The sequence below is a fragment of the Methanoculleus formosensis genome (genome assembly GCF_025384765.1).
GTDB lineage: Archaea > Halobacteriota > Methanomicrobia > Methanomicrobiales > Methanoculleaceae > Methanoculleus > Methanoculleus formosensis.
On the sequence record NZ_VHLL01000008.1, the window covers coordinates 1 to 56,937 of the forward strand.

Sequence of the window (56,937 nt, forward strand, 5' to 3'; positions counted from 1 at the left end):
GGAAGCGATCCGGGCATCGATGGGGATGGTGAAAGGAATTACGGTGTTACGGCAACGGGTTTAGAGAAAGGATGGTAGAACAAGGTCAAACAGAAGGAGAGGTGAGGGAGATTTAGCGAAGTACTGATCCCGGAGAGCGAGGTCTCGATCACCTGCTGTAATATCGCAGAGGTGACGTCGGGCGTCGTGTGGTGGGTCTCGCCTGCCTTCGGGCGACCCTTCATACTCGAATCCATACAAAGACCATCCCGGGCGACCGATCGAGTCGCCCCCGGCCGTTCCGGGGAGCGGCGGTATTCAGTCTCCCGTGATGTAGCCAGGATGATTAATCCCCGGGCCAGGTATTATAACCTTTCGTTCGCGCCATCCCGGCTCTCGCCCCACAAACCACCGGGGTCAGGCACCGGCATCGGGCCTTCTTGAATAACTCCGGTAGGTCACGAGAAGGGCGGCGCCGATCAGGAAGAGGACGGCAAGCGAGACCCAGAGCCCGGCCCCGGGCGGGATGAGGTTCACGACGTAGTCGATCCCGAGAGCGATGGCGAAACTGCCGATGATGCCGCCGATGGTGATGCAGGCGAGGACCTCCGTCTTCGCCATCCCGAGCATTCTTCCGACGACGGAGGCGACGATGCTCCCCGACCCGTCGAAGGGGAGAGCCACGAAGGCGATGAGGCCGACGAAGTAGAGCCGCTCGAGCCATGGCCGCCGGTCGAGGAACGTCCTGCCCGCCTCCATAAAGCGGCTGATCCAGGGGCCGGCGTAGGGGATGCGGATGACCAGCGGGAAGTTCCAGGCCATGAAGAGCCCGCCGACGAAGTCCAGGAACGCCAGAGTGAACGCGGCCAGCCACCACGGGATCCCCAGGAGGATGCAGACCGGGATGATCGTCTCCCGGCCAAGCGGCGGGACGATGTAGGCGACCATCATCCCGAAGAGCAGGAGCCATTGCTCCGCCGGGAGGAAGAGCCATACGAAGGCGAGAAAGAGCCCGCAGAGCAGGAACGGAACCGAGACCTTCAGCCAGCTCGTCGTATCGTCGTCATCATCCCGGATATCGATCTGCCGCATAAATTGCCGTCACCTGCGGGCGGTTCCCGCGCGTTGGCCGGAGTCACTCCTCGCCGGGGGGACCCGGCGGAGCCCGGGTATTCAGGATGCGCTCGATGATCTTCGACGAACTGGCGAGCGACCCGGGATACCCCGGTATCCTGACGACGTCCGCGTCGAGGCCGCGTTCCCGGAGCCTCTGCCGGAGATGCTCCTCGTCGAAGTGCTGGTTGAACCCGAGCGTGATGATATCGGGCCGGAGGTCCTCGATCGGCCGGAACATATCGTGAAGGTCGCCGAGGAGCGCCTGATCGACCGGCCTTAACGCCCGGACCACCCGGAGCCGCTGGTCTTCGGGGAGGATCGGTCTCGGCTTATGCTTCACGTTCGTGTCCCGCGCCACTATCACGACGAGTTCGTCGCCGAGGTTCCGCGACTCCTCAAGGTAGTAGAGGTGGCCGGGGTGGAGGATATCGAACGTCCCCGTTGCGACCACGCGGATCACTCGATCACCTCGAGGTCTGCCGCGCTGCCGTCCGCCCGGTAGCACCGCCAGTCACGCTTCCCGTAGGGGTAGCCGACGATGATGTGGTAGCGCCCCACCGAGGGGAAGAACCGGAGATCCGCCGTCGACGGGGAGAGGACGCCATTCGGGTGGCTGTGGGCGCTGCCGGCCTGGTGGATGTCCAGCGGGAGCATATGGATGAAGAACGAGGCGCTCTCTTCCCCGACGATGGTGCCGGGAACCAGGTCGAGGTCCTGGATGACGCCGTCACGTTCCCGCAGCACGGCAACGAATTCGTTCGGGTGGTGCTCCCGCCCGAGTTCAAAGAGCATCGAAAGCAGATCCCTGCTGATCCCGCGTATGGCCATTCTTCTGAATGGTAGGAGAGGAGGGGACATAAGTCCTCGCGTTGGAGATAGAGGTCCGGGCCGCGGGGGTCTTCGCGGAAAAAGGATCGGTTAAGGGATAACCCGTTGTTCTTCTGCCGGGGCCTCCGGGGTTATGTTCCCGGTCACATTCTCAACCGGGGTTACGTTCTCCACCGGGGTTATGTTCCCCTCAACGGTGACGTTCACCGTCTCGAAGACGAGCGGGATGAGCGGGGTGTGGTCGTTGTTGACCGCCTGTACCGAGAAGTTGTGCGCCCCCGACGTCACGTTCTCCCAGGTGTGGGTGAGGTTCGTGGAGATGACGTAGCCGCCGGTCTTGGGGATAGCAGGCGCGCTTGCGTTCGTCGGCACCACGGCATCCAGGTAGTAGTGCAGGTGGCCCTCACCCGGCGCGTTCGGCTGCCCGGTCGGATCCACCAGCGTGAAGTTCGTGACGTTCACGCTCACCGTGACGTTCCCGGCAGCGGCGCTGGCGCCCTCCATGGGTTCGACGATGGTGATGTTCGCTTCAGTGGTCGGCGTCACGTTCTCTGCCGGGATGAGATCCTCTGGAACGAGGACCATATCGATGACGTGGACGATACCGTTCTCGGCGGCAACGTCAGCAGTGACGATTGTGGCGTTCTCTACGGTGAGGTTGCCGTCGACCGCAGTGACGTTGATCGTGTTCCCGGCAAGCGTATCAAGAGTCGTCATGTTCCCGGTGGTGTTTGCTGCCGCCATCAGGTCTTCTACGGTATAGTTCCCTTCCACTACATGATGCATCAGCAGGGCATCAAGCATCTCCGTATCGTTGAAGATTGCCGTAAGAGTCTCGTTGCCGAGAGCCTCAAATGCGGCGTCGTCCGGGGCAAAGACCGTGTACGGGCCGCCGCTGGTGAGCACCGTCTTCGCGACGCTTGCTCTATTCAGAGCATCCGCAAAGGCGGTCAGGTTCGCCTCGCCGGCGATCAGGTCGACCAGCGTCATGTTCAACGGCTCCTCGCCCGGGGTCAGGTTCCCGGTCGGCGTCGGGGTTACGTTCTCACCCGGCTCGACCATCATCCCCTCCGGGACGACGATGACGACCCCCTGCATGGGTGTCCGCCGCGTCGAGGCGTTGAGCGTACAGCCGTACGGATAGGTTCCCGTATCGGCAAACGTGTAGTTAAACGTCTGGTTCTGCTCTATCCGCCCGGAGTCGAAGAGCCCGCCCGTGCCGGTGACGGTATGGGCCACCTCGTCGTAATTCGTCCAGGTCACCGTCGTATTCTCCTCGACCGTGAGCGAGGCGGGGATGTACTCCCCGCCGCGGATATCGACATCGGCGGTCGCCGCGAGAACCGGCAGGGCAAGGAGCCCGACGGCCAGGACGGCTGCGATCCCGAGGATGGTTGAAGTCATTCTCATGCAGTCTCACCACATTTACGTGTCCAGGCAGGGAGAACAGTCGGGAACATACCGGAAGAGAACCGGGACGGTCCGGCACCGCCCACCACTGCCACGGGCGGGAAAATAAGCACGCAATTATATAAACATTCTCATAAATTTTGGCGAACGGCATCGCCCGCCGCCCCTGCCCCCGGGGTACGGCGATCTCCAGGAACAGGCCGCTCAGAACGGCCCGTCCTGTTCGAAGCTCCTCCCGTACCGGATGGCGAGTTCCGCCTTGAAGAGTTCTTTCCCGAGATAGGCGGCGTGGTCGAGCCGGGAGAGGCTTTCGTTTGCAAGGAGCGCGGAGAAGACGTCTTCCCACCGCTTCCCCCGCACGGCATGGCCGTTGTGGACGGCGACGATAGAATCGCCCTCGATACCGATGCGGATGCATCCCAGGGGATCGTAGACAATCTTGTCCGGCACGGGAGGCGCATCCTCGACGCTCTCGTACTCCAGCGGCGGTTCGCGCCGCCGCCGCTTCTCCTTCAGGATCAGCAGGTCGAGCCCCAGGTCTTTGGGGTAGGGGCGGCCGGCCGCGAGGGCCATCATCTCGCACGCCCGCCGCATCTCCGCGACCGACCCCCGGGTCTTGTCGCTGTGTTCGCTCGTAAAGACGACGGCGGCCCCGACCTCGTGCGCCACCGCAGCAAGCAGGGCGTTCGCCCCGGGAGAGTCGGCGTCCAGCAGTTCCACGACGTTCCCTGCCCCGAAGAAGAGCGGGCGGGAGGCGCCGGTAAACCCGGCGAGCGAGTCGGTGAACCCGGAACCCGCCGGCTGGAGGAGGGGATCGGCGATCAGGCAGCGGATCCCGGCCTCTCTTGCTGCGACAAGGTTCTCTTCAAGCGTCTGCTCACGCGGCACCACGACCGCCGCCGCCCCGGCATCCGCGACCGCACGCCCGACGGCGGGGATGTTGCCCTCGTGCAGGGAGAGCACCAGGTCGGCACGGAAGAGGGCCGCCGCGATGAGAGCGGGGTCCTGCGTATCGACGGCGAGAGGCCCTTTTACTCTCGCAAGGGAGGAGAAGCACCGTTCCACGTCAGCGGGGGTCGCGTCGAACCCGAACCCGAGATCGACGATATCCGCCCCGTCGGCGAAGAACCGCCGGACGTCGGCGAGGAGATCGTCGCGCTTATGCGCATCCATGATCTCCGCGAGGACCTTCATCCGCGAACCCCCGCCGACTTTTACGCCGCGGACGACGAACTCCGCTTCCGCTTCCGCTTCCCGGAGCGCCACCTGCCGGCCGGCCTCCTCGCGGCGGGTCTCTGCGAGGAACTCGTCGGCGGGGACGCTCTTTGAGAGGGGAGCGGTCTCCAGCACCGAGAGGACCGGCACGAGGTCGGCCGCATGCCGCGGGCCCCGGTAGACCGGGACGCCGGTCTCGCGCTCGACGCCGGCAAACGACGCGGTGCACATCCCGGAGACGATCGCCATGTCGTAGTCGCCGCCGGCAAGCAGCCTCTTGAGCTCGCCGGGGGCAAGAAACGACGCAATTTCGCCGGTGACCACCACATCGATATCATAGCGGTCGCAGAAGCGCCGGGCCGCCGACTTCACGATCTCGGCCGTTGCCGATCCGGTCGGGAGGAGGATGTGCATACACTTCACTTATTATTCAGGGGATGCAAATAATCTAATCTCATGCTGCGGTGCGATCTGCATGTCCACACCAGGTACTCCAAAGACGGGGAGAGCAGTGTGGAGGATATTCTCCGGCGTGCGGAGGCGGTCGGCCTCGATGCCGTCGCGATCACCGATCACGATACGGTGGAGGGGGCTCTCTACGCCCTCGACTGCGACACCCCCCTGACCGTGATCCCGGGCACCGAGGTCTCGACGAGGCAGGGCCATCTCCTCGCGCTCGGCGTCACGGAAACCCTCCCGGCAGACCTCGACTTCTTCGAGACCGTCGCCATCGCCCGTGCCCGGGGCGCCCTCCTGATCCTCCCACACCCCTACCACCGCTGGCGCCACGGCGTCGGGAGGCGGCTCGCGGCCGGTATCGGCGCGGTGGACGCGGTGGAGGTCTTCAACAGCCGCTACATCACCGGGTCGGCGAACCGGAAAGCCGCAGTCATAGCAAAGAGGTTCGGGAAACCCGGCGTCGCCGGAAGCGACGCCCACAACGCCCGTTACGTCGGGTTCGGGGTCACCTACGTCACGGCCGAGCCCGATGCGGCCTCCATCCTCTCCGCGATCCGGGAAGGCCGGACGATGCCGGCCGGAAGGATGACCCCGCTCCACACCTACACCCGCCAGTCCCTCAAGGGCGCTCTCCGCAGGATCCGGCGGACGGTATACCGATGAACCTGGCGCTCCGTTTCTCGTACCTCGGCGACCGGTTCTTCGGCTCGCAGATGCAGCCCGACCTCCGCACCGTGGAGAGCGAGTTCATCGCGGCGGCGAGGCATCTACGGCTCTTCGACGACTGGCGGGAGGCGGGCTTCGCCACCGCCGGCCGCACCGACCGCGGGGTGCACGCCCGGTGCCAGGTCTGTTCATTCCGGACGGATAAGCCGGAGTTGGCTATCGAAGCGCTGAACCCGGTCCTCCCCCCAGACATCTGGTGTACGGGGTGGGCCGGGGTCCCCGACGACTTCCACCCCCGGTACAGCGCCGTATCGAGGACATATCGCTACTACTTCTCAGCCCCCGGCGACGTTGCCGCCATGCACGAAGCGGCAGAGGCGTTTCTCGGGCGGCACGACTTCTCGGCGTTCGCCCGCGTCGGCGACAGGAACCCCGAGCGGAGGATCTTTGCATCACGGGTCTTTGCAGACGGGCAGTTCGCCGTATTCGAGGTGACGGGCGAGAGTTTCATCTGGAACATGGTCCGGTGCATGGCAACGATGCTCGGACGGGTGGGAAGAGGCGAGGCCGAAGCCGCCGAGATCACACGGCTCCTTGTCGGGCCGGTGGATAGGAGAGTCGCCGCGGCGCCCCCCGAGGGGCTGATCCTCTGGGATATCGAGTGTGGGATCCCTTTCGCGCCGCTTCCGATCGACGCTAAAAGCAGCCGTCATCTTGCCAACCGCCATCGTTACCACGTCCTCATGGCAGAGATCTCTGCCGACCTCGCACCGGATCCCCGGCAGCCCGAAACACCCGGGATATAAAACTTCCCAAAGGAGCACCATGCTCCAGAGGGGATCGCGAAACCGACCCACCGTATTACCGCTGCTTTGAAACGATCAGGCCACAGGCGATGGATCTTCCGGAAGTGGTGCGGCAGGGGAAATGAGCCTTTCCGGCCATCATCATGAACTGCTCCACTTAATCCTTCCGAAACACGACGTCCGATATGGCAGGAGATCGTCGGAATCGTGCCGTGGAGGCCTTCTGCCCGCTCCCGGCAGAAGGGAGCGGCCATTCTCGCCAGGACCGAAATGTTTAACTAGTTCAGGCACGAGTTAGGGACACATCAGTAAATAAAATTACATTTATTTTAGAGTAAAGTTTAGTATTTTTAGTTAATAATAACCTATTAATATATGCCGACACAGTCCCGCTTCAGTACGTCAAGAGGGGAAAGTGGATGTACGACAAGGATCCGGTTCGGACGAGGCCACCCGCTCACCACGAGGGGTGGTTCGTCGAAGAAACAACTGTGCCGTTGCCGCACTACCTGGAGGCAGAGAGAGAGAGAGATGGATCGACCGACATATTCCCCGGAGCGTCGGGCAGGCGGACGTAACAGGCGTCCCGGCCCTCCGCTGTGAGGTTCAGGAGCAGGTCAACCCCCTGAGGACGCCCGCGGCTCCGGGGAACCGGCGAGTGGTGAGCGAGGCCACCGAAGGTTCCGCCGTTGTGTCCCGGCGGGCGAGCAGGATGCGGACGCTTGCGGCGGTCCCCTGCCTCGACGAAGAGGTTGCGATCGGCTCCGTCGTCCTGCGGGCCCGGCAGCACGTCGACGAAGTCCTGGTGATAGACGACGGCTGTACGGACGACACCGCGAAGGTCGCCCGGGACGCGGGGGCGACCGTCATCTCGCACGGGACCCAGAAGGGGAAAGGACAGGGGATCAAGAGCGCTCTACGGTATGCGGTCGATCACGACTACGACTGCCTGGTCTTCATGGACGGCGACGGCCAGCACGACCCCGGGGAGATACCTCTCCTGGTCGAGCAGATCCGCGCCGATGCCGCCGATCTCGTCATCGGATTTCGAACCTTCGACCAGATGCCGCTTTACCGGCGGTTCGGCCGGGCGGTGCTTGATGTCGTCTCCAGCAACGGGAGTGCGATAACCGACTCGCAGTGCGGCTTTCGGGCGCTGAACAGAAAGACCATGGAATCGATGATCGGAACGCTCCGGATGGATGATTTCTCGACTGAATCGGAGATGCTCCAGATCGCCCAGGAGCGACACCTGCGTATCGGGGAGACGCCGATAAACTGCAAGTACGGGGACTTCGACACATCCACAAAGAACCCCCTATCTCATGGAATGGAGGTGCTCGGATCGATATTCTGGCTTGCCGTGGAGAGAAAGCCGCTTCTCCACATCGGCCTGCCCGGGCTTGCCGCGATGCTTGTCGGGATCTTCTTCTTCCTCCAGTTTCTGCGGGGGTTCAGCGAGACCGGGGTCGTCCCGATCGAACAGGGCATGCTTGCATCGCTCCTCCTGATCCCCGGGGCGGTCGCACTGATGCTGGGCCTGGCGCTTGCCCTCGTTTTACGGGTGCGGAAGTGAGCAGGGTGAACGTTACGATGCAGAGGAGATGTGAAGAATGATTGGAGTGATACTCGGCACGCGGCCGGAGATCATCAAGATGTCCCCCGTCATCAGGGAGTGCGAACGCAGAGGTATTGACTACTTCATCCTTCATACCGGGCAGCACTACTCCTACGAGATGGACCGGCTCTTCTTCGAGCAGCTCGAACTCCCCGAACCGGACTACAGCCTCGATGTGGGCTCCGGCACCCATGCCGGCCAGACGGCGAAGATCATGACCGGCGTCGAGGACGTCCTCGTAAAGGAGTCGCCCGACGTCGTCCTGGTGCAGGGAGATACAAACACCGTCATGGCCGGGGCTCTCGCGGCATCAAAGCTCCACATGAAGGTGGGGCATGTCGAGGCGGGGCTCCGGAGTTTCAACCGCTGGATGCCCGAAGAGATCAACCGGGTGCTCACCGACCACATCTCGGATTACCTCTTCGCCCCGACGGAGAGCGCGAGAGCGAACCTCCTCCATGAGGGGGTCGCCGAGCAGAAGATCTGCGTGACCGGCAACACTGTCGTCGATGCGGTATACCAGAACCTCGGCATAGCGCAGAAGAAGAGCAACGTCTTGAAAGAACTCGATCTCGAACCCCAGGCATACTTCCTCGTCACCGCTCACCGGCAGGAGAACGTGGACAACCGTACACGGCTCAAAGAGATCTTAAAAGGGCTTGAGGGAGTGCAGAGGGAGTTCTCCCTCCCGGTCGTCTTCCCCGTCCACCCGCGGACTGAGAAACGGATCAAGGAACTCGGCATCGGCGTCGACGGGCTGAACCTCACCAAACCCTTAGGGTTCCTGGAGTTCCTGCACTTGGAGTCGCAGGCAAAACTCGTACTGACCGATTCCGGCGGCGTCCAGGAAGAAACCTGCGTTCTCGGCGTCCCCTGCGCCACGATGCGTTACGACACGGAACGGCCCGAGACGCTGGATGTCGGATCGAACGTCCTGGTCGGTGCCGACTCAAGAAAGATACTCGAAGCGGTTCGTTCGATAGAAACCTGGAAATCCGGGTGGAAGAACCCCTACGGCGATGGAATCGCTGGAAAAATGATTGTTATGGTATGTGCCGCCGCGAGGCCGCAATGACTGTCCGAGGAGAATACGCATGAAGATCTGTGTACTGGGATTAGGATACATAGGATTACCGACTGCACTGTTGTTTGCGGCCCACGGAGCGGATGTCGTAGGCGTCGATGTGAACCAGAGCGTGGTGGATTGCCTGAACCGTGGGAGCCTGCCGTTTGAGGAGCCGGGGCTCGGCGACCTCTACAGCGAGGCCAAAAGCCGATTCTCTGTCAGCACCGAACCTGAGGCCGCGGACGCCTTCCTGATTGCCGTGCCGACACCCCTCGACCCGGCAACGAAAGTCTCCAACCTCACCTATGTCAAGAGCGCCGCCGGCATGATCGCCCCCCACCTCCACAGGGGGAACCTGGTCATCCTCGAATCGACCGTTCCTCCCGGGACCAGCGAACGGGTCGTCATCCCGAGGCTCGAGAAGAGCGGCGTTGCCGTGGGAGACTTCCTCTACGCCCACTGCCCCGAGCGGGCGATACCGGGGCGGACCCTCTCCGAGATGACGGGCAACAGCCGCATCATCGGCGGCTACGATCGGGAATCCACCGATCAGGCGACCGCGATCTACCAAACCTTCGTCCGCGGGCAGATCTACCGGACCGACACGAAGACTGCGGAGTTCGTTAAACTGATGGAGAACACCTGCCGCGACGTGAATATCGCGCTCGCAAACGAGTTCGCTCAGCTCGCGGAGGAGTGCGAGGTCAACGTCTGGGAGGCGATCACCCTCGCAAACAAGCATCCCCGGGTCACCGTCCTCAACCCTGGCCCGGGCGTCGGAGGGCACTGCATCGCCATCGATCCCTGGTTCCTGACCGAGAACTCGACACGGTGCAGGATGGTCTCCACCGCACGGGAGATCAACGACTCCATGCCGAACTACGTGCTGCGTATCGCACGCGGCCTGCTCGCCGGCATCAGAGACCCGACGATCAGCATCCTCGGCGTCGCCTACAAGGGCAACGTCGCCGACACACGGGAGAGCCCGGCGTTCAAGTTCATCCAGCTCGCCGAGAACGAGGGGTATGCCGTCCGGTGCCACGACCCGTATGCGACGAAGTTCACGCACCCTCTCATGGACCTCCCGGAAGCGACCGCAGGGAGCGACTGTGTCGTCGTCCTCACCGATCACGACTGCTTCCGCAGACTCGACCCGGCAACGCTCCAGGTGAGGACGAAGTTCGTCATAGATGCCCGCAACATCCTCGACCACGGGAAGTGGGCCGACCAGGGTTTCGGTGTCCGTGTGCTGGGCGACGGAACACCTGTGCAGCAGACGGTTCCGGGAGAGATCGCTGCCTCGGCGAGGCTGTACCCGGCAGACGCCGCGCGGCCGATCGCATCCCCACCCCCGTCGTCGATATCCTTGCTCTCGCCAAACGGGCGGGAGGGCTTCCTTTAGCCCTCCCGTGCATGGTTTCAGAGGCCGGGGATCGCCCGGGAGCGCTCCCATTCAGATACCACGAGGAACTGCATGAAACAGGTATGCATCGTATCACAGCATTTTCCGCCGGAGAGATCGGGAAACGCGTCACGCATCTACGACACCGCCGCGCACCTTGCTAAACTGGGTATCGGCGTGACCGTGCTTGCACCGCACCCCACGTTCCCCACCGGTTCGTTCCCCCGCACCTGGAAGCGTTCGGACGTGCAGGAGGTCGACGGAATCCGGGTTGTCCGCCTCTGGACATGGCAGCCGGGCTCCGGTGATCCGGGATTTTCAAGTCGGATGGCCTACTACCTCTCCTTCCCCATCCACGCCGCGCTCTGGCTCCTCTTCACCCGGAGCCGGTTCGACGCGATCATGACATCGGCACCGCCGCTCTTCACCGGGATCCCGGGATACGTCCTGAAGCGGACGTCACGGGTGAAGTGGATCCTCGACATCCGCGATCTCTGGATCGATGCGTCGATAGGCCTCGGTTTCCTCAGGGAAGGGAGCCTCTACGAGAAGCTGAGCCGGAGGTTCGAGCAGGCGTGCCTCTCCCGGGCGGACCTCGTCGGGGTCACGACAGAAGAACTCGGGCGGAGGATCTCGTCGCGTTACCGGGTTACGGCCCCCATGGAACTGATGCCGAACGGCGTCAACACCGACTTCTTCTACCCTGCGAGCGACGGGAAGAAGCGGCAGATCATTTACGCCGGCAACGTCGGGCACGCCCAGGATCTCGACAAGGTGGCTCTTGCCGTCAAGTCGATGAACGGCACCTACAACCTGAAGTTCGTCATCGTCGGCGACGGCGACACACGGGAGAGCCTTGAGGGGTTGGTGAAGGCGGAGAGCCTGACCGACTCCATCATCTTCACGGGCACCCTCCCGCGCGAGGAGATCCCGCGGCTCCTCTCCGAATCGCTCCTTGGGGTGGCGCCCTTGAAGAGGCTCGCGAACCTCGAGTACGCCGCCCCCACCAAGGCCTACGAGTACATGGCCTGCGGGATACCCTTCGTCGGTTGCGGAAACGGTGAGATCGCCCATCTCGCGAAGGAATCGGGCGCGGGGGTGATCGCTGAGAACACGCCGGAGGCGATCGCCGCGACGATCTCGACGCTCCTCGACGACCCGGAGAAGATGGAGGAGATGGGCCGCCGGGGGCGGGAGTACGTCGCAAAGCACTACGACCGGCGATCGGTCGCCCTGAAACTGAAGCACTACATCGAGAGGATGGTATGGACGGGTGTGTGAGAGCGCTCCTCTCCCGGGTTACCGGGGAGGTCCGGGACCTCGCCGTCGTCGACGGCGAGACTGCGTACATCCGCGACCCGGTCTTTGGGATCATCCGGAACCGCGTTCATGCCGAGGTCACAAAAGCGATGCTCCGCCAGGGAGGCGACCCGCTCGTGGGCCCGCTCCTCGACTATGCAATAGGGTGCCAGAACCCGGACGGGTCCTGGAACGAGGTTCACGTCAACTACAACGAGCCTTCGGCTCTGAGCACCGCTTTTGTCGGCGACGCGCTCCTGGAGGCGGCGGAGCGGCATCCACACGAAGAGGCGCTCCAAAAGGCCCGGGACTACGTCCTCGCCGCCGAGAGGAGCCACGGGTGCTTCCTGAAGTCCCGGGGGTACACCGCCGACCACCTGAACGTCGACGCCTCCTGCGGGGCGTTCCTCGCCCGGTACGCGGAACGCTACGGCGACGAGATTGCCCGTTCGGCCGCGCTCCGGGCGGCAGAGAACGTCGTTCGCCACCAGCGCCCCGACGGCGTCTACCCTTACGCGGTCGATAAAGGGTCCTACCCGTATCTCTTCGACCTCCCCTGCGTCCACTACCAGGGGGTGACGATCTACTACCTCGCAAAGGCAAACGACGTCCTGTGCAACGACCGGATCGGTGAGAGCATCGCGAAGGGCGTGCAGTGGCTCGCGGCCGCCCAGCGCCCCGACGGGCGGTTCGACTGGTCGAAGAGCGGCCTCTCCTTCGCCTACTACCTCTCGGGGGCGTACGCGTTTGCCCTGGCCTCGTTCGTCTACGCCGCACGGACTGACGGGCGATACCGGGAGAACGCCGACCTCTGCCTCGCACGGCTCGAAGGATACGTGCAGGGGCTCGCCCCCCGGTGGGAGCCCGCCCCCTGGATCGGTCTCGCCCCGTCCGTCGCCACGGCGGCGAAGGTGGCGTCGCTCGGGGACTACCCCCTGCGGCACCGGACGTTCCGGTTCGGCTACGGCGTCTACCGCGAGATCGCCCGCCGGCGGTACGGCACGACCGCAGAGACGCGGTCGTTTCAGGTGCTCTGCCGCCTGCTCGGGATTCGGACGTCGACCGTGGAGCCGTCGAACAACTTCCCCGATCTCTTCATGACCTCAGAGGTGCTCGACTGTCTCAGCCAGTCGGGAGTATGGGAGAATCACGCATGAAACAGGTATTGCTCGATCTACAGTCAGGGTCCATTCAGGTGGAGAACGTCCCCGTTCCCGCCGTAACGAGGGGGGTCGTCGTCGAGAACGCCTACTCCCTCATCAGCGCCGGCACCGAGTCGTCGCTGATCAACCTCGCAGGGCAGTCGCTCGTCGGCAAGGCAAAGGCACGCCCCGACGACGTGAGGAAAGTCATCCAGAAGGTCGGGACGGACGGCCTCCTCCCGGCCTACCAACAGGCGATGAGCCGCCTCGAAAGACCCGAGCCGCTCGGCTACAGCTCCGCAGGGACGGTGGTGACGACCGGTTCCGACGAGTTTGAGGTCGGCGACCGCGTCGCCTGCGCCGGAGCCGGGTATGCGGTGCATGCCGAGTACGTCGCGGTCCCGAAGAACCTCTGCGTCAGGATCCCCGACGGTGTCGGCTTTAAGGAGGCGGCGTTCACGACTGTCGGAGCGATCGCGATGCACGGGGTCAGGAACGCGAACGTCACGGTGGGCGAGAACGTTGCGGTGATCGGGCTCGGGCTGATCGGGCTTCTCACCGTCCAGATCCTCAAAGCCGCGGGGTGCCGGGTGATCGGGATCGATATCGATCCCGAGAAGCTCGCGCTCGCCAGGGACCTCGGCGCTGACGTCGCCTCGAACTACGATGGCCTCTTCGAGAGGGTGCGGGCGTTATCGCCGTTCGGTGCTGACGCGGTCGTCATCACCGCGGCCACCCGGTCGAGCGCACCCATCGAGGCCGCCGGCCGCCTGGTCCGGAGCCAGGGCAGGGTCGTGGTCGTCGGGAATGTCGGCATGGATGTGCCCCGTGACGTCTTCTACGAGAAAGAGGCGGAGGTCGTCGTCTCCCGCTCCTACGGCCCCGGCCGCTACGACCGAAACTACGAGGAGCGGGGGATCGACTACCCGATCTATGTCCGGTGGACGGAGAAGAGGAACATGGAGGCGTTCCTCGAACTGGTGCGCCAGAAGAAGATCGATCTCGACCGCCTGATCACCCACACGTTCCCGCTCGACGAGGCGCCGGGGGCCTACGACCTCATCAACACCGGAAAGGAACGGTTCATCGGGGTTCTCCTGCAGTATAGCCCGAACGGTTCGGGCGCATCCGGCACCGTCGTCCGTCTCAAAGAGCCGGGCGCACAGGCCCGGAGGGTTCCGGCCCCGGCGAGGACGCTCGGGTGCATCGGCGCCGGGGTCCACGCCCAGAGCGCCCTCTACCCGCACCTCGCCGGCCTCCCGGTGAACCTCGGGGGGCTTGCGACCGCTACGGGACTCTCGGCGCAGACGGTCGCGAAGAAGTACGGCTTTTCCTACTGCACCACCGACTACAAGAGGATCCTCGACGACCCCGATATCGACGCGGTGATGATCGCGACGAGGAACGATCTCCACGCACCGATGGCGATCGAGGCGCTGCGTGCCGGAAAAGATGTCTTCGTGGAAAAGCCGCTTGCGACCGATATCGACAGCCTTCGCCGGATCGTCGAGGCGAGAGACGAGTCCGGGCGACGGGTGATGGTCGGGTTCAACCGCCGCCACTCCCCGCTCGCCGTGAAGATGAAGGGGTTCTTCGCAAACCGGGCGACCCCCGCCGTCCTGCACTACCGGGTCAACGCCGGGCAGATCCCGCCCGAACACTGGGTGCACGACGACGAGCAGGGCGGCGGGATGCTGATATCGGAGTGCTGCCACTTCATCGACTTCATGCAGTACATCACCGGGGCACGGCCGGTCCAGGTGGTCGCCCGGGCGATCGAGCCGACCGGGACGCTCCAGAAGTACGACAACTTCCAGGCGACCCTGACGTTCGATGACGGGTCGCTCGGCACCGTCACCTACACGACACTCGGCGACCGCTCGTATCCCAAAGAGACGGTCGAGGTCTTCGCCGGCAACGCGGTCGGGAGGATCACCGACTTCCGTGACCTCGAACTCCGGCGGGACGGGAAGGCTTCAAGGGAGAGGCGGTGGCTCACCCAGGAGAAGGGGTTTGCCGAGGAACTCCTGGCGTTCGTGAAGGGCGAGGAGCCGGACTTTGTTGCAAGCGTCGCGACGACCATCGCAACGTTTGCGGCATGGGAGTCGATCGATACCGGGGCGGCGCAGGAGATCGATATCGGGCGGGTCGGGTTGTGATGCGATTTTAGTGGCGAGAGCGGGTTTTTGCACCCGCCACAGCGAGAGCAGTGCGTGGTGATATCGTCATCGCGGGGCGGGGGAAGTATCCGCCCTCCCCTGTCTCTACCGTGTAAGACTTTCCTGTAGCCCCCACCCCGCCCGGCTCGCGGCGCTCCTCCCCCGCCCGTGGGGGGCGGGGGCAGTGCCCGGGCGTTGCCGGGGGAAAGCCGTGCCCCGGAAGCGAGCCGAAAACCCGTTCTTCTCCAGAGCCTCCCCATGCAGTGGACCGTGGGGGTGTCGCCACGGGGGAGGGCGCCTCTACCCTGTACCCGAACATCTGTAACCCCCACCCCGCCCGGCCTTCGGCCTCCTCCCCCGCCCACGAGGGGCGGGGGCAGTCATGGCGATAGCCGGTGGAAAACCGTGCAATGTTTTTTCCAGAGTCTCCCCGTGCAGTGGACCGTGGAGATATCGCCATGGGGGGTGGGGCCGACGGGGAGGGGGCGTGCTCCCTCCCCTGTCTCTACCCTGTACGTGACCATCTGTAGCACACCCGAGGGGGCGGAGGCAATGTTACAGCCACCGGAAAGCCGTATCCCCGGGAGCGAGCCGGGACGCCGTTCATCTCCAGAGTCTCCCCACACCCGCAGGTGGTGAAATCCCGGCACAACGCTCCACGAACGGTTTCTCATGCTCCGCTCCTTCAAAACATCGCACCCACAAAAAAACGCCCGGGAGACCCAGGCACTGGACGAAGGACCCGCAATCGATTAAAAAAAGCGTTTACGGGGACGAGAGCCGGGAGTTCCGGGCATACGCCAGCTGCTCGCGGATCCGCTCCGGGATCGTGCGGGTCTCCTGCGCCATGACGGCCTCATGCCACTCCTCCCGGCACGAGCAGTCCAGGCCCTCGAACTCCGCCGTATCGAAGTGGGAGTTGTAGCGCTGGATGGCTTCGGTGATCCCGGCATCGCACTTCCCGCAGTTCCGGGCCCAGTCGAGCGACTCGACCGAGTAGTTCCAGGGGCTGACGTAGACGTGAGCGCGGTCCCCGAACCGCTCCCGGCACTGCTGCAGGAGTTCGACGATCGTCCAGAGCCACGGCGGTCGGTAGAGGCCGTTCTTCCAGAGTTCGTGCACGACGGTGTTCTTCTCGACCGTCGTCACCTCGAGGTCGACGTAGTCGATCCCGCGGGAGACGCAGTAAGAGATGGTCTGCAGGATATCCTCTATCGCTTCTCCCTCGGCGAGGAACGGCGGTTTGACCAGGAGGAGCGGCTTCGTCAGCACGCCCATTCCCCGCATCCTCGAATGGAAGACGTCGAAGTTGTTCGCCGAGAACCCCTTGTTGATGCAGAGGTTCATCACCTGGGTGTTTGCCGACTCGAACCCGAACGCCACCTCGAGCTGCCGCCCGTTCAGGGCTTTCTTCATCTTTGCCACGTGCTCGTCGGGCGAGTAATCGATCCTCGACTCAACGACCACCTTCCTGATGTTTTTGTAGCCATCGATGTATGAGCAGATCTTCTCGATGGCGGCGACCGGCATCTCCCGTTCGTTGAAGATGTTGCCGTCGTTGTATATCGAGACGATCGGGTAATCCCCGAGATCGACGGCGTCCATCACGTGCTCGAACTGCGCGATGTACTCGTCCGCCGAGACCTCCCTGCCCCGGGAGGTTGCGCAGTAGAACCCGCACATGGTGCACCCTCCCGTCTTCTCGACCCACTCGCACCCCGTGGAGCGGAGAAAGATGATCAGCCGTCTGATGGGCTGATCGTCGAGATGCCCGATCCGCTCCTCCCACCCGATGGGAACCGTGAAATCAAGGTTTTCCGGGGCGCTTCCATTCCGTTTGCGCAGCCCGCCGGCCAGTGTCCGGATCTCGTTTAAGATATCGCTCTCCGATGAGTGACCTATGAAGGTCTCTGCGCTGCTACTGCTATCAGGTACGGCCCTGTCTAGAATTATAATCCCCCCCTTCCGGGAATGCATCCTCGGCACGAGGATACACGTCCCGGCGACTGTCGCCTTATCTTACCAAGACATACCCCTCATAGGGCTTCGCATATTTATAGTTTGTTCAATGCGGGAGATTAGCGGGTCATGTTTCCCAAAAGATATTCCCTGACAGGAAATCCAGGGAATCGGGCAGCCTGTAGAGAAGAGCCGGATCCCGATGACCGCCGCCTGCCCCCCGGAGGCCGATCCGTCTGCCCACAAAACCCTGATGCCCAATGGGAGAGATGACAGGATGCCAATTCTTATATACGTTGTTTGAGGGTATACTCTCCCGATGCACCGGCGGACAGCCACCCGGGTGGACCCCCGGAGAGCAGCCGGCGAGATCCCGGTGAAGGCCGGTGAAAAATGAGGCGGTACAATCGTCTTTGGCAGATATGACAGAAGAACAGATGAGAAGGAGAACGGCAGGCATGATTCGTCTGGGAGAGAGGATCTGCGGCAGGGAATCGTTCACTACAAAAGCTCTCGGGCTTCTCCCGGCCTATAACGTCTATCGAAAGACCTACGCCCTCCTCCGGGAGTCGCAGAGGTGGAGCCGGGAAGCCCTCGCGGCCTACCAGGCGGAGGCACTCTCGCGCCTGCTCGACCATGCCTACGAGAACGTCCCCTACTACCGCCGGATCTTTCAGGAGCGCGGCCTCGTCCCGGAAGATATCCGGAGTCCGGCGGACCTCGAACTCCTCCCGATCCTGACGCGGGAAGACCTCCAGGCCAACCTCCCGGACCTGAAAGCCCGAAACTACCCCGAGTCCGCGTTTGAGTACGTCACCACCGGCGGCTCCACCGGGATCCCGGTCGGGTTCTATTACGAGAAAGGGGTCTCTCGCGCCCGGGAGTGGGCGTTCATGAAGACCCAGTGGGACCGCGTCGGTTACCAGTTCACCGACCGCTGCGTCGTCCTCCGGGGCTACATCGTCGGGTCGGCGAAGGACGGCGTCTTCTGGAAGAAGACCCTCGGCGGTCGGTGGCTGCTGATGTCCTCCCACCACATGACCGAGGAGGCATTGCCCGCCTACATCAGCGAGATCCGGCGGTTCAAACCCCGCTTCATCCAGGGATACCCATCCACGGTCGCGATACTCGCCCGGTACATGCGGGAACACGAGATCGAGCCGTTCCCGACCGTCAGGGCCATCCTCTGCGGGTCGGAGAACCTCTATCCCTGGCAGCGTGACCTCCTCACCGAGGCCTTCGGGTGCCGGGTCTTCTCCTGGTACGGCAACTCCGAGCAGACGGTCCTTGCCGGGGAGTGCGAGGAGAGCACCCGCTACCACATCTTCCCCGAATATGGGATCGTCGAACTGATCGGAAGGGACGGGCGACCGGTCCGGGGCCCGGGGGCGATGGGTGAGGTGATCGCGACCAACCTCACCAACTACGTCTGCCCCCTCATCCGCTACCGCACCATGGATCTTGCCACGGCAGGCGGGGAGGGCTGTTCCTGCGGCCGTGCCTACCCGATACTCGAGCGCGTGGAAGGAAGGGTTCAGGATTTCATCGTGACGGGCAAAGGCGAACTCCTCTCCGGGATCGCCATGAACATCGATACCGATGCGTTCGATAACGTTAAACAATTTCAGTTCTACCAGGAGAAGGTCGGGGAGGTCATCCTGAACATCGTGAGAAAACCGACGTTCAGCAAGCAGGACGCGGAGTACCTCTACCGGGAGGTGAGCAGGAGCTGCGGCGACGACGTCCTTATCACCATCAGGTACGTCGACAACATACCGCTCACCGCCCGCGGCAAGCACCGTTACTTCGTTCAGGGCCTGCCGATACACTTCAGCGACCGCGAAGGGGGGATCGTCGAACATGTCTCTCCCGACCTGCTCGCCTGACCAGGGAGGTATGGGTACGAAAGCCGGTCTAGCACGATGGGTGTCGCGTGCAAACCCGCTCACCGTCAAAGCACTCAGCCTGGTGCCGTCTTATCGCACCTACCGGCAGATGTATGCGCTTCTCCAGGAGTCGCAGTGGTGGAGCCAGAAAGACCTCGCGGTTTACCAGGCAGAGGCGCTCTCGCGCCTGCTCGACCACGCCTACGAAAACGTTCCCTACTACCGAAGGGTTTTTTTAGAGCGAAACCTCGTCCCCGAGGACATCCAGGGCCCGGCGGACCTTGAACTCCTCCCGTTCCTGACCAAGGAGATTGTCCAGGCGAACCTCCCGGACCTGAAAGCCCGAAACTACCCGGAGTCCGCCTTCGAGTACGTGCGCACATCCGGCTCCACCGGCACACCCATGGGATTTTACTACGAGAAAGGGGTCTCCCGCGCCCGGGAATGGGCGTTCATGAAGACCCAGTGGGACCGCGTCGGCTACCGGTTCACCGACCGTTGCGTCGTCCTCCGGGGGCACGTCGTGGATGCGGCAACGAGCGGCACCTACTGGAGGCGTGCGCTCTTCGGCCGGTGGTTGATCATGTCCTCCCACCAGATGACCGAGGAGACCCTCCCGGACTACGTCGACCGGATCCGGCGGTTCAAGCCCCGGTTCATCCACGCCTACCCCTCCACGGCCGTGATCCTGGCGCGGTATATGCGGGAGCACGAGATCGAGCCGTTTCCGACCGTCAGGACCATCCTCTGCGGGTCGGAGAACCTCTACCCCTGGCAGCGCGACCTCCTCACCGAGGTCTTCGGGTGCCGGGTATTCTCCTGGTACGGCAACTCCGAGCAGACGGTGCTTGCCGGGGAGTGCGAGGAGAGCACCCGTTACCACATCTTCCCCGAATACGGGATCGTCGAACTGATCGGAAGGGACGGACGACCCGTCCGGGCCCCGGGAGGAATGGGCGAGGTGGTCGCGACCAACCTCACCAACTACGCCTGCCCTCTCATCCGCTACCGCACCATGGACGTCGCGGTGCTCGGGACAGACGCCTGCTCCTGCGGGAGAGCGTATCCGCTGCTCGAGAAGGTGGAGGGGAGGCTCCAGGAGTTCATCGTAACCCGGAGCGGGCACCTGATCTCCGTCACCCCCATCAACTACGAGTCCGAAGCGTTCGAGAACATAAAGCAGTTCCAGATGTACCAGGAGGAAGTGGGCGAGCTCATCATGAAGATCGTCAGAAAAACCGCTTACACCGAGAAGGACACCCGGCAGCTGACAGACGAACTCCGGTGCCAGCTCGGTGACGGGGTGAACGTCCACGTCCGTTTCGTCGATGAGATCCCCCGCACCGGGGGCGGGAAGTTCCGCTACCTCATCCAGAAACTGCCCATCTCGATCGGCGACCTCTGACCGTTTGGTCGATGGCAGGAGGCGGCCCGGCGCATCAACGCTCCCCGTCGCCCTAAACCCTGCCGGTCGCCATCATCAACCGTTTCACGAAGGAGCGGTATGCCCACTCGGAGAACGCGCCGAGGCCGTCTTTCTTCTCAATCTCAAAGTACATCGTGAGATCGGGGTTGAACTTTGACTTGAAGAAGGCCAGATCGGGGTTGTTCGCACCCATATTCTCGAACGTCCGGTAGCCTTCGGCACGTGCACGCTCGATCAGGAGCCACTGGAGATACTCGTTTCCCGCGTGAGCGTTCTCGATCCTCGGCGTTCCTATCCAGAGCAGGAACCGGCGGTACTCCTGGGCGGCCACCACGGCCACGACCTCGTCCTCTGCATCGTAGAGGGTATAGATCCCGATCTCTGGGTAGGCATGCACGAGATCCTCAAGGTAGTCGCGCTTGATCGGCGGGATATCGAGCGACGGGTCGCGGTAGCGATCGGCGATGAGCGCATGGAGCGTGGAGACATCCCGGGATCTCTCCAGCCGAAGGCCCGCTTTCGCCTCCTTCTTCAGTTTGTTGCGGAGTTTGTAGTGGAGATCGTTCCAGATCTCCTCGATCGGCCGTGTAAGATCGATGGTGTAGGTGTAGCGGACCCGGGCGTCGCATTGATCCCAGAGGTAGTGGCGTATGTCGTCGAATCCCGGAACAAAGGAGACCGAGAGGTAGTTCGGCGAGATCTCGTCGAGCTCCCGGCGGATATCCCCTGCGATCAGGGCGAGGAGCGACTCTTTCTTGCTCCGCTTGAGCGAGTCGAACTTCCCGCTCATCACGCACCCAAGGTGGGGGATCACCGTGAGGGGCGGGGGTGAGAAGACCGTGCTGATGCCATGCATCCGCTTCCAGAAGAGCGGGAAGAGACAGAGCGGTTCGTCGCCGTTATAGATCGCGTAGGGAAGAAGCGTGCTCTTCGTATGGTTTGCCGTCAGGTGCAGGTAGTCCCACCTGTGAAAGAGGAGGCCCGAAGGGCTCTCGTCGATGAAGGTATCCCAGGTATCTCTCTCCTCGACTCTGATCGCAGTCATTCCTTTCGTCACTCCGGTGCTTTCATGCAGTCTGCGGCTCGGCGACCTCTAATCATCTCCCCGATTCATATATACCTATCCCCGGTTCCCCCTTACCGAACAGCCGGCCGCCTCGGGGCCGGGCTCACCGTCCGGGCGGGGGGGCCGTGCCCGGTTCCGCTGACAAACCTATATATATAGGAACACGTGAGGTAGGGGCATGGTTGCACTCCGCCTCCTCGCCGTGGACGACGTTTCGTTCCGAACGTGGGAAGGCAACGGTTCCGATGCATACGGCGACGTCTGGGTGCTTATCCCGGAGAACAGCCTCTTTCCTGAGTTCCTGAAACATTTTTCTCGTGCCTCCGGCCGGGACCTGATCGCGATACCCTACTCCGAGAACTTCTTCTGAACGCACCCAACCACGCCGGCCGTGTCGGGAGCAAAACGCTTAATGCCGAGTATGGGCATGAGCACCCCGATGGGTGTGCGGATGAATCGTCGGGGATTGAGGGCGTTCCGGCTCGAAAACTCTGTAACGGCGAGGGCGCTCCGCATCCTTCCCGCATACTCTGCGTTCAGAAAGACCTATGCCCTCCTCCGGGAGTCCCGGGGGTGGAACCAGGAAGATCTCGCGGCCTACCAGGCAGAGGCGCTCTCGCGCCTGCTCGACCATGCCTACGAAAACGTCCCCTACTACCACCGGATATTCCACGAGCGCGGCCTCGTCCCGGAAGATATCCGGAGCCCGGCGGACCTCGACCTCCTCCCGATCCTGACGCGGGAAGACCTCCAGGCCAACCTCCCGGATTTGAAGGCCAGAAACTACCCCGAGTCCGCCTTCGAGTACGTCACCACCGGCGGGTCCACCGGGATCCCGGTCGGGTTCTACTACGAGAAAGGGGTCTCCCGCGCCCGGGAATGGGCGTTCATGAAGACCCAGTGGGACCGCGTCGGCTACCGGTTCACCGACCGCTGCGTCGTCCTCCGGGGCTACACCGTCGGGTCGGCGAAGGACGGCGTCTTCTGGAGGAAAGCCCTCTTCGGCCGGTGGCTGCTGATGTCCTCCCACCACATGACCGAGGAGGCATTGCCCGCCTACATCAGCGAGATCCGGCGGTTCAAACCCCGCTTCATCCAGGCGTATCCTTCGGTGGCGGCGATACTCGCCCGGTACATGCGGGAGCACGAGATCGAGCCGTTCCCGACCGTCAGGGCCATCCTCTGCGGGTCGGAGAACCTCTACCCCTGGCAGCGCGACCTCCTCACCGAGGTCTTCGGGTGCCGGGTCTTCTCCTGGTACGGCAACTCCGAGCAGACGGTCCTTGCCGGGGAGTGCGAGGAGAGCACCCGCTACCACATCTTCCCCGAATACGGGATCGTCGAACTGATCGGACGGGACGGACGGCCCGTCCGGGCCCCGGGAGGAATGGGGGAGGTGGTCACGACGGGCCTCATAAACCCCATCTGCCCCCTCATCCGCTACCGCACCATGGACGTCGCGGTGCTCGGGGCAGATGCCTGCTCCTGCGGGAGAGCGTATCCCCTGCTCGAGAAGGTGGAGGGGAGACTCCAGGAGTTCATCGTGACGAAGAACCGCCGGCTCGTATCGATGACCGCGGTGAACATGCACTCCGACATCTTCGACAACGTTGCACAGTTCCAGTTTCACCAGGAGAGAGAGGGAGAGGCTCTGCTGCGGATCGTGAAGAAGACCGGGTACGGCGACCGTGACACGGACCGTATACTCCGGGAACTCGAGAGAAAATTCGAAGGCGACGTGGATGTTACCATCCGCTTCGTCGATGAGATCCCCCGCACCCGGCGCGGCAAATACCAGTTCCTGATACAGGAACTCCCACTGGACCAGTGGCGCATTTCGGTGTGAGAACCATGCAAAAACTCAGGCTAACGGCAACAGGAGACATATGGGTTCGGACGGCGAACCATCAATACCCGTTCGGGAAGGTCGGCCATCTTCTTGAGGACAAAGACGTCCTCTTCGGGAACCTGGAGACCACCCTCTCGGATACGGGCGAACCGGTAGAGAAGCACCACGTGATCTTCACCTGCCCGGATGCGGCCCGGTACCTGAAGGAGGCCGGGTTCGACGTCATGAGCGTTGCAAACAACCACTCCGGCGACCTCGGGGCGGAGGGGTTCAAGAACACCCTGGACGCGCTTGAACGGCGGGAGATCCTCGCCATCGGCGGATCGGCGACCGAAGACCGGCAGGAGCCGGTCATCCTCGAGAGGAACGGCGTCTCGATCGGGTTTGCGGGATACACGATCGGCAAACTCGCCATATCGCGCGAGGTCTCGGTCAACCGGCTGGTCGAGGAGGAGGTCTTCAGGGATATCGCCTCCCTCAAAGGGAGGTGCGACCATATCGCCATCTCGCTGCACTGGGGAACGGAGATGGCCTACTACCCGTCCCCCGAGCAGATCGCCCTCGCCCACCAGTTCATCGATGCAGGGGCCACAGTGATCCTCGGGCACCACCCGCATACCATGCAGGCGATCGAACGCTACCATGGAGGGCTCATCGCCTACTCGCTCGGCATGTTCCAGTTCGAGCCGCGCTGGCCCCACAACATCTCGCGGGAGGCGGTCCTGCTCTCGGTCGACCTGCAGAAGAACGGCGTCGTCGGGGCGCATGAGGTGGTGCCGCTCATCATCGACGACGATTTCATACCCCATCCGGCAGAGGGGGCGATGGCAGAGGAGATCCTGAACTTTCTCTCCGAGATATCGCGGCCGGTCGCCGAAGGGAGGCTCACCCGGTCCCGGTGGTTCGAGGAGATCGCGCCGGTCTACATGAAGATGAACCTCGAGAGTTACCGTTACCGGATACGCCGCAAGGGTCTCTTCCCGCTTCTGGAGATGGGAGCCTGGTTCTTCACGCCGTTCTGCCTGAAATGCTGCGCCGGCCTCATCCGCCGGATGCTTCGCCCGGAACCGACGCGCCGGAGGCGTGCCCCGGGACAGAACGCCGGGAACTGATCCGGGCACGCGAACGTCCGGTTTGGCCGGAGACCACCCCCGGCCTCTTCTTCAGCGCATCCTTCACCCCGACCGGCACTTCCCGGGAAGACGGCCGGTGACCCGGGGGCCGGATCGCAAAACCCTCATTACAATTGATGACAAATATAACCGTGAGGAGTGTAACCAATTTGTCAGCGATTCCAAAGGAAGAGTACCTCTACAAGTGCACGTCCGCCTGTGCGGGGTGCAGCTCTTCCCTATGTCTGCGTTACGTGCTCAAAGCCGCCGGGCCCGACTCCGTTCTGGTCATACCCGCCTGCTGCACCAGCGTCATCCAGGGGACCTACCCCGGCACGGCGATGAGCGTGCCCGTCTACAATGTGGCGTTCGCCGCATCCGCGGCCTGCGCTTCCGGCATGAGCGAGGCGTTCGCGGCGATGGGAAGAGAGACCAACGTCATCGTCTACGCGGGCGACGGCGGAACGGTCGATATCGGCATCCAGGCGCTCTCCGGCGCCTTCGAGCGCGGCACCAATTTCCTTTACATCTGCTACGACAACGAGGCGTACGGCAACACCGGCATGCAGCGGTCGGGCGCAACACCGCTCGGGGCGCGTACCACCACGACCCCCGGCGGCAAGCCCACGACCAAGAAAGACCTCGACCGGATCGTCGAGGCGCATAACCCTCCCTACATGGCGACCGCCTGCAGCGCCTACCCCCTCGACCTCTACAAGAAGGTGAAGAAGGCGCTCTCGATCGAAGGCCCCAAGTTCATTCATGTCCTCGCACCCTGTCCGCCCGGGTGGCGCTACCCGACGGAGAAGACGGTCGAGATGGGGAAACTCGCGGTGAAGACGGGGACATGGATCCTCTACGAGCGCGAGTACGGGAAACTCACGATCAACGGCCCGTCGAAGGCGGCGATGAGGAAACCCGCGCCTCTTGAGGATTACATCCGGGGCCAGGGCCGGTTCAAGAACGTGAGCCCCGAGATCCTTAATCTGATGCGCCAGCAGGTGCAGCAGAACATCGAACGCCTCTCCCGCGAGGAGGCAGGCGTATGCTGACGATCGCGACCGGCAACAAGGCGGTGGCGGCCGCGGTGAAGGCCGCAAAACCGGGGGTCATCGCCGCATACCCGATCACCCCCCAGACCGAGATCGTCGAGCAGATCGCCGATTACGTCGCCGGCGGCGACCTTGAGAGCCGCTACATCCCGGTGGAGAGCGAGCACTCGGCGATGGCGGCCTGCATCGGGGCGAGCGTCGGCGGGGTGCGGACGTTCACGGCGACGAGTTCCCACGGCCTCCTCTACATGCACGAGATGGTCCACTGGGCGGCGGGCGCACGTCTCCCGATCGTGATGGCGAACGTCAACCGCGCCCTCGGGCCCGGGTGGAATATCTGGGCGGAGCATACCGACGCCTTCTCCCAGCGCGACACGGGCTGGCTGCAGGTCTTCGTGGGCACCGTCCAGGAGGCCTACGACGCCACGTTGATGGCGTTCAAGGTCGCCGAGGACGAGCGGGTCCTCCTCCCGCTGATGGTCAACCTGGACGGGTTCGCGCTGAGCCACATCACGCAGTCGCTTGAGACGGTGGATATCGGCGACTTCCTGCCGCCCTACCACCTCCCGCATGCCATCGATACAGAGAACCCGCTCGGCTACGGCCCCGTGACCGGGCCGGCCGACTACGTCCGGTTCCGGTGGGATATCGAGCGGTCGATGCGCGACGCCCGGGGCGTGATTGCGGAGGTCGAGCGCGAGTTTGCCGAGCGGTTCGGCCGTTCCTACGGCCCCACGGAGGATTACCGGTGCGAGGACGCCGACGTCATCGTCGTCGCAATGGGAACCCTCGGGAAAGAGGCCGAGGTGGCGATCGACCGCCTCCGCGACGCTGGGATTAAGGCCGGCTCCATGCGCCTGCGCTGGTTCCGCCCCTTCCCGGACCTCGACCTCGCCGGAAGGGAGGTCGTCGTCATCGACCGCGACTACTCCTTCGGATTTGGCGGCGTGGTGGCGCACGCGATCCGGTCAAAGACCGGCATCGAGCCTTACAGCGTCATCGCCGGCCTCGGCGGCCAGGAGGTCACCTACAACGACATCGCGGACTTTGTCCGGAACCGTCGTCCCGGCACCGAGACCTGGTTCGGGGTGAGCGACCATGTATGAGATCAGGATCCATTCCCGGGGCGGGCAGGGCGGCGTCACCGCCGCGAAACTCCTCGCCCTCGCGGCATTCAGGGACGGAAAGCACGCGACCGCCTTCCCGTTCTACGGGACGGAACGGCGCGGGGCGCCGGTCGTCTCGTTCGTCCGGATCGACGATGAGCCGATCAAGGTTTATAGCCAGATCCACGAGCCGGATCTCGTGATCGTGCTTGACACGAGTATCATGGACGTGGTGGATGTCCTGGACGGTCTCAAGACCGACGGCACGGTGCTCTTAAACAGCGCCCACCCGATAACCGGGTGCAACGGGGCATGCCGTTACGTCGACCTGACCGGGATCGCGCTCGCAGAGAACCTGGTGGTCGCGGGGAGCCCGATCCTGAACACCCCGGTCATCGGGGCGCTCGCGAAGATGGGGATCGTCACCCTCCCGTCGGCGGAGAAGGCGATCCGTGAGATGTTCTCCGACGAACGGAACGTGAAGGCTGCCAGGGCGGCATACGAGGAGCTGAAGATATGAGAGAGAGACTTGCGCTCAGCAGGCCGAAGGATGGTGCGTCCGGGAAAACCGGGACGTGGCGGACGTTCCGGCCCGTCGTGGATAAGGAGACGTGCAACGCCTGCGGGCTCTGCGCCCAGTACTGCCCGGACGCGGTCATTGACGAAGAACTCAACATCGACCTCGACTACTGCAAGGGGTGCGGCATCTGCGCGAACGAGTGCCCGAAAGAGGCGATCGCTATGGTGCGGGAGGAGCGCTGACCTCGTCGGCTCCGCCGACAGAGCGCTTTCCCATGTACTCCAGGTTGAATCGGTAGAAGTGCGTATAGCCGCAGTTGCGGCACCGGGTCGTGAGATGGCCGCACCCGACCGCGAGGCCGTGCGGGCCCGTGACCCCACAATTTTTACATCGCCCGTCGGCCTCGAGCGTCCAGAGCTCGTAGCACCCTATCGCCGTGCAGGTCCCGCCCATCCCGGCACTCTCAAACCGCGGGATGAATATCCGGGTCGCCCCGCAGGCAGAGCAGATCACCTGCGCCTGCGCAGAGACCGCTTTTATGATCTGGTCGGCATCCTCGCCGCAGTGGTAGCAGCGAGTGCGGTGCCGGGTGAAGATAAACCGCTCGCTCATGCACGATACTTGAGGATGAGACGATAAACCCTCCGCCTCCGTGGGTACGGCCGCCCGCACCCCGGGACGGCGGGTTGGTGCCGCGCGGGAGGCAATCATTAAATAGCACTCCCGCACCTCTGTTGCCGAATAGGAGGTTATGAGATGGCAGCGTTGAGAGTTGCACCCTATGTCTGCGCGTACTCGGACGAGAACGAAGAGAACCTGCATATCGAGATCGAACTGCCCGGGGTCGATAAGAAGGAGATCACATTCAAGATGCAGGAGACCAGCTTCTCCATCGATGCAGCCCGCGGCGACGTCCGTTACGTCGGCACCTACGCGATAGGCTGCCCGGTCGACACCAACAGGGCAAAGGCGACGTTCCGTAACGGCCTCCTGGCCGTGGATGTCCCCTACATACAGCCGACCGCGGAGGAGACGAAGGAGATCCCCATCGCGGAGTGAGCGGGCGCCCGGCCGGGGCACATCCTTTTTTCACCGCGAGGCGTCTGCATCCCGCGGCCCGCCCCGTCCCCGGGAAGAGTCACCTTTATTAGTCTGCATCCGCACGTCAGAGATATGAACCCGGCACGCGGACACGACCCGGAGGCACCGGAAAGACCGGTGCAGGAAGAATCGCCACCGAACCGGCTGGCCAACGAACAGAGTCCATACCTGCTCCAGCATGCCCGTAACCCCGTCGACTGGTACCCCTGGGGGGAGGAGGCCTTTCTCCGGGCGCGCGAGGAGGGAAAACCGATACTCCTCTCGATCGGCTACTCGGCCTGCCACTGGTGCCACGTCATGGAGGAGGAGTCGTTCGCCGACCCGCAGGTCGGGAAACTCCTAAACGACGTCTTCGTCTGCATCAAGGTGGACCGCGAAGAGCGGCCGGATATCGACCAGATCTACATGGCGGCCGCCCACGCGCTGACCGGGACCGGAGGCTGGCCGCTCACCATCTTCATGACCCCCGATAAAAAACCCTTCTTTGCAGCGAGTTACATACCGAAGGAGAGCCGTTACGGGATGACCGGCCTCTTAGACCTCGTCCCCCGGATCAACAAGGTCTGGCAGACCCAGCGGCAGGAACTCGAGAACGCCGGCGACCAGGTGCTGCAGGCGCTCGAGAGCGCGGCGAAGACCCCGCCCGAGGAGGGCGAACTTGACAGGACGGTTCTCGGCGAGGCCTATAACACCTTCTTCCGGGTCTTCGACGGGGAGAACGGGGGGTTCGGGGACGCACCGAAGTTCCCCACCCCGCACAACCTTGTATTCCTGCTCCGCTACGGGAACCGGACCGGGGAGGAGCCGGCATACACGATGGTCGAGAAGACGCTGCATGCCATGCGCCGGGGCGGGCTCTTCGACCAGGTCGGTTACGGGTTCCACCGTTACTCGACGGACGCGGAGTGGTTCGTCCCGCATTTCGAGAAGATGCTCTACGACCAGGCGCTCCTGGTCATAGCGTATACGGAAGCCTACCTCGCGACGGGGAGGGAGGAGTTCGCGAGAACCGCCCGCGAGACGATCGCCTACGTCCTGCGTGACATGACCGATCCGAACGGAGGCTTCTACTCGGCGGAGGATGCCGACAGCGAGGGAGAGGAGGGGAAGTTCTACCTCTGGACGAAGGACGAGATCCTCGCGGTTCTCGGGGAGGAAGACGGCGAACGGTTCTCCCGGATATTCAACATCATGGAGCCCGGGAACTACCGGGAGCAGCCCGGCGGGAGGAGGACGGGCAAGAACATCCTCCGCCTGCGCCGGCCGCTCGCGTCCTGGGCGCACGAGTTCGAGACCTCCGAGGAGGATCTGGCGTGGTCCGTGGAGGAGGGGCGCCGGAAGCTCCTTGCGGCCCGCGAACGGCGCGTCCGCCCGGGGAGGGACGACAAGATCCTCACCGACTGGAACGCCCTCATGATCGCCGCCCTCGCGAAAGCCGCCCGGGCCTTCGACGAGCCGAACTACCTGGCGGCGGCGGAGAAGGCGGTCGCGTTCGTCCTCGCGAACCTTCGCGGGCAGGACGGACGGCTCCTCCACCGCTACCGGGGCGGCGAGGCGGGACTCTCGGCAACCCTCGATGACTACGCGTTCATGATCTGGGCGCTCATCGAGGTCTATGAGGCGTCGTTTGCCCCCCGCTACCTCCAGACCGCCGTCGACCTCTCCCGGGACCTCATCGCCCGCTACTGGGACTGCAACCAGGGAGGGTTCTTCTTCATGCCGGACGATGCGGACGTTCCCGTCCGCCAGAAACCAATCTACGACGGGGCGATCCCTTCCGGCAACAGCGTGGCCATGTACGCCCTCTTCGCTCTCGGGCGGATGACGGCGAATCTCGAGTTTGAGGAGACGGCAGAGCGGATACGGCGTGTCTTTGCCGGAACCGTCAGCGACTCTCCGACCGCCTGCTCCCACTTCCTCACCGGCCTCGATTTCATGCTGGGGCCGAACTTCGAGGTGATCATATCCGGCGTTCCGGGCGCACAGGACACGAAAGCGATGATCGACGCTATCCGGTCGCACTACGCGCCCGATGCCGTCGTCATCTTCCGCCCTTCCGACGAGGAAGAGCCCGAGATCACCGGGGTCGCCGGGTTCACCCGGGATATCGTGACGATTGGGGAGAGGGCGACGGCATACGTCTGCACCAACTACGCCTGCGACATCCCGACGACCGACCCGGGCGAGATGCTGCGCCTCGTGAGAACGACGGGACGGTCGCCGGAGCCGATCATCTGACGGGAGAGGGACCATGATCAGAAACGGGGTCGATATGGAGCGGGTGAACGCCCTCAAGGAGGCGATGCGGGGGGAGTCGGCGGCGGGCAGGAGGACGCTCTCCGCCATCACGAGCTGGAACGGAGGCGCCCACTCCACCACGATCGTCAGGAACTTCGCCATCCCGGCCGACGAACCGGCCGCCCTCGGCGGAACCGACCGGGGGGCAAGCCCGACGGAACTGATGCTCACGGCCCTCTCCGCCTGCATCGCGATCGGCATCGCCTACAGTGCGGCGGAAGGAGGAATCGAGGTCGATTCCATCGAGATCGACATCGAGGGCGACCTCAATCTCGGCGGGTTCTTCGAGGTCGGAGGTGCCCGGCCGGGCCCCGAAGAAGTTCGCCTGACCGTCCGGGTGGATGCCGATGCGCCGCAGGAGTTGATCGAAGAACTCGTGGACCGCGGCTACCGCCGCTCGCCGGTCGCAGCCGCGCTTGAGGGCAGGGTGCCGGTCAGGGTCTGTATCGGGCGGGAGGAGGCGCCACTCCCCGAACCCCGGTCCGGGGCCTGATCACCTCCCGTCATCCCGCTCCTACATTGGCGAAGGGGCAGAGAGAGCCCTCTTCTCTTCCTCCTCCTTGACCAGCGGATAGTTCGCCGCCTTCCACCCGGTCGTGCCGCCGAGGAGGTTCGTGACGTTTCCAAATCCGTGTTTCCGAAGGATGCTCGCCGCGATGCTCCCCTTATACCCGACGTCGCAGTGGACGACGATCCGCTTATCCTCCGGGATCTCATCGAGGTGATCCTCGAGGTGCCCGACGTAGATGTGATGGGAGCCCGCGATGTGGCCTTCCTCCTCCCGGTGGTCGATCTTGCGGACATCGAGGATGTAGATCGACGGGTCGTCCAGGTTCTCGGCGAGGTCGGGAGGAGACCAGATGCCGGAACGCTCGACGGTCTCGCCCTGCTTGAACCAGGCTGCAAACCCGCCCGCGAGGTATCCTGCGATGTTGTCGTAGCCGAGCCGGACAAAGTGGCGCACCACGTGGTCCAGGTCAAGGTTGAAGTCGTCCACGAGTACGATCGGGTCCTCGTAGTTTACAAAGTAGCCCAGGTAAAGGGGAAGACCCTCCCGCCAGATGTTGAGCGTCCGGGGGATATGCCCGCCGGCGAAACCCGTTGGGGACCGGATATCGACGATCTGCGCACCCCGATCCGTGAGCGAACGGATATCCCGGGCCGAATACGGCCGCAGGTGCGGCAGGTTCTGGATCAGGGGCGGCCCCTCCTTGTTGAGCCTTCGCATCACCGTGAAGTACGGCGGCTCGTAGAGCCGTTCGTTCACCTTGCGCTCGACAAACTCCTTCTTCGAGAGGGCAAGGAGTTCGTTCGTCGTTTTCTCATACCCGATCGTCGTGTACTCCCGGTCGCTGATCTTCCCCCCGCAGACCGACCCCGCGCCGTGGGCGGGGCAGACGATCGTGCCGTCCGGGAGCGGGAGGATCTTCTGGTGCAGGCTCGCATGCAGCATCTCTGAGGCCTCCCGCCGCCGGTTCTCGCCGGCGAGATCGGTTCTCCCCACATCCCCGGCGAAGAGCGCGTCGCCGGAAAAGACCATCAGGGGATCGTCGGAGACCGATCGATCGCGGAGCAGGAGCGATATGCTTTCTACGGTATGGCCGGGCGTCTCCAGGACCTCGATCTCGAGCGAACCGATCGAGAACGTCTCCCCTTCCCGGACACCGGTGCCGAACCCGAACTCCTCCCGGGCGCCGTGCAGGATCTCCGCCCCGGTCGGGCGGGCGAGCTCCCGGGAACCGATGACGTAATCCTCGTTCTTATGCGTCTCGAAGATCTGCGTTATCTTCATGCCCTCGCGCCGGGCGACGGCCGCGTAGACCAGGCAGTCGCGCCTTGGATCGATGACCGCCGCCTCAGCGCCCGCTCCGACGATGTATGAGTTGTGAGCAAGGATATCGGACTTAATCTTCTCGAACAACATTCGTATTCATCTCCCGGGTGGTGGAACCCGTTCCGATGGGCCGGGATATGGGGCGGTCGTATAAAAAGGTTACCGGGAGAGCCAGAGAGAACGGGCGTCTCCTGCCGACGTCCGGGGAGCAGAGCCCCTTCAATCCTCCCGGGCGGCCCTGACGCTGAGGATGTTTCCCACCGCCTTGAACGCATCCTCGAGCTCCTCGAAGTTCGGGATCCGGGAACTCCGCAGGATGCGTTGCCCGCTCCGGATGCTGTCGCCGCCGAGCATGCAGCCCACCACCACCTTCTCCGTGTTCCGGGAGAACCGGACGATCTCGTTCGCGACGTGTGCGGGATCGACGAGCGTGGTCGGCACGGCGATCACGAAGGCGATGTCCCAGAACTCCTGGTGGCGTATCAGCACGTCGAAGAGGGCGGCGAACCGGGTGGCGTCGGCGTCCCCGAGGATGTCCATGGGGTTTGCGTGGTTCCAGAACGGCGGGAGGAACGCATCGAGCTCGCGGAGCACATCGTCGGGGAGGTCGACCATATCGACCCCGTAGGCCTCGGCGTAGTCGGAGGCGAGGACGGCAAACCCTCCCGCACTGGTGACGGCGATCGCCCGTCTCCCCTTCGGGTAGCCCTCCGAGGCCAGGAGTTCCGCGAGGTTGAAGGCGTCCCGCAGGCTCCGGGCCACTACCACGCCTGCCTGCTGAAACGCTGCGACATAGACCTCGTAACTCCCTGCAAGCGACCCGGTGTGGGACGACGCCGCGGCTCTGCCCTTCCTGGATGAACCGGACTTCACCACCACAACCGGCTTATGCTTTGTGACCTCGCCGACGATCTGCATGAACCTGCGCCCGTCCTGGATCTCCTCGATGTAGAGGGTAACCGACCGGGTCTTCTCGTCCTGCTCGGCGAACCGGAGGAAGTGCTCGAACCCGAGATCCGCCTGGTTGCCGACGCTGATGACGGTCGAAAACCCGAACTCTTCGGGGAGGCTCCAGTCGACGACGGTGGTGATGATCGCGCCGCTCTGGGAGATGAAGGCGACGTCTCCCGCTCTCGGCGAGACAGGGTCGAACGTGGCGTTGATCCCCATATAGGGCATCATGATCCCGAGACAGTTCGGGCCGACGACCCGGACGGAGTGCCGGCGGGCGATTGCGACGACCTCCTCTTCGAGAGCCGCGCCTTTTGCTCCGGTCTCGCGGAAGGCGGCGGTGACGATGATCGCGAGCCGGACGCCTTTTCTCCCGCACTCCTCGATCACCCCCGGGACGAGGCGGGCGGGGACGGCGACGACCGCCCAGTCGACCGGGCCGGGGATATCCAGGACGGAGGGGTAGGCTGTTCTCCCGAAGAGTTCGCTGTGCGAGGGGTTGACCGGATAGAGGCTGCCGGAGAACGAGAGCAGGTTCCGGAGAACCGAGTAGCCCACCTTCTTCGGGTTTATCGAGGCGCCGATGACCGCAATGGACTCCGGGTAGAAGATATCCTGGGGAACCCGGACGCTGAGCCGGGCAACCGTGCCCCCGGGGGTGTCCCCGACGATGATCCTCGCATCGACGACGCTCGCTCCCTGCTCGTAGAGGATGACCGGATTCAGGTCGAACTCGTGGATATGGGGGTTTTCGACGAAGATACGCGCCATCTTTGCTATGATCCGGACGAGCGCTTCCTCGTCCTTCGGGGGCTCTCCCCGGTATCCACGGATGAGCCGGGAGCCCTCGACCTCACGGATCATGGTGCGGATCTCATCCTCGGTCACGGGCAGAACCCGGATAGAGACGTCCTGGAGGAGCTCAACCAGTTTCCCGCCAAGACCGAACGTGATCACCTTCCCGAACGACGGATCGGTCTTTCCGCCGATCAGAACCTCGAGCCCCGCGGGCATCTGCTTCTCGACGACGATCCCGGCGATCATTGCCCCGGGGGCACGGGCGGCGGCGTCTCTCAGGATCGTGTGGTAGGCATCTTCGGCCTCTTCAGGACTCTCAATCCCGGTGACAACCCCGCCGACGTCGCTCTTATGGATAATATCCGGGGAGATGACCTTCATGACGACCGGGTAGCCTATCCCGTCGGCGGCCGCCCATGCATCGGAGGCGCTGGTGGCGAGGTGATGGGGCGGCACCGGTATCCCGCACGCCTTCAGCAGGCGGTATCCCTCAGATTCGGTTAACATCCTCTCCGGCATCTAGCATACCTCATGATAGGCCGGTCGTGTATGACCCGGCCTCCTGGTGCAGGGGTTGGTCGAACCACCCATAATAGTTATCCGTACCGGACCGGCGACCGGCCACAGTGAACAAATCCCATAATATTCACATCTATGGTGCGCTAATTAGAAAAATATAATAATAAGTGTTACGATCAACATTATTTGTATGTATTTCACAAGATGCACCGGATTGTTCACGGCCGTGGTTCTTGCGGCCCTCGTTCTGTTCACGCTCGCCGCCGGGTGTACCGGCACCGAGACCAACCCGACTGCCGGCGAGACTGTCACGATCACCGACGGGTTCGGCCGGGCGGTCGCCGTCCCGTCGTCGCCGGAGAGCGTCGTCTGCTCGGGCTCGGGGTGCCTGCGCTACCTCGTCTACCTCCAGGGCCAGGACCTGGTCATCGGCGTCGACGACATCGAGAAGAGGGAACAGGCAATAGAGGGGCGCCCCTACGCCCTTGCCCACGGGTCGCAGTTCAAGGACCTCCCCCTGATCGGTGAGTTCCGGGGCAAGGACGACCCCGAGAAGATCATCGGTATAGGTCCCGATATCATCTTCAAGACCGGGTCCACCGGAACAGCCTACGGCACCAGCGCCGCCGAGGCCGACAAACTCCAGGGGAGAACCGGCATCCCGGTCGTGGCGTTCGCATACGGCTCGCCCAGGAACGATGCCGAGAAAGCCGAGATGTATACCGGGCTCCGGGTGATGGGCGAGACCCTCGGGAAGGAAGACCGCGCCGAAGAGGTGATCGCCTACATCGAGGCGACGGTAGCCGACCTCGAAGCCCGGACCGCCGATATCCCCGAGGCGGAGCAAAAGGAGGCCTACGTCGGCGGGGTCTCCTCGGCAGGCGCCCACGGGATCATATCTACCGAACCGGCCTATCCGCCGTTCCTCTGGGTGAATGCACGGAACGCCGCGGCCGGTCTCGGCACCGCCCATGCCGATGTCGCGAAGGAGGCCCTCGTCGACTGGGACCCCGAATATCTCTTCATCGATGTCGGCACGATCCAGACAGAGAGTGACGGGGCGATCGGGGAGTTGAAGAACGATCCCGCGCTCCAGGGTCTCTCAGCCGCGAAGGAAGGCCGGGTCTACGGCGTCCTCCCGTACAACTTCTACAGCGCAAACTACGAGACCACCCTAGCCGACGCCTACTTCATCGGGAAGACCCTGTATCCAGACCGGTTCGCCGATATCGACCCCGAAGAGAAGGCAGATGAAATCTACACCTTCTTCCTCGGAAAGCCGGTTTTCGCCGACCTGAACAGTCAGTACAGAGACCTCGGGTTCGCAAAGATCCCGCTGTAGCCGGGAAGAAGGGGGGAGTGGAAAAGAGCCGTGCGCCATAGCGGGCGGGAACCTACTTCCCCCCTCCCGGTCGGCACCGCACCGATCCGACCGATCGTCGCCATAGTATTACGAATCAGGATTGAGTCACACTCAATAGAGGACAATCCGATAACTATAATAAACAGTGTTACACCTTTAGATATTAGTATGTCGTCGTTCCGATGTAGGGGATCCCTCGTGGTCGTGGTTCTTGCGGCCCTTGTTCTGCTCACGCTCGCCGCTGGATGCACCGGCACCGAGGCTGGCCCGGGCGGCGCCGGTGAGACCGTCACGATCACCGACGCAGTCGGCCGGTCGGTCGCCGTCCCGTCGTCGCCGGAGAGCGTCGTCTGCTCGGGCTCGGGGTGCCTGCGCTACCTCGTCTACCTCCAGGGCCAGGACCTCGTCGTCGGTGTCGATGACCAGGAGAAGAAAAACCAGGTGAGAGAGGGGCGCCCCTACGCCCTTGCCCACGGGTCGCAGTTCAAGAGCCTCCCCCTGATCGGCGAGTTCCGGGGCAAGGACGACCCGGAGAAGATCATCGCGATCAGCCCGCAGGTCATCTTCAGGGCCAGCGTTCCCGGAACGGCATACGCCACCAGTGTCGCCGAGGCCGACAAACTCCAGGGGAGAACCGGCATCCCGGTCGTGGCGTTCGCATACGGCTCGCTCAGGAACGATGCCGAGAAAGCCGAGATGTATACCGGGCTCCGGGTGATGGGCGAGACCCTCGGGAAGGAAGACCGCGCCGAAGAGGTGATCGCCTACATCGAGGCGACGGTAGCCGACCTTGAAGCCCGGACGGGCGATATCCCTGAGGCGGAGCAAAAGGAGGTCTACGTCGGCGGGGTCTCCTCGGCAGGCGCCCACGGGATCATCTCCACCGAACCCGCCTATCCGCCGTTCCTCTGGGTGAACGCAAAGAACGTCGCGGCCGGCCTCGGCACGGACCACGCCGATGTCGCGAAGGAGGCCCTCGTCGACTGGGATCCCGAATATATCTTCATCGACGCCGGGACGACCCAGATGGAGAGCGGTGGAGCGATCGGTGAACTGAAGAACGATCCCGCGCTCCAGGGCCTCTCCGCCGCGAAGGAAGGCCGGGTCTACGGCGTCCTCCCGTACAACTTCTACAGCGCAAATTACGAGACCGTGCTCGCCAACGCCTACTTCGTCGGGAAGACCCTCTACCCCGACCGGTTCGCCGATATCGACCCCGAAGAGAAGGCGGATGAGATCTACACGTTCTTCGTCGGAAAGCCGGTCTTTGCCGACCTGAACAGCCAGTATGAGAATCTCGGATTCGCGAAGATCCCGCTGTAACACAGGGTTTGAACAGGGGGTATGAAGAGATGCACTTTGCAGATGGGGTCGTCCCGGGGGATTACCTCGGGTACGTGCGGAAGAAGTCGCTCTGGATACTCGGGGGAACCGTCCTCCTCTTCCTCCTCCTGATCGTATCCATATCGGTCGGGGCGGTGAACATCCCCCCGCACGAGGTCTTCCTCTCCCTCGCAAACGGCGTCGTCGACCGGATCAGCCTGCTTCTCAACCCCGGCACCACCATCGATATCACCAGCACCGACCGGATCATCTGGAACATCCGGCTCCCGCAGGCGCTTGCCGCGATCGTCGCCGGAGTCGGGCTCTCGGTGGCCGGGGTCGCCATGCAGTCGATCCTCCGAAACCCGCTCGGGTCGCCGTTCACGCTCGGCATATCGAACGCCGGGGCATTCGGGGCGGCCGTCTCGGTCATCCTCCTCGGCGCCGGCACGATGCAGTCGTCGGTCGCCGACGCCGTCACCATCAACAACCCCTACCTGACGACGATGGTGGCGTTCTTCTTCTGTCTCCTTGCAACCGCGGTGATCCTCCTCATCTCCCGGATACGCGGGACGTCTCCTGAGGTGATGGTGCTTGCCGGCGTCGCCCTCTCCTCCCTCTTCACGGCGGGAACGATGTTTCTGCAGTACTTCGCGAGCGATACCCAGCTCGCTGCGGTCGTCTTCTGGACGTTCGGCGATGTCGGGAGGGCGAACTGGCAGGAACTCGGGATCATGGCCCTCGTCACCGGTGCGGCGACCCTTTACTTCATCGCGAACCGCTGGAACTACAACGCCATCGACGCCGGCGACGAGACGGCAAAGGGGCTCGGGGTCAGCGTCGAACGGGTCCGGGACGTCGGAATGGTCGTTGCGGCGCTCGTCTCGGCCGTGATCGTCTCGTTCCTCGGGGTGATCGGGTTCGTGGGGCTCGTCTGCCCGCACATGGTCAGGAGGCTCATCGGTGACGACCAGCGCTACCTCATCCCCGGCTCCTGCGTGGCGGGGGGGATCCTCCTCCTCGCCTCGGATACCGTCGCCCGGATCATCGTGGCGCCATACGTCCTCCCGGTTGCCGTGCTGACGGCGTTTCTCGGTGCACCGACCTTCATCTACCTGCTGCTACGGGGGTACCGGCGATGATCCTCGACGTCGACGGCGTGGCGTTCACCTACCGGAGCAGCCCGGTCATCCAGGATATCACGTTCGATCTCCGCCCGCACCAGATCCTCACGATCCTGGGCCCAAACGGCGTCGGGAAGACGACGCTCTTGAAGTGCATGAACGCAATCCTGCGGCCGAAGGCCGGGTCGGTCCTCATCGAGGGGGTCGACCTCCTCACCGCAGACCGGATGGAGATCGCCCGGAAGGTCGGCTACGTCCCGCAGCGGTGCGAGGCCGGCCGGATGACCGTCTTCGACGCCGTCCTCCTCGGCCGCCGGCCGCATATCGGGTGGGACGTCTCGGAAAAAGACATCCGGATCGTCGAGGCGGCGGTCAGGATGCTCAACCTCGAAGATCTGGCGCTCCGGTACATCGACGAACTCTCCGGCGGTGAACTCCAGAAGGTGAGCATCGCGCGAGCGCTCGTCCAGGAGCCCCGGGTGCTCCTCCTCGACGAACCGACGAGCAGCCTCGACCTCAAGAACCAGCTCGATATCCTCGGGATCGTCCGGAACGTGACGACGGAGCACGACGTCGCCGCGGTGATGACGATGCACGACCTGAACATGGCCCTCCGCTACGCCGACCGGTTCATCCTCTTAAAAGACGGCGTCATCCACGCCGCAGGGGGTCCCGGCGTGGTGACGGCAGAGGTCATCGAGGCGGTCTACGGCGTCCCGGTGACCGTCGAACGCTACAACGGGTTTCGCGTCGTCGTGCCCCTGGAGTCCGGGAGCGCCTGAGAACCCGCAGCAACGTATAAGCCCCCCGTCGCCGATACGCCCGGCCGGGGGTATATGGTGCTCGAGGCGTTCTTCGAGATCGCCGGGACGGCCCTTGGGACATTCGGGGCGCTCTTCATCGTTTACGGAGCAGCGATCGCGATCGTCGAACTCCTGGCGCGGGAGACCCGCATCAGGGCGATCAGTTACCGCGACATCCGCTGGAAGTTCACGACGCGTATCCTGATCGCCCTTGAGTTTTTCGTTGCCGCCGACGTCATCAGGACGATCCTCGAACCGACGCTCCAGGACCTGGTCATCCTCGGGTCGCTCGTCACGATCAGGACGGTCGTGAGTTACTTCCTCGGGAAGGAGGTGAGCGAACTCCCGGAGGACCGAAAGATGTAGAAGAGATTCACGCGCTCTTCGATCTCCGGAGTGTCCTCAGGTGCTCGTGCGCCCCCGCGACGACCCTCCTTGAGTTCGCGAAGGTGATCGTCTGCAACGCTTCGCCGAAGGGGAGCCACTGGTAGCCGACATGCTCGTTCGAGAGCGTCACCTCCTCCTCCGGCGTCTCGATCAGGTAGTAGACGACCTCCTTGTAGACGGTATGTGCCCGGCGCTGGAAGAAGTAGTGAACCTCCTCGCGGAACCCGGGGACGAACTCCGCGCGGGTGATCCCGGTCTCCTCCTCAAGTTCGCGAAGAACCGTCTCTTCCTCGCTCTCGCCGCGCTCACCGTGCCCCTTCACGAGATCCCAGTGCCCGGCCCCGTATTGCAGGATGAGATACTGGAGATCCGTATCCCGCCGGACGACGACCGCTCCGCATGATCGCTCTTTTGCCATTGTTCTCAATCCTGTATCGTGGAGCCTCCTGCTCCCGCGAGTTCGCGCCCGATGATCCGGAAGTCCTCTTCCAGGGCCTCCCGGTATGCCGGGTTGTAGAGCGCCGCCGCCGGGTGGAGGGTGGGGATGAGGCGAACCGGGTGGCCGAAGAGGGTACCGGGGTAGACCGTACCCCGGATCTCCGTGATCCGGTCGAACTCGACGGGGAGGAAGGAGAGGATGTACCTGCTCGAGTGCCGGCCGAGCATCACGATCACCTTCGGCCCGACAATCCGGATCTGCTCCTCGAGGTACGGGGTGCAGGCCCGGATCTCCTCCTCGCCGGGGTCGCGGTTCCCGGGCGGCCGGTGCTTGACGATGTTCGCGATGAAGACGTCGTCACGGGTTAGACCGATCCCCGCAAGGAGGCCTTCGAGGAGTCTCCCCGCCCTGCCGACGAACGGCCTTCCCGTGAGGTCTTCCTGCTTTCCCGGCGCTTCGCCGATGAGCATGAGGTCGGCCCGGGGGTTCCCATCCCCGGGGACAGCATGGTGGGTGCCCTCCCAGAGGGGGCATTTCCGGCATTCGCCGATGACGGCCGCAAGCCGTTCAATCGCTACGTCGCTCTCCGTCTCCTCTGCCATGCCCACACTATTGAAAATAACTCGTATAACCTTCTTATGCATTGTGTTTTGGCGCCGGGCCTTATCCTGCCCACGACAGAACGGCCTACGAGGAGGCAGGAGGGGGCGGCGGCAGGGATGTGATCGAGCACGGCACCACTAAGCCGGAGGGCCGTCATACAGGCCTGGGACGATCCGGAACTGTGAAACACTACCATGCCGCGCGGCCCCGACTAGCAGCCCGTTACGGTAGATTTCAGGTAAGGATTCTACCCGGCAGTCTCAACGTGTAGACGCGTGAGACAGAAATCGTTTATAGAGGGATGCCGAGTCTCAATCATGACGTATAGCCTCCGGCAGCCGTCCCCGCCCGGATCGGGTACCACCGGCAGGCGGAGACCGGCCAGAACCCCTCACGGGCACGACTCCATACCTGCGGTGAGAGCCGGATGAGACAGAACCCCGTTCTCCTTGTTGCACTGCTGCTCCTGGCGTTCGGGGCCGGGTGTATCGACTTCCCGGAGATGAACGCCACGTCGACCCCGATCCTCCACTACGAGCAGGGAAACACCTCGATCCCGATCAACGTCTCCGAGATCCCGGTGAGGGGTTTCGACGCCAACGCAACAGAGGTGATCGAGATCCTCCTTGCCGACCAGCGGGCCGGGGCCCTGCTTGAGGGCGGGTGGAAGATAGCCTCGGTCCAGACAAGTTATGATTACGACTTGAGGACGCATGTCGACGTAGAGTTCCGGAGCGATGAACCGTCACCGTCGTTCTTCATCGAAGTGGACGAACAGAAGGGGCACACCGGCTGGGGGCGCTGCAACGTCCCGCGCTGGCTTGGAGGACCGTTTGCAGGCCCCTACCCTGAGGACTATCACCAGAACTGGACGAACAGAAGGGGCGTTGACTGGATATATGTCTTCGATCACCACAACGATCGGGTAGTGATGGTCTACAACGAAACGACGATCTTCTACCTCTACCCCTCGTACGGGAGAGAGTGGTATGAAAGCGTGGAGGCGTCAGGATGAAGCGGATCTTCATTCTCTCCCTTACGCTGCTGCTCCTGGCGCTCGGGGCCGGGTGCATCGACTTCCCGGGGGCGAACGCCACGGAAACCGTCACACCCGCCCCGGTCCTCCACTACGAGCGAGGGGATGTCTCGATCCCCATCAACGTCTCCGAGATCCCGGTGAGAACGTTCGATGTCAACGCAACAGAGGTGATCGAGATCGTCCTCGCCGACCAGCGGGCCGGGATTCTGCTTGAGGGCGGATGGCAGATCACCTCGATCCGGACGGGCTTTGAGGGTGAGGACCCGAACCGGGAGCACATCGACGTGGAGTTCAGGAACGATGAACTGTCGCTGTCGTTCTTCATCGAAGTGGACGAATGGGAGAGGCAGACCGGCAGAGGACGTTGCAGCGCCACGATCTGGAGGGGGCACCCGTGGACGTCAGAACCCTTCCCCGAGGAGGAAGACTATCACCAGGCGGTAAACCCGTATATGGGCCTGTTTGTGGTCGTCGATCATCACAACGAGAGGGTGATTATGGCCTATGACGATACGACGATCTTCTACCTCTACCCCTCATATGGGGAAGTGACTGAATGGGAATGACCGAAGCGGAACCGACGCCCCTCTCCCCTCTCTCATGGAACAGGGTGATGTGATAGCGTAGGGGAGAGCGAACCGGGAAGATACAGGTTGCCGGAACGAGCATGGAACCACCATAGAAGGGAAACAAAATGAGCAGAAAAGCGGGAATGCGGGCGCAAATCGTACCTGCAACCGGCGAGAGCAATTACGTGAAGCAGATCTTCATTCTCTCCTTTGCACTGTTGCTCCGGGGCGCGCTGTCTCTCCTGCACGGATCTGGCCCTGCGGCCGGTCGCACTACGCTCCCGCCCGTCGCCACTCGAAGACCTTCGGTCTTCTCCAACTCCTGCCCTACGGACAGTCGTTCCTCACGGAGTGTCGCCAATTTAATACCCCCAGAGATGAACACTATATAGAATTTCCCGGCGCGCGTCCCGGTCCCGCCGGAGCGGCGCCGACCCCGGATCTCCGGCCTGGGTTTGGGGCTGCAGGATGAATGGAGCGATTTACACAATGAGCGATATAGATCATACCTGTTTTGACACAGCAAAGATCGACAAGATACAGGAACTGCGCGAACGCGACGTGACGGTCTATCCCTACACCTTCGACCGCAGGGATACCGTCGAGGAGATCAAGGAGCGGTTCTCCGCGATCGAGCACGAGAAGAGCGAGGAGGAGGTCAGCACCGCCGGCCGTGTCTACGTCGTCCGCCAGCACGGCAAGACGATCTTCGCCGATATCGGGGACGCGACCGGCAGGCTGCAGGTCTACATCCGCAAAAACGACCTGGGCGAGGAGCAGTTCGACCTTTTCCGCCAGTACGTCGACGCCGGGGACATCGTCGGCGTCGTCGGTCACGTCTTCCGGACGAAGATGGGCGAGATCACCATCTGGGTCGATCGGTTCGAGCTCCTCACAAAGTCGGTCTGCCCGCTCCCGGAGAAGTTCCACGGCCTCAAGAACGTCGAGACCCGCTACCGGCAGCGCTACCTCGACCTGATCATGAACGAGGAGAGCCGCGAGACCTTCCGGAAGCGGAGCAGACTCATCGCGCTCCTGCGCCAGTTCCTCTTCGACCGGGAGTACCTGGAGTTCGAGACCCCGACCCTGCAGCCGGTCTACGGCGGCGCGAACGCCCGACCGTTCACCACCCACCACAACGCTCTCGACCAGAAACTCTACCTCCGGATCGCGCCGGAACTCTACCTCAAGCGCCTCGTCGTCGGCGGGTTCGAGAAGGTCTTCGAGCTCGCAAAGAACTTCAGGAACGAAGACATCGACACCAACCACAACCCGGAGTTCTCGATGGTGGAGATCTACGAGGCCTACCGGGACTACAACGACATGATGGACCTCACCGAGGAGATCTTCGCGTTCCTCGCAGAGAAGGTGTGCGGGAACACGATCGTCCCGTTTGCCGGGCACGACCTGGACTTCTCCCGCCCCTGGCGCCGCCTCACGATGGAGGAGGCGGTGCGGGAGTACGCCGGGATCGATATCGGGGCGATGAGCCTCGAAGAACTCCGCGCATTCGGCCTTGAGCACTGTGTAGAGGGCTGCGAGAGCGCGGCGACCCGGGGCGAGTACCTGGTCCTCTTCTTCGAGCACTTCGGCGAGAAGCACCTCATCCAGCCGACGTTCATCTACGATTTCCCGATCGAGAACTCGCCGCTCGCAAAGAAGCACCGCTCAAAGGAAGGGCTGACGGAGCGGTTCGAACTCTTCATCGCCGGGATGGAGATGGCAAACGGGTTCTCGGAGTTAAACGATCCCCTCGACCAGAAGGCGCGGCTCGAGCTGCAGGACGCGAAGCGCCGGAAGGGCGACCTTGAGGCGCAGATGATCGACTACGACTTCATCAACGCACTCGGTTACGGGATGCCCCCGACCGGCGGCGTCGGGATCGGGATCGACCGGCTGGTGATGCTCCTCACCGGGAAGGACTCGATCAAGGAGGTGCTCCTCTTCCCGCAGATGAAGACCCTCGTCAAGGGGCCGGACGGGGAAGAACCAGAGCAGGACGGCGGCGAGGAGTAATCCGCCGCTCTATTTTGCCATGAACGGACAGAACCGCGCCGCCATCCGCCCCGGGATGACGGTCGATATCGTCCTCAAGCGCGACCAGAAGACCGGGAAGCGCACCCGGGGCGTCGTCGCCGAGATCCTGACGAACTCGTCCTTTCATCCCCACGGAATCAAGGTCCGGCTCCGGGACGGCCAGGTCGGCCGGGTCCAGGAGATCGTCGGGTAAGGTCAGGTAGCTTTTTTGAGGGTGAACCGGATGGCCGCACCCTCCTCCGGCCGGCCCGCGACCCGGTCGTCTGCCCGGATCCGTCCGCCGTATCTCTCCACCAGCATCCGGCAGATGTAGAGGCCAAGGCCCCGACCGCTCTTTTCGCCGTCTCCACCGCTGAAACGGGCAAAGAGGTATGACTTCTTCTCATCGGGGATCCCCGTGCCGTCGTCCTCGACCGAGACCTCGATCTCCTCCCCACGGTCTTCGACCCGGACGGCGATCTGTCCACCCGGGCCTGCAAACTTCTCCGCGTTGCCGATGAGATTTGTAAAAACCTCCGGCAGGAGGTCGTCGGCGAGGACGGTGGCCGTGGTGCCGGCATAGGTGATCGAGACATCCGGGTAGTGCTCGATCTCCGCCCGGACGACGGGGTCGAGAGCAACCGGCCGGAGGGCGACGGCCTCCTCCTGGATCTGGCGGATGGTCTCGACGTTTCGTATGATCTCGACGTTCTTTCTGAGGCTCTTCTGCACCTTCTCGGTGTAACTTCGTGGCGCTCCCTCAAGTCCCTCGACGAGAAGCTCCGCATACAGGCTTGCGGTGTTCGTGGCGTTCCGGATGTCGTGGGTGAGGATATCCAGGTAGAGGTTCGCCTTCTCCGTCGACCTCTGCAACTCCGCCGTGCGCGCCTCGACCTGCCCCTCCAGGTGCTCGCTGTACCCCCGGATCGTCTCCTCCGACTTTTTGAGATTCTGTATGGCGGCTTTGAGGCTCGCGACCATCATGTTGATGCTCCGTTCGAGCCGCGAGACCTCACGGGTCGCCGAGACACGGACGGTGTGGTCGAGATCTCCTTGCGCGATGATATCGATGTCATCGATGATCTCCTCTATCGGGCGCATGAGGCGGCGGGCCACGAGGAAGATGATCCCGCCGGAAAGGACGATCGCAAGGAGGGCAACGGCAACACGGGAGTAGAGCACCTGATCGAGTTGGCTCCGGATGAGCGCCGTGTCATACGTCAACTCGACGACGACGCTCGGGTCCGACGGGTAGTCAGGATCTTTTAAGTCGACGAAGAGGTAGCGGACCTGCCTCCCGTGCTCGTCCCGCACCTCGTGGTCTCTCCTCGCCGGGACGATCGTCCCGGTGACGAGTTCCCGGGTCGTGGGATCGACGGGCCCGTCGACCTCCCCGACGGGGTTCCCGAAGACGTCGAAGATGCGGATCGAGTCGAGATACGGGTTTAACGTGACGAATTCTTGCGTGCTTTCCAGCGAGCGCACCCGCTCCCGCTCCTCGGCGGAGGCACCCGGCACGAGCCCGATCTCGAGCAGGTAGCGGTGATCCGGGGTGGGCATATAGGCGAACTTCCGGACTTCCCCGGTTGAGTGCTCGTAGACCACGCGGTCGGGGAAGAACCCTTCCCCGAGGCGCATCCGGGTGATCTCTTCATAGAAGTCCGGGAACCTTCTGAAGTCAACGCCCCGGTCGGGAGGATAGGTGGTGTACTCGATGACGCCACTTCTGTTGATGACGTAAAGGTCCATGTCCCCGCCGAGTTCTGCTTTGAGCCCGGCGAGATCCATCTTCGACGGATCGCGTCCGGCCCGCTCGTACTCGCCGAGGAAGAGTGAGAACCCTCTCTGCAACCGCAGGTTGAGCGAGTCGTCGAAGAATTTGAGCCCGGTGTCCACATCCGTGATCGAGTCAAGGATGCTCTTCTCGGTGACACTCTGGAGGGTGGCGAGGTCCGAGGTCATCCTCTCCTCGGCCTGCAGGTAGCCGTAGACGGTTAAAAGACTGATGCCGGGGATGACGATGAGGAGGATGGCTATGATAAGGAGAGACGCAAACGTCCAGCCTTCCGGGACGGGGCTCCGGTCACTCACCATCGGTTGCGGCGGCGCGGAGGGCGGGGCGCACGGTCGACTGAGTAGCGCAGATCAACCGGCTGAACCATCTGCACCGGATCGTCTTCACCTCCGAAAGCGGGATCCTCATAGTGCTGTTGTACCAGTGAGCGCTCCTCCACCTAAACTTTCGCAGGCGTGATTGCCGCGGGATGGAGGGAGGACGTCACAGGGGTGAGAAGGTTCGGCCGGCTGCTACTCCTTCGGTGCCTTCCTGAGCGAAAACCGGATGGCTGTGCCGGAGCCGGGATGCCCCGGCACCCGGTCCTCGGCCCGGATCTCTCCGCCGTACCGCTCGATGAGCGTCCGGCAGATGTAGAGGCCGAGCCCCGTTCCGGCAAACGATTCGCTCCCCTTCCGGAACCGACGGAAGGGTTCGCCCTTCACCGCATCCGGGATCCCTGGCCCGTCATCCTCGACCGAGACGAGGAGATCCTCCCCGCGATCCTCGACCTGGATCGCGATCTCGACGTCCGGTCCGCCGAACTTCTCGACGTTGCCGATCAGGTTCGAGAAGACCTCGGGGAGGAGGTCGTCGGCAAGCACGTCAACCGGGCGGCCCTCGTACCGGACCGCGGGGTGGCCTGCCGCCTGTTCCCGTATCGCCCGGTCGAGATCCACGGGTCTGAGCGCCGCACCGCTCGCCCGGGCCATCCGGAGAGTGGCGACGCGCCCGATGATCGCCGAACTCTGCTCGAGCTGGCCGAGCATCTTCCCGGCCGTCTCCCTCCGCTCGCCCTCGAGCGCGTCGACCAGAAACTGTGTATACCCGATGGCGACGGTGTTAGCGTTGTTGATATCATGGACCATGATATCCAGGAAGAGGTTTGCCGCACGGTTGGACTCCTCGAGATCGGCCGTTCGCTCTTGCACCTGCTCTTCGAGCCGGGCGCTGTACTGCCGTAAAGCCTCCTCCGACTCACGGAGGCGCTGGATGTTCCCCTTGAGGGAGTCGACCGTGATACCGATGCTCTCCGAGAGGCGGGCGAACTCGGTCCCCGCGGATACCCGGACCCGGTGGTCGAGATCTCCGCTGGCAATCCGGTCGACGTCGTCGACGAGCTCCCGCACCGGCCGGGTGATCCGCCGCGAGGCCGGGATCGCGATGCAGCAGGCAGCGAGGCCCAAAACGAGAACTATGGCGGCATGAATGCGCCACACCTCCATGATCCGGGCTTCGAGAGGGGCGGTGGTATACGTCAACTCGGCAACCCGGCTCGTGTCTGAGGGGCTGCCGGGATCGGAGAGGTCGACGAGGAGATACCGGGTGATGGTCCCGGCCGTCCCGTCCACGAACGTCCTGCTCTCTCCCTCTTCGATGACCGCGACGGCGACGGGGTCGACGGTCGCGGGCACGACGGGGCTGTCCGCCTCTGTCACGTTGATGGGCCGCCCGTAGCGGTCGAAGAACCGGATCTCTGTGAGCGCGGGGTTCAGCCGCATCAGGTCCTCCTTCAGGGTCTGGTAGTCCGGAGCATAACGGTCGGCCTCGGTCGCGTTGCAGACGAGTCCGAGCTCGAAGACGTAGCGGTGGTCGGGAGAAGGCAGGTAGGCGTACTTCCGGAGCATGCCCCCCGCCGGTTCCGTCACGACGCGATCCGCCACGAACGCATCACCAAGCCGGATCTCCGTTACCCGGTCGAAGAAGTAGGGGATCTCCCGGAAATCAAGGCCAAGGTCAGGAGGGTAGGTGGTATACTCGACGATGCCGGACTCGTTGATGACATAGATGTCCACCTCCCCTCCAAGTTCTTCCTGGACCCGGGAGAGATCCATTGCGCCCGCATCCCTCCCGGCGCGCTCGTACTCGGCCGTGACCGGGCCGAACCCTTCCTCCATCCGGGAATCCAGTGTACCGTCGAAGAGTTTCAGCCCCGCGTCTACGAGACGCACCGACTGGACGACGCTCTTCTCCGTCTGTTCCCGGAGCAGCTCGTCCCCGGCGGTCAGGGCCTCCTCGGCCTGCTGGCAGTCCACAGCCAGGATCAACCCGACCAGGGGGAGCGTGATCAGGATCATGATGAGCAGCAGGTGTGTGCCGAACCGGCGATACCATCTGCCACCGTCGTTCTTCGTCGTCATGGACTCCCCTCTCCCCCGGCCTTTTTAAGCGAGAAACGGATGGCCGTACCGGATCCGGGGTGCCCCGGCACCCGGTCATCGATCCGGATCTTTCCCCCATACCGCTCGATGAGCGTCCGGCAGATGTAGAGCCCGAGCCCCGTCCCGGCAACCCCGCTGTTCCCCCGGCTCAACCGGTTGAAGAGCCGGGGTTTTACGGCGTCCGGGACGCCCGGCCCCGTATCCTCGACCGAAACGGTGACTTCATCGCCGTGGTCCTCGACCTGGATCGCGATCTCAGCGTCCTGCCCGCCGAATTTTACAGCGTTCCCGAGCAGGTTCGAGAAGACTTCAGCGAGGAGATCGTCGGCGAGGACAAAGACCGTGGTGCCGGTGTAGGATATCCTGGAGCCCGGGAGAGACTCGATCTCACTCCTGATGATCCGATCAAGGTCGATTGCCCTGACGGCCCCGGGCCGCCCCTGGATATGCTGGATGGTGTTGACGCTCTTGACGATATCGATGCTCTTCGTAAGTCCGGCCTTCGCCTTCCAGAGGAGTTCCGCCTCGGGCTCTCCCTCGAGGTCCTCAAGGAGGAGCTCCGAGTAGAGGTTTGCGACGTTGTTTGCGTTGTTGATGTCATGCCCCATGATGTCGAGCAGGAGCGAGGCCGTCCGGTTGGACTCTTCGAGGGCGATCGTCCGTGCCCGGACCTCGTCCTCGAGGATACGGCTGTGCCGGGCGACCTCCACCTCCGACTCCCGGAGCCTTTGCAGGGTCTCTTTTAAGGAGGCGACCATGGCCGACACGCTCCGTTCCAGGTGCACGAACTCCTCGGCCCCGCTCACCCGTATGGGGCGGTCCAGGTCGCCGCGGGCGACGGCATCGACGTCCTCAACGAGGGTGCGCACCGGCCGCGTCAGGGAGTGTATGGCGACGGCAAAGGCGCAGGCGATGAGCGTGAGCCCGATAAGCAGAACCCCCGCATGCCGGGCAAAGATACCTGCGGCCATCTCCTCCGCGACGTTCGTGGTGTAGGTCAGTTCGACGACCATGCTCACGTCCGACGCGTAATCGCTATTCGCCCGGTCGATGAAGAGGTACCGGATCAGCCCGCCTGTTTCGACGTCCTCCGCTTCAAGTATGGCCCTTTCCCGGTACGCCTGCAGGGCCATGGCCATCCTGCGGTCATCGTCGGGATGTGCCGCGCCCACGATCCGTTCCCCCAGGCAGTCGAAGATCCGGACCTCGCTGACGTATGGATTCTCGTTCGCCACATCCCGGATTGCGTCCACGTAACTCAACGCCGTGCGTTGCTCCTCGAATTCCGGCTCCGCGAGACCGAGCTCGAAGAGGTAGCGGCGGTCGGAAGAAGGCTGGTAAGCGTACTTCCGGAGCATCCCGGTGGCGATCTCGGGGACGATCCTGTCGGCAGAAAAGGCGTTATTAAGCCGGATATCCGTGATATAGTCGTAAAATTCGGGAATGTCCTTAAAGTCATATCCAAGCTCGGGCGGGTAGGTAGTGTACTCGATGATGCCTGATTCGTTGATGATGTAGAGGTCCATCCGACCTTCGAGCTGCTCTTTGACCCCGGAGAGATCCATCGCACCCGGGTCTCTTCCCGCTCGTTCATACTCAGCGATGAACGGACCGAACCCCTCCTCCATCTCACGGTCAAGGCTGGCATCGAAGAGTTCCAGCCCGGTATCAACCAGATTCACCGCGAGGATGATCCCGTACTCGGTCTGGCCCTGGAGTTCCTCGATATCATCTTCTAACTCCTGCTGGGCGGCGGTGTATCCAGAATATGATGCCAGGTAGATGACAGGGGCGACGACGAGCAGGACAACGAGCAGAAGATAGATCATGAGCGGGAGCGACGACCGGATGAAACTCTTTGCTGCCATGTACGTAGACACTCCGCTCCTCTCGTGATATCCCCGGAAATAGGATTATTTCTTCGAGGGCAGATATATATCTACCGAAATAATGGGAATGATTTTCATATATCATGAACGATTTTGATACCATTAAAGGCTTTTAGAAATAATTTCGCCATGCAGCACCACTACTCCGCCAGCACAGCATCTAGCATCGAGCACCACATCTACGCAGGGGAGAGCAGGGGCGGCGGCCGGGTCTCCTTGAGGTATGTCCCGGATGTGTTAACGAAGCCTTGAAGACGCTTTCCGGCGGCCTGCCGAAAAGTGCTCACGCACAATGATACATGAAGAGTATCTATGAAAAAAGAGGTTGCAGAGCCGGATTCACGGCTCCAAACGTATCGTTGGACGGTACGGTGATCTTACATCGGGGGCATGCCCATGCCGCCCATGCCACCCATGCCGCCGCCACCCATGGCCGCCATCTCTTCAGGAGAGGGGCCGGCAGACTTGGACGAGGCGATGACGTCGTCGATCCGGAGGATCATGACAGCGGCTTCGGCGGCGCTGGAGACTGCCTGGGTCTTCACCCGGAGAGGCTCGACGACGCCGGCCTCGAGCATGTCGCCGGAGACGGCGTTGAAGACATCAAGACCCATGTACTTCCCGTTCTTGCCGCCCTTCTCGTGGGAGGCACGGAGCGCAACGAGCATGTCGATCGGGTCGAGACCCGCGTTCTCGGCAAGCGTCCTCGGGATGATCTCAAGAGCGGTTGCGAACGCCTCGATGGCGAGCTGGGCGCGGCCGCCGACGGTCGCGGCGTACTCGCGGAGCCTGAGCGAGAGCTCGATCTCGGGCGCACCGCCGCCAGCGACGAACTTCCTGTCCTCGACGGCAACGCTGACGACCCGGAGTGCGTCCTCGATGGCGCGATCGAGTTCGGCAACGACGTGCTCGGTGCCGCCGCGGATGATGATCGAGACCGCCTTCGGGTTCTCGCATTCGGTGACGAAGATCATCTCTTCGCCGGAGACCTTCTTCTCCTCGACGCTGCCGGCTTTCCCGAGTTCCTCGGGGGCGATGGCGTCGATGGAGCTGACGACTGCCGCACCGGTGGCACGGGCGAGTTTCTCCATGTCGCTCTTCTTGACACGGCGGACGGCAAAGACGCCGGCCTTCGCGAGGTAGTGCTGCGCGATGTCGTCGATGCCCTTCTGGCAGAAAACGACGTTTGCCTTGCTCGCAACGACCTTCTCGACGATGCCCTTGATCATCCGCTCCTCTTCATCGAGGAACATCTGGAGCTGGTCGGGGCTCGTGATGCTGATCTCGGCGTCGACCTCGGTCTTCTTGAACTCGATAGCAGCGTTCAGGAGCAGGATCTTCGCGTCCTTGACGACACGGGGCATCGCAGGGTGGACACGCTCCTTGTCGATGATCATGCCCTCGACGATCTCGGACTCCTCGATGGACCCGCCGACCTTCTTCTCGACCTTCACGAACTCGGTGTCGACGGTTCCGTCGGCGTCGGCGACCATCGTGATTGCCCTGACGACGAGTTCGGTGAGTTTCTCCTTTGCGGCCTCGGCGCCCTTCCCGGTCATGGCGGTGTCGGCAAGCTTGCGGAGCACTACCATGTCGTCGGGCCTGACCTCGACGGCGATGTCGGCGAGGATGGTCTGCGCCCTGTCGGCGGCCATCCGGTAGCCGTGAGCGATGACGGTCGGGTGCACGTCCTGGTCGAGGAGGTCCTCGGCGCGCTTCAGGAGCTCGCCTGCGATCACCACGGCGGTCGTGGTTCCGTCGCCGACCTCGTCGTCCTGGGTCTTGGCGATCTCGACCATCATCTTCGCGGCGGGGTGCTCGATGTCCATCTCTTTCAAGATGGTCACACCGTCGTTCGTGATGACGACGTCACCGATGGTGTCGACGAGCATCTTGTCCATGCCTTTGGGTCCGAGCGTTGTCCGTACAGCACTTGCCACGGCCTTTGCGGCTGCGATGTTGCCCGACTGTGCGTCACGACCACGGGTACGCTGGCTACCCTCTTTCAGAATAAGAATTGGTTGTCCTCCAAGACTTGACATAGGTATCACCGTTGTTAAGCGATAGAAAGGTAGGTTTGTAGTTCTATATAAAGATATTCACTCATTAATCATATCTATGAGTTCTGAGCCATCTTCAAGGGAGTGGAGATGTTCTTCTCCGATAAGAAGCGTTTTGCCGATCTTTTTCTGCTTTTTGTAATCCGTGACGATGCACATCGCAAACGTCTTCGTGATCTGTGATATGTTGCCGATCAGGGAAGCGCGCTTCACGACCTTCTGAGACGTGCCGTATGCCGTCAGGATCGTGTGCCTATCAAAGAGCGCCAGCGCCTGGAACGGTGCCTGCCGCATCGCGTGGATCTCCATCCCCATACGTTCGAGATCGATCAGAACATCGCCGGACGCGGATTCGGCGGGTTTCTCGGGCTCGGGAGTGCGGTAGCCGAGGAGTTCGATCGTCTCGACGAGCGGGGCGTTGAAGAGCTCTTCGAGTCTGATGGCGACATCGAGCGTGGTGCCCATCCCACTCTCGTACTTGCTGATCGTCCGGCGGGAAACACCGAGTTGCGACGCAAGGTCTCCAAGCGACATCCGGGAGCGTTCCCGCACCTCACGGAGGAGGTCGCCCTTGATCTTCACGTAGAGGCCGCCGGGGGAGGCGTAGACCATCGGCGAGAGGCCTTCCACGAAGTAGTCGTAGAGCGTCTCGGGGCTGAGGGCGAAGAGCCCGTAACGGATGTAGACGACGCCGCGCTCGAGATCGGTATCGCGTGCCCGCTCCCCGACGATGAGGGGGGTGGCCTCCAGGTGCCGGGCGATCAGGTTGAGGTCCCAGGCGATGTCGGCGCTCACGCTGTCGATGTGAGAGGCGATCTTGATGATGACGAGGTTGTCGCCCTTCTTCACGATCAGGTCGAAACTCCGTGGACGGATGTTGCATCGCTCCGAGACGTCGAAGTCTGCAAGGAGCATGATGCTGATGACCATCTGAGGGAGGCGATCCTGCGACATAATCCGTAAGAATCGATATAGTCGGAGACGATATAAACTAGAGGGTCATGTGGATCGGGATCGACGATACGGACTCGCCTGCCGGGATGTGCACCACCTACCTCGGCGCGGTGCTGGTGCAGCGGCTCGCGCGGGCGGGACTCCCCGTCGTCGGCGCCCGCCTGGTCAGGCTGAACCCGAACGTCATCCACAAGACCCGGGGGAACGCGGCGATCGCCATCGAGGCGGTCGGCGATTCGGAGACGGGCTTCGCGCTCGCCACCGCCTGCGTCGAAGAACTCGCGGAGTTCGACGACGAAAAGACCAACCCCGGCGTGGTGGTCTCAAGCGTCCGCCCGCCGCCGGACTTCTATTACGCGGCGCTCCGGGACTACTGCACCGTGGACGAGGCCGTTCTAGTGCTCGAAGCCGCAGGGGCGCTCTACCGGGGTTACAAGAACCGGCGCGGGCTCATCGGCGCAACGGCGGCGATAGCGAGCGATTTTTGTGACCGGACCTACGAGCTCCTCGCCTACCGGAAGCGCCCGGCGTGGGGCACCCCACGGCAGGTGGATGCGGCGAGCCTCTTTCACGCCGAGGAGGAGACCTACCCTCATACCTGGGACACGGTCGACCGGGAGAACGGCGTGGTGGTCGGGGTGCCCCATACCCCCGACCCCGTCCTCTTCGGCATCCGGGGGGAGAGCCCCGCATGGGTGAAGGAGGCACGCTCTTTTGTCCGCTCCGAAGAGCCCGCCTGCGAGCAGGTCTACGCCACCAACCAGGGAACCGACGCTCACCTGATACCGGGAGCGGCCGGAACCCTCCTGGAGGGGCGGTCGTACCTCGTGCGCGGCACGGTCGCGACGGCCGCGGCCACCGGGCCCGGCGGCCACGTCTCGTTTCTTCTCGCTGACTGCGGCGCCGAACTGCGCTGTATGGCCTACGAACCGACCAAGGGGTTCAGGAGCGTCGTGCGGGCGCTCGTCCCGGGGGACGTGGTGGCCGCGGCCGGGAGTTACAAAGGCGGGAGCCTCAACCTCGAGAGGCTCGGGGTCGCCCGCCTCGCCGACGCGGTCCGGGTTCGCCCGCCGGTCTGCCCGGCCTGCAAAAAGCGGATGACGAGCGCCGGAACCGGCAAAGGCTACAAGTGCAGGATCTGTGGCGAGCGCAGCCGCGAGCCCGAGACCGAGCGAATCGAGCGGCTGCTCCGGCCCGGGTGGTATGAGGTCCCCCCCACCGCCCGCCGGCACCTCGCGCGGCCGCTGGTGCGCGGTGTTCCTGCATGGGAAGAGGCCATGCTCCGGCCGGACCGGGGATGCACAGGGAATATATAGCGGCAGCGAAGTCGGGGGGATGGCCCGTCAATGAAATGAACTTTACAAAAAAAGATATATAACATAGTAGAGTTAACTTCTTTCTGGTGATCCCGTGCCGACTATCGGCCGCGAATATGTGCGGGCCCGGGACTCGATCCGCCCGCATCGGTGCCACCCCTGACGGGCGGTCTCCTGTGGCAGACCGTAGATGTTCGCGGTCGAGTATGCACGGAACGAAGGTAACCCTCTGGAAACCTCTCCGTTTCCGGCCCGAAAGTCCGCTCTATCGAGAGTTGGTCCGGACATACCGGACCCCGACACGGTGGGACGAGCGGGATCATCCCGTGTCGAATAACAACCAGTCATCCCCTGTCTGGCAGCGGGACCCGGTTACCGGGCCCGCATTTTTTTAGAAGATCCTCTTCATCCGGCGGCCCCCGGAAGAGACGATCCATTATTCTGGATGAATGCCAATATCTCGTACAGAATTGGTGTAACAGTATCATGACCTTCAAATACGGGGAAGCGGTTCAGCAGGCGCAGGTTCGCCCCGGGATGACGGTCGGCGAACTCGTCGACGAACTCGGGAAAGCCGGCGCCTACAACGGGGGGTCGCTCTGGCAGGCGGTCAACATCTACGAGCGGATGCTGCGCGACGACGAAGCACTGAAGTTCTTCGGCCTCTCGGGCGCGATGGTCCCCGGCGGCATGGGAGGCATCGTCGCCGACCTCATAGGGCGGGGACATATCGATGTGCTCGTCTCGACGGGGGCGAACCTCACCCACGACGTCATCGAGGCGATCGGGTGCCACCACTACCACGGGACCGCCCAGGTCTCCGATGCCGAACTCTGCGAGGAGGGAGTCAACCGGATCTACGACATCTTCCTCCCGAACGAGGCGTTCATCCGGTTCGAGGAGTTCCTGCAGGACGTCTACTCGTCCCTCCCGGAGGGCTCGACGGTCTCGATATCCGAGCTCCTCGGCCGGCTCGGGGAGAGGCTCGATACCGGGATCCTTGCCGCGGCGGCAAAGGCCGGGGTGCCGATCTACTGCCCGGCCATCCAGGACTCGATGATCGGGCTGCAGTACTGGCTCTTTTCGCAGACACACAAGGTCACGGTCAGCGCGTTTGCCGATATGCCCGGGCTGCTCGACCGGTGCTTCGAGGCCGAACGGGCCGGAGCGATCCTGGTCGGCGGGGGCGTCCCGAAGAACTACATCCTGCAGAGCAAGCTTATGACCGAGAGCGGGTTCGACTACGCGGTGCAGCTCACCGGCGACCGGCCGGACCTCGGCGGCCTCTCGGGGGCGACGCTCGAAGAGGCCCGGTCGTGGGGCAAACTCACCGGGGAGGCCACCGCTGCGACGGTCTACGGCGACGCGACGATCAACCTGCCGCTCCTCGTTGCGGCAACCCTCGAGAGGCTGGAACGATGACCGAACTCATCCTCTCCCTCGACGTCCTCGACCGGAAAGAGGCGGTGAAGGTTGCGGAGTCCTGTGCGCCCTTCATCGACGCGATCAAGATCGGCTACCCCCTCGTCCTCTCGTCCGGCCTCTCGATCGTCGAAGATCTCGCCGATCTCGCTCTTCCCCTCATCGCCGACTTCAAGGTCGCGGACATCCCGAACACCAACCGCCTCATCTGCGAAGCGGTCTTTTCGGCCGGCTTTGACGCCGTGATCGCGCACGGGTTCGTGGGAGCCGATGCCGCGAGAACCTGCGTCGAGGTGGCGCACCGGCACAGCGGGGCGGCCTACATCGTCGCCGAGATGAGCCATCCCGGGGCGACCGAGTTCTTCCACGGCGGCGTGGCCGAGAACCTCGCGGAGCTCGCCGTCTCCTGCCGGGCCGACGGCATCATCGCTCCGGCCACCCGCCCGGACCGGATATCCCGGCTCCGGGAGATCGTCGGCAGCAAGGCGATCTACTCCCCGGGCGTGGGGGCGCAGGGCGGCGACCTCGATACGGTGGCCCGGCTGGTCGACGGGGTCATCGTGGGAAGGAGCATCTACGAGGCGGAAAACCCCGGCGCCGAGGCCGAACGCTTCTCCCGCATCCGCCGGTGATGAGTTCTCCGTTCCGATCCCCGTCAGGGGAGATGACGAACCCTATGAGTGATCTGAGGCGGATGCGGCGTATCCCGTATCTAAAGGGATATATATCCTCCCGCAGATACTGTATCATGAACTGGAGCCCCGAACAACGTA

The 56,937-nt window shown here is 63.3% G+C and carries 51 protein-coding genes (1 of these 51 only partly in view); 34 read left to right on the plus strand and 17 right to left on the minus strand.

Annotated elements, in window-relative coordinates; all coding sequences use genetic code 11:
* Window positions 1-396: 396 nt before the first annotated feature.
* From FKB36_RS11325 to FKB36_RS11345, 5 genes are all read right to left on the minus strand, one after another.
* Entirely contained in the window at window positions 397-1,071 is a 675-nt protein-coding gene (locus FKB36_RS11325) for a small multi-drug export protein (protein WP_261598187.1), read from the minus strand.
* 43 nt (window positions 1,072-1,114) lie between these two features.
* The gene (locus FKB36_RS11330) at window positions 1,115-1,555 is read right to left on the minus strand and encodes an FAD synthase (protein ID WP_261598188.1); all 441 of its coding nucleotides are present in this window, start codon (window positions 1,553-1,555) and stop codon (window positions 1,115-1,117) included.
* On the minus strand, window positions 1,552-1,923 hold the full coding sequence (locus FKB36_RS11335; protein WP_261598189.1) for a Mov34/MPN/PAD-1 family protein: 372 nt from the start codon (window positions 1,921-1,923) through the stop codon (window positions 1,552-1,554). Before FKB36_RS11335 ends, FKB36_RS11330 begins: the two co-directional genes overlap by 4 nt.
* A gap of 90 nt (window positions 1,924-2,013) precedes the next feature.
* The gene (locus FKB36_RS11340; protein WP_261598190.1) at window positions 2,014-3,333 is read right to left on the minus strand and encodes a fasciclin domain-containing protein; all 1,320 of its coding nucleotides are present in this window, start codon (window positions 3,331-3,333) and stop codon (window positions 2,014-2,016) included.
* 204 nt (window positions 3,334-3,537) lie between these two features.
* Complete coding sequence (locus tag FKB36_RS11345) at window positions 3,538-4,962, minus strand: DUF4346 domain-containing protein (RefSeq protein ID WP_261598256.1); 1,425 nt, start codon at window positions 4,960-4,962, stop codon at window positions 3,538-3,540.
* Between the two features lie 42 nt (window positions 4,963-5,004).
* On the opposite strand from FKB36_RS11345, the gene FKB36_RS11350 reads away from it, so the two are divergent.
* The 9 genes from FKB36_RS11350 (at window position 5,005) to FKB36_RS11390 (ending at window position 15,165) form a co-directional block, all read left to right on the plus strand.
* Window positions 5,005-5,670 carry a PHP domain-containing protein gene (locus tag FKB36_RS11350; protein ID WP_261598191.1) on the plus strand — a complete coding sequence of 222 codons (666 nt, stop codon included), beginning with the start codon at window positions 5,005-5,007 and terminating at the stop codon, window positions 5,668-5,670.
* Window positions 5,667-6,479, plus strand: a complete 813-nt coding sequence (gene truA / locus FKB36_RS11355) for a tRNA pseudouridine(38-40) synthase TruA (RefSeq protein ID WP_261598192.1) — start codon at window positions 5,667-5,669, stop codon at window positions 6,477-6,479. The genes FKB36_RS11350 and truA overlap by 4 nt, the downstream gene beginning before the upstream one ends.
* Before the next feature lie 419 nt (window positions 6,480-6,898).
* Window positions 6,899-7,057, plus strand: a complete 159-nt coding sequence (locus FKB36_RS11360; RefSeq protein ID WP_261598193.1) for a hypothetical protein — start codon at window positions 6,899-6,901, stop codon at window positions 7,055-7,057.
* An 83-nt stretch (window positions 7,058-7,140) separates the two neighbouring features.
* The gene (locus FKB36_RS11365; protein ID WP_261598194.1) at window positions 7,141-8,055 is read left to right on the plus strand and encodes a glycosyltransferase family 2 protein; all 915 of its coding nucleotides are present in this window, start codon (window positions 7,141-7,143) and stop codon (window positions 8,053-8,055) included.
* Window positions 8,056-8,092: 37 nt separating this feature from the next.
* Window positions 8,093-9,172 (plus strand): non-hydrolyzing UDP-N-acetylglucosamine 2-epimerase, encoded by a 1,080-nt coding sequence (gene wecB, locus FKB36_RS11370; RefSeq protein WP_261598195.1) that lies wholly within the window; start codon window positions 8,093-8,095, stop codon window positions 9,170-9,172.
* A 19-nt stretch (window positions 9,173-9,191) separates the two neighbouring features.
* Window positions 9,192-10,565 (plus strand): nucleotide sugar dehydrogenase, encoded by a 1,374-nt coding sequence (locus FKB36_RS11375; RefSeq protein WP_261598196.1) that lies wholly within the window; start codon window positions 9,192-9,194, stop codon window positions 10,563-10,565.
* 72 nt (window positions 10,566-10,637) lie between these two features.
* A complete protein-coding gene (locus tag FKB36_RS11380; RefSeq protein ID WP_261598197.1) occupies window positions 10,638-11,846 on the plus strand; it encodes a glycosyltransferase family 4 protein in 1,209 nt (402 codons plus the stop codon).
* Window positions 11,831-13,021 (plus strand): prenyltransferase/squalene oxidase repeat-containing protein, encoded by a 1,191-nt coding sequence (locus tag FKB36_RS11385; protein ID WP_261598198.1) that lies wholly within the window; start codon window positions 11,831-11,833, stop codon window positions 13,019-13,021. Before FKB36_RS11380 ends, FKB36_RS11385 begins: the two co-directional genes overlap by 16 nt.
* Window positions 13,018-15,165, plus strand: coding sequence for a bi-domain-containing oxidoreductase (locus FKB36_RS11390; protein ID WP_261598199.1), 2,148 nt, complete (start codon window positions 13,018-13,020; stop codon window positions 15,163-15,165). The genes FKB36_RS11385 and FKB36_RS11390 overlap by 4 nt, the downstream gene beginning before the upstream one ends.
* Before the next feature lie 765 nt (window positions 15,166-15,930).
* Here FKB36_RS11390 and FKB36_RS11395 read toward each other — a convergent pair.
* Window positions 15,931-17,142 (minus strand): archaeosine biosynthesis radical SAM protein RaSEA, encoded by a 1,212-nt coding sequence (locus tag FKB36_RS11395; RefSeq protein WP_261598200.1) that lies wholly within the window; start codon window positions 17,140-17,142, stop codon window positions 15,931-15,933.
* 440 nt (window positions 17,143-17,582) lie between these two features.
* Between FKB36_RS11395 and FKB36_RS11400 the strand changes: the two genes are divergently transcribed.
* Window positions 17,583-19,010, plus strand: coding sequence for a phenylacetate--CoA ligase family protein (locus FKB36_RS11400; protein ID WP_261598201.1), 1,428 nt, complete (start codon window positions 17,583-17,585; stop codon window positions 19,008-19,010).
* A gap of 40 nt (window positions 19,011-19,050) precedes the next feature.
* A complete protein-coding gene (locus FKB36_RS11405) occupies window positions 19,051-20,415 on the plus strand; it encodes a phenylacetate--CoA ligase family protein (RefSeq protein WP_449288787.1) in 1,365 nt (454 codons plus the stop codon).
* Window positions 20,416-20,467: 52 nt separating this feature from the next.
* On the opposite strand, the gene FKB36_RS11410 is transcribed toward FKB36_RS11405, so the two are convergent.
* A complete protein-coding gene (locus FKB36_RS11410) occupies window positions 20,468-21,481 on the minus strand; it encodes a GNAT family N-acetyltransferase (RefSeq protein WP_261598203.1) in 1,014 nt (337 codons plus the stop codon).
* A 199-nt stretch (window positions 21,482-21,680) separates the two neighbouring features.
* Between FKB36_RS11410 and FKB36_RS11415 the strand changes: the two genes are divergently transcribed.
* From FKB36_RS11415 to FKB36_RS11445, 7 genes are all read left to right on the plus strand, one after another.
* Window positions 21,681-21,872, plus strand: coding sequence for a hypothetical protein (locus FKB36_RS11415; protein ID WP_261598204.1), 192 nt, complete (start codon window positions 21,681-21,683; stop codon window positions 21,870-21,872).
* 57 nt (window positions 21,873-21,929) lie between these two features.
* The gene (locus FKB36_RS11420) at window positions 21,930-23,348 is read left to right on the plus strand and encodes a phenylacetate--CoA ligase family protein (protein ID WP_261598205.1); all 1,419 of its coding nucleotides are present in this window, start codon (window positions 21,930-21,932) and stop codon (window positions 23,346-23,348) included.
* 5 nt (window positions 23,349-23,353) lie between these two features.
* Complete coding sequence (locus tag FKB36_RS11425; RefSeq protein WP_261598206.1) at window positions 23,354-24,463, plus strand: CapA family protein; 1,110 nt, start codon at window positions 23,354-23,356, stop codon at window positions 24,461-24,463.
* A gap of 137 nt (window positions 24,464-24,600) precedes the next feature.
* Entirely contained in the window at window positions 24,601-25,515 is a 915-nt protein-coding gene (locus FKB36_RS11430; RefSeq protein ID WP_261598207.1) for a thiamine pyrophosphate-dependent enzyme, read from the plus strand.
* On the plus strand, window positions 25,509-26,621 hold the full coding sequence (locus FKB36_RS11435) for a transketolase C-terminal domain-containing protein (protein WP_261598208.1): 1,113 nt from the start codon (window positions 25,509-25,511) through the stop codon (window positions 26,619-26,621). The genes FKB36_RS11430 and FKB36_RS11435 overlap by 7 nt, the downstream gene beginning before the upstream one ends.
* Window positions 26,614-27,141, plus strand: a complete 528-nt coding sequence (locus FKB36_RS11440) for a 2-oxoacid:acceptor oxidoreductase family protein (protein ID WP_261598209.1) — start codon at window positions 26,614-26,616, stop codon at window positions 27,139-27,141. The genes FKB36_RS11435 and FKB36_RS11440 overlap by 8 nt, the downstream gene beginning before the upstream one ends.
* Window positions 27,138-27,383 (plus strand): 4Fe-4S binding protein, encoded by a 246-nt coding sequence (locus FKB36_RS11445; RefSeq protein WP_261598210.1) that lies wholly within the window; start codon window positions 27,138-27,140, stop codon window positions 27,381-27,383. The genes FKB36_RS11440 and FKB36_RS11445 overlap by 4 nt, the downstream gene beginning before the upstream one ends.
* On the opposite strand, the gene FKB36_RS11450 is transcribed toward FKB36_RS11445, so the two are convergent.
* Window positions 27,361-27,753 (minus strand): hypothetical protein, encoded by a 393-nt coding sequence (locus FKB36_RS11450; RefSeq protein ID WP_261598211.1) that lies wholly within the window; start codon window positions 27,751-27,753, stop codon window positions 27,361-27,363. The genes FKB36_RS11445 and FKB36_RS11450 overlap by 23 nt on opposite strands.
* 144 nt (window positions 27,754-27,897) lie before the next feature.
* Between FKB36_RS11450 and FKB36_RS11455 the strand changes: the two genes are divergently transcribed.
* The 3 genes from FKB36_RS11455 to FKB36_RS11465 all read left to right on the plus strand — a co-directional run bounded on the left by FKB36_RS11455 (window position 27,898) and on the right by FKB36_RS11465 (window position 31,033).
* On the plus strand, window positions 27,898-28,200 hold the full coding sequence (locus FKB36_RS11455; RefSeq protein ID WP_261598212.1) for an Hsp20/alpha crystallin family protein: 303 nt from the start codon (window positions 27,898-27,900) through the stop codon (window positions 28,198-28,200).
* Window positions 28,201-28,314: 114 nt separating this feature from the next.
* Window positions 28,315-30,480 (plus strand): thioredoxin domain-containing protein, encoded by a 2,166-nt coding sequence (locus tag FKB36_RS11460; RefSeq protein ID WP_261598213.1) that lies wholly within the window; start codon window positions 28,315-28,317, stop codon window positions 30,478-30,480.
* 13 nt (window positions 30,481-30,493) lie between these two features.
* Entirely contained in the window at window positions 30,494-31,033 is a 540-nt protein-coding gene (locus tag FKB36_RS11465) for an OsmC family protein (RefSeq protein WP_261598214.1), read from the plus strand.
* A 21-nt stretch (window positions 31,034-31,054) separates the two neighbouring features.
* On the opposite strand, the gene FKB36_RS11470 is transcribed toward FKB36_RS11465, so the two are convergent.
* Both FKB36_RS11470 and FKB36_RS11475 read right to left on the minus strand, forming a co-directional pair.
* Window positions 31,055-32,464: an MBL fold metallo-hydrolase gene (locus FKB36_RS11470; RefSeq protein WP_261598215.1), complete on the minus strand. Its 1,410-nt coding sequence runs from the start codon at window positions 32,462-32,464 to the stop codon at window positions 31,055-31,057.
* 129 nt (window positions 32,465-32,593) lie between these two features.
* Complete coding sequence (locus FKB36_RS11475) at window positions 32,594-34,642, minus strand: acetate--CoA ligase family protein (RefSeq protein ID WP_261598216.1); 2,049 nt, start codon at window positions 34,640-34,642, stop codon at window positions 32,594-32,596.
* A 190-nt stretch (window positions 34,643-34,832) separates the two neighbouring features.
* On the opposite strand from FKB36_RS11475, the gene FKB36_RS11480 reads away from it, so the two are divergent.
* The 5 genes from FKB36_RS11480 to FKB36_RS11500 all read left to right on the plus strand — a co-directional run bounded on the left by FKB36_RS11480 (window position 34,833) and on the right by FKB36_RS11500 (window position 39,621).
* Window positions 34,833-35,984 (plus strand): iron ABC transporter substrate-binding protein, encoded by a 1,152-nt coding sequence (locus tag FKB36_RS11480; RefSeq protein ID WP_261598217.1) that lies wholly within the window; start codon window positions 34,833-34,835, stop codon window positions 35,982-35,984.
* A gap of 189 nt (window positions 35,985-36,173) precedes the next feature.
* On the plus strand, window positions 36,174-37,328 hold the full coding sequence (locus FKB36_RS11485; RefSeq protein ID WP_261598218.1) for an iron ABC transporter substrate-binding protein: 1,155 nt from the start codon (window positions 36,174-36,176) through the stop codon (window positions 37,326-37,328).
* Window positions 37,329-37,357: 29 nt separating this feature from the next.
* Window positions 37,358-38,470 carry a FecCD family ABC transporter permease gene (locus FKB36_RS11490; protein WP_261598219.1) on the plus strand — a complete coding sequence of 371 codons (1,113 nt, stop codon included), beginning with the start codon at window positions 37,358-37,360 and terminating at the stop codon, window positions 38,468-38,470.
* Window positions 38,467-39,234, plus strand: coding sequence for an ABC transporter ATP-binding protein (locus FKB36_RS11495; RefSeq protein ID WP_261598220.1), 768 nt, complete (start codon window positions 38,467-38,469; stop codon window positions 39,232-39,234). Before FKB36_RS11490 ends, FKB36_RS11495 begins: the two co-directional genes overlap by 4 nt.
* A gap of 54 nt (window positions 39,235-39,288) precedes the next feature.
* Window positions 39,289-39,621 (plus strand): DUF1622 domain-containing protein, encoded by a 333-nt coding sequence (locus FKB36_RS11500; protein WP_261598221.1) that lies wholly within the window; start codon window positions 39,289-39,291, stop codon window positions 39,619-39,621.
* A gap of 7 nt (window positions 39,622-39,628) precedes the next feature.
* Here the strand turns inward: FKB36_RS11500 and FKB36_RS11505 are convergent, their stop codons facing one another.
* On the minus strand, window positions 39,629-40,060 hold the full coding sequence (locus FKB36_RS11505; RefSeq protein ID WP_261598222.1) for a bis(5'-nucleosyl)-tetraphosphatase: 432 nt from the start codon (window positions 40,058-40,060) through the stop codon (window positions 39,629-39,631).
* Between the two features lie 5 nt (window positions 40,061-40,065).
* Window positions 40,066-40,683 (minus strand): type-4 uracil-DNA glycosylase, encoded by a 618-nt coding sequence (udg, locus tag FKB36_RS11510; RefSeq protein ID WP_261598223.1) that lies wholly within the window; start codon window positions 40,681-40,683, stop codon window positions 40,066-40,068.
* Between the two features lie 428 nt (window positions 40,684-41,111).
* On the opposite strand from udg, the gene FKB36_RS11515 reads away from it, so the two are divergent.
* The 4 genes from FKB36_RS11515 (at window position 41,112) to FKB36_RS11530 (ending at window position 44,522) form a co-directional block, all read left to right on the plus strand.
* Window positions 41,112-41,699, plus strand: coding sequence for a hypothetical protein (locus tag FKB36_RS11515; protein WP_261598224.1), 588 nt, complete (start codon window positions 41,112-41,114; stop codon window positions 41,697-41,699).
* Window positions 41,696-42,289, plus strand: a complete 594-nt coding sequence (locus tag FKB36_RS11520) for a hypothetical protein (RefSeq protein ID WP_221057402.1) — start codon at window positions 41,696-41,698, stop codon at window positions 42,287-42,289. The genes FKB36_RS11515 and FKB36_RS11520 overlap by 4 nt, the downstream gene beginning before the upstream one ends.
* A gap of 492 nt (window positions 42,290-42,781) precedes the next feature.
* Window positions 42,782-44,308, plus strand: a complete 1,527-nt coding sequence (gene lysS / locus FKB36_RS11525) for a lysine--tRNA ligase (RefSeq protein ID WP_261598225.1) — start codon at window positions 42,782-42,784, stop codon at window positions 44,306-44,308.
* A 19-nt stretch (window positions 44,309-44,327) separates the two neighbouring features.
* Window positions 44,328-44,522, plus strand: coding sequence for a YwbE family protein (locus tag FKB36_RS11530; protein WP_261598226.1), 195 nt, complete (start codon window positions 44,328-44,330; stop codon window positions 44,520-44,522).
* A gap of 2 nt (window positions 44,523-44,524) precedes the next feature.
* Here the strand turns inward: FKB36_RS11530 and FKB36_RS11535 are convergent, their stop codons facing one another.
* The 5 genes from FKB36_RS11535 to FKB36_RS11555 form a co-directional block, all read right to left on the minus strand.
* Entirely contained in the window at window positions 44,525-46,402 is a 1,878-nt protein-coding gene (locus tag FKB36_RS11535) for a sensor histidine kinase (protein WP_261598227.1), read from the minus strand.
* Between the two features lie 213 nt (window positions 46,403-46,615).
* Window positions 46,616-48,502 (minus strand): sensor histidine kinase, encoded by a 1,887-nt coding sequence (locus FKB36_RS11540; protein ID WP_261598228.1) that lies wholly within the window; start codon window positions 48,500-48,502, stop codon window positions 46,616-46,618.
* Window positions 48,499-50,391, minus strand: a complete 1,893-nt coding sequence (locus tag FKB36_RS11545) for a sensor histidine kinase (protein WP_261598229.1) — start codon at window positions 50,389-50,391, stop codon at window positions 48,499-48,501. Before FKB36_RS11545 ends, FKB36_RS11540 begins: the two co-directional genes overlap by 4 nt.
* Window positions 50,392-50,789: 398 nt before the next feature.
* A complete protein-coding gene (gene thsA, locus FKB36_RS11550; protein ID WP_261598230.1) occupies window positions 50,790-52,454 on the minus strand; it encodes a thermosome subunit alpha in 1,665 nt (554 codons plus the stop codon).
* Between the two features lie 57 nt (window positions 52,455-52,511).
* A complete protein-coding gene (locus FKB36_RS11555) occupies window positions 52,512-53,426 on the minus strand; it encodes a transcriptional regulator (protein ID WP_261598231.1) in 915 nt (304 codons plus the stop codon).
* Window positions 53,427-53,473: 47 nt separating this feature from the next.
* On the opposite strand from FKB36_RS11555, the gene FKB36_RS11560 reads away from it, so the two are divergent.
* The 4 genes from FKB36_RS11560 to nrdD all read left to right on the plus strand — a co-directional run.
* The gene (locus FKB36_RS11560) at window positions 53,474-54,742 is read left to right on the plus strand and encodes a tRNA(Ile)(2)-agmatinylcytidine synthase (RefSeq protein WP_261598232.1); all 1,269 of its coding nucleotides are present in this window, start codon (window positions 53,474-53,476) and stop codon (window positions 54,740-54,742) included.
* Between the two features lie 486 nt (window positions 54,743-55,228).
* A complete protein-coding gene (locus tag FKB36_RS11565; RefSeq protein WP_261598233.1) occupies window positions 55,229-56,164 on the plus strand; it encodes a deoxyhypusine synthase in 936 nt (311 codons plus the stop codon).
* Entirely contained in the window at window positions 56,161-56,796 is a 636-nt protein-coding gene (pyrF, locus tag FKB36_RS11570) for an orotidine-5'-phosphate decarboxylase (RefSeq protein WP_261598234.1), read from the plus strand. The genes FKB36_RS11565 and pyrF overlap by 4 nt, the downstream gene beginning before the upstream one ends.
* A gap of 116 nt (window positions 56,797-56,912) precedes the next feature.
* Window positions 56,913-56,937, plus strand: partial view of an anaerobic ribonucleoside-triphosphate reductase gene (nrdD, locus tag FKB36_RS11575; protein ID WP_261598235.1) — the start only. It continues 338 nt past the right edge of the window; only the first 25 of its 363 coding nucleotides appear in the window; the start codon lies at window positions 56,913-56,915; the stop codon falls past the right edge of the window.

Bases quoted from the DNA above. Each gene is read 5' to 3' on its own strand.
- FKB36_RS11385 (WP_261598198.1), top strand. From the start codon at position 11,831: ATGGACGGGTGTGTGAGAGCGCTCCTCTCCCGGGTTACCGGGGAGGTC.
- FKB36_RS11350 (WP_261598191.1), top strand. From the start codon at position 5,005: ATGCTGCGGTGCGATCTGCATGTCCACACCAGGTACTCCAAAGACGGG.
- FKB36_RS11450 (WP_261598211.1), bottom strand. From the start codon at position 27,753: ATGAGCGAGCGGTTTATCTTCACCCGGCACCGCACTCGCTGCTACCAC.
- FKB36_RS11455 (WP_261598212.1), top strand. From the start codon at position 27,898: ATGGCAGCGTTGAGAGTTGCACCCTATGTCTGCGCGTACTCGGACGAG.
- lysS (WP_261598225.1), top strand. From the start codon at position 42,782: ATGAGCGATATAGATCATACCTGTTTTGACACAGCAAAGATCGACAAG.
- FKB36_RS11540 (WP_261598228.1), bottom strand. From the start codon at position 48,502: ATGACGACGAAGAACGACGGTGGCAGATGGTATCGCCGGTTCGGCACA.
- FKB36_RS11395 (WP_261598200.1), bottom strand. From the start codon at position 17,142: ATGCATTCCCGGAAGGGGGGGATTATAATTCTAGACAGGGCCGTACCT.
- pyrF (WP_261598234.1), top strand. From the start codon at position 56,161: ATGACCGAACTCATCCTCTCCCTCGACGTCCTCGACCGGAAAGAGGCG.
- FKB36_RS11335 (WP_261598189.1), bottom strand. From the start codon at position 1,923: ATGGCCATACGCGGGATCAGCAGGGATCTGCTTTCGATGCTCTTTGAA.
- wecB (WP_261598195.1), top strand. From the start codon at position 8,093: ATGATTGGAGTGATACTCGGCACGCGGCCGGAGATCATCAAGATGTCC.
- FKB36_RS11480 (WP_261598217.1), top strand. From the start codon at position 34,833: ATGTATTTCACAAGATGCACCGGATTGTTCACGGCCGTGGTTCTTGCG.
- FKB36_RS11545 (WP_261598229.1), bottom strand. From the start codon at position 50,391: ATGGCAGCAAAGAGTTTCATCCGGTCGTCGCTCCCGCTCATGATCTAT.
- FKB36_RS11425 (WP_261598206.1), top strand. From the start codon at position 23,354: ATGCAAAAACTCAGGCTAACGGCAACAGGAGACATATGGGTTCGGACG.
- FKB36_RS11345 (WP_261598256.1), bottom strand. From the start codon at position 4,962: ATGCACATCCTCCTCCCGACCGGATCGGCAACGGCCGAGATCGTGAAG.
- FKB36_RS11515 (WP_261598224.1), top strand. From the start codon at position 41,112: ATGAGACAGAACCCCGTTCTCCTTGTTGCACTGCTGCTCCTGGCGTTC.
- FKB36_RS11420 (WP_261598205.1), top strand. From the start codon at position 21,930: ATGAGCACCCCGATGGGTGTGCGGATGAATCGTCGGGGATTGAGGGCG.
- FKB36_RS11535 (WP_261598227.1), bottom strand. From the start codon at position 46,402: ATGGTGAGTGACCGGAGCCCCGTCCCGGAAGGCTGGACGTTTGCGTCT.
- thsA (WP_261598230.1), bottom strand. From the start codon at position 52,454: ATGTCAAGTCTTGGAGGACAACCAATTCTTATTCTGAAAGAGGGTAGC.
- FKB36_RS11460 (WP_261598213.1), top strand. From the start codon at position 28,315: ATGAACCCGGCACGCGGACACGACCCGGAGGCACCGGAAAGACCGGTG.
- FKB36_RS11340 (WP_261598190.1), bottom strand. From the start codon at position 3,333: ATGAGAATGACTTCAACCATCCTCGGGATCGCAGCCGTCCTGGCCGTC.
- FKB36_RS11360 (WP_261598193.1), top strand. From the start codon at position 6,899: ATGTACGACAAGGATCCGGTTCGGACGAGGCCACCCGCTCACCACGAG.
- FKB36_RS11390 (WP_261598199.1), top strand. From the start codon at position 13,018: ATGAAACAGGTATTGCTCGATCTACAGTCAGGGTCCATTCAGGTGGAG.
- FKB36_RS11380 (WP_261598197.1), top strand. From the start codon at position 10,638: ATGAAACAGGTATGCATCGTATCACAGCATTTTCCGCCGGAGAGATCG.
- FKB36_RS11500 (WP_261598221.1), top strand. From the start codon at position 39,289: ATGGTGCTCGAGGCGTTCTTCGAGATCGCCGGGACGGCCCTTGGGACA.
- FKB36_RS11430 (WP_261598207.1), top strand. From the start codon at position 24,601: ATGACAAATATAACCGTGAGGAGTGTAACCAATTTGTCAGCGATTCCA.
- FKB36_RS11465 (WP_261598214.1), top strand. From the start codon at position 30,494: ATGATCAGAAACGGGGTCGATATGGAGCGGGTGAACGCCCTCAAGGAG.
- FKB36_RS11520 (WP_221057402.1), top strand. From the start codon at position 41,696: ATGAAGCGGATCTTCATTCTCTCCCTTACGCTGCTGCTCCTGGCGCTC.
- FKB36_RS11415 (WP_261598204.1), top strand. From the start codon at position 21,681: ATGGTTGCACTCCGCCTCCTCGCCGTGGACGACGTTTCGTTCCGAACG.
- FKB36_RS11555 (WP_261598231.1), bottom strand. From the start codon at position 53,426: ATGTCGCAGGATCGCCTCCCTCAGATGGTCATCAGCATCATGCTCCTT.
- FKB36_RS11505 (WP_261598222.1), bottom strand. From the start codon at position 40,060: ATGGCAAAAGAGCGATCATGCGGAGCGGTCGTCGTCCGGCGGGATACG.
- FKB36_RS11440 (WP_261598209.1), top strand. From the start codon at position 26,614: ATGTATGAGATCAGGATCCATTCCCGGGGCGGGCAGGGCGGCGTCACC.
- FKB36_RS11470 (WP_261598215.1), bottom strand. From the start codon at position 32,464: ATGTTGTTCGAGAAGATTAAGTCCGATATCCTTGCTCACAACTCATAC.
- FKB36_RS11530 (WP_261598226.1), top strand. From the start codon at position 44,328: ATGAACGGACAGAACCGCGCCGCCATCCGCCCCGGGATGACGGTCGAT.
- FKB36_RS11435 (WP_261598208.1), top strand. From the start codon at position 25,509: ATGCTGACGATCGCGACCGGCAACAAGGCGGTGGCGGCCGCGGTGAAG.
- FKB36_RS11495 (WP_261598220.1), top strand. From the start codon at position 38,467: ATGATCCTCGACGTCGACGGCGTGGCGTTCACCTACCGGAGCAGCCCG.
- FKB36_RS11560 (WP_261598232.1), top strand. From the start codon at position 53,474: ATGTGGATCGGGATCGACGATACGGACTCGCCTGCCGGGATGTGCACC.
- FKB36_RS11445 (WP_261598210.1), top strand. From the start codon at position 27,138: ATGAGAGAGAGACTTGCGCTCAGCAGGCCGAAGGATGGTGCGTCCGGG.
- FKB36_RS11410 (WP_261598203.1), bottom strand. From the start codon at position 21,481: ATGACTGCGATCAGAGTCGAGGAGAGAGATACCTGGGATACCTTCATC.
- FKB36_RS11485 (WP_261598218.1), top strand. From the start codon at position 36,174: ATGTCGTCGTTCCGATGTAGGGGATCCCTCGTGGTCGTGGTTCTTGCG.
- FKB36_RS11475 (WP_261598216.1), bottom strand. From the start codon at position 34,642: ATGCCGGAGAGGATGTTAACCGAATCTGAGGGATACCGCCTGCTGAAG.
- udg (WP_261598223.1), bottom strand. From the start codon at position 40,683: ATGGCAGAGGAGACGGAGAGCGACGTAGCGATTGAACGGCTTGCGGCC.
- FKB36_RS11400 (WP_261598201.1), top strand. From the start codon at position 17,583: ATGATTCGTCTGGGAGAGAGGATCTGCGGCAGGGAATCGTTCACTACA.
- truA (WP_261598192.1), top strand. From the start codon at position 5,667: ATGAACCTGGCGCTCCGTTTCTCGTACCTCGGCGACCGGTTCTTCGGC.
- FKB36_RS11565 (WP_261598233.1), top strand. From the start codon at position 55,229: ATGACCTTCAAATACGGGGAAGCGGTTCAGCAGGCGCAGGTTCGCCCC.
- FKB36_RS11490 (WP_261598219.1), top strand. From the start codon at position 37,358: ATGCACTTTGCAGATGGGGTCGTCCCGGGGGATTACCTCGGGTACGTG.
- FKB36_RS11375 (WP_261598196.1), top strand. From the start codon at position 9,192: ATGAAGATCTGTGTACTGGGATTAGGATACATAGGATTACCGACTGCA.
- FKB36_RS11325 (WP_261598187.1), bottom strand. From the start codon at position 1,071: ATGCGGCAGATCGATATCCGGGATGATGACGACGATACGACGAGCTGG.